The sequence below is a fragment of the Photobacterium carnosum genome (assembly GCF_021236965.1).
GTDB lineage: Bacteria > Pseudomonadota > Gammaproteobacteria > Enterobacterales > Vibrionaceae > Photobacterium > Photobacterium carnosum.
In genome coordinates this window covers 57,672-115,342 of sequence record NZ_WMDN01000010.1, presented here as the reverse complement: position 1 = coordinate 115,342, position 57,671 = coordinate 57,672, and the positions used below count along the sequence as shown (strand labels likewise).

Annotated in this window: 58 protein-coding genes and 1 pseudogene (2 of these 59 cut by a window edge); 18 read left to right on the top strand and 41 right to left on the bottom strand. The window is 35.3% G+C overall.

Features of this window, described 5'->3' with window-relative positions:
• Positions 1 to 74, bottom strand: the beginning of a protein-coding gene (gene rpoS, locus GLP24_RS11435) for an RNA polymerase sigma factor RpoS (RefSeq protein WP_101767870.1). 781 nt of this gene lie to the left of the window's left edge; 74 of the gene's 855 nt are visible here — the first part of the coding sequence; its start codon is at positions 72 to 74; its stop codon lies off the left edge, out of view.
• A gap of 215 nt (positions 75 to 289) precedes the next feature.
• Here rpoS and GLP24_RS11430 point away from each other — a divergent pair, with 215 nt between their 5' ends.
• Positions 290 to 682, top strand: coding sequence for a hypothetical protein (locus GLP24_RS11430; RefSeq protein WP_232598163.1), 393 nt, complete (start codon positions 290 to 292; stop codon positions 680 to 682).
• Positions 682 to 834 (top strand): hypothetical protein, encoded by a 153-nt coding sequence (locus tag GLP24_RS11425; RefSeq protein ID WP_167388517.1) that lies wholly within the window; start codon positions 682 to 684, stop codon positions 832 to 834. Before GLP24_RS11430 ends, GLP24_RS11425 begins: the two co-directional genes overlap by 1 nt.
• A 36-nt stretch (positions 835 to 870) precedes the next feature.
• On the opposite strand, the gene GLP24_RS11420 is transcribed toward GLP24_RS11425, so the two are convergent.
• On the bottom strand, positions 871 to 1,782 hold the full coding sequence (locus tag GLP24_RS11420) for a LysR family transcriptional regulator (protein ID WP_232616029.1): 912 nt from the start codon (positions 1,780 to 1,782) through the stop codon (positions 871 to 873).
• 173 nt (positions 1,783 to 1,955) lie between these two features.
• Here GLP24_RS11420 and GLP24_RS11415 point away from each other — a divergent pair, with 173 nt between their 5' ends.
• A complete protein-coding gene (locus GLP24_RS11415) occupies positions 1,956 to 2,510 on the top strand; it encodes a YbhB/YbcL family Raf kinase inhibitor-like protein (RefSeq protein ID WP_269154990.1) in 555 nt (184 codons plus the stop codon).
• Between the two features lie 631 nt (positions 2,511 to 3,141).
• On the opposite strand, the gene cspE is transcribed toward GLP24_RS11415, so the two are convergent.
• The 5 genes from cspE to GLP24_RS11390 form a co-directional block, all read right to left on the bottom strand.
• Positions 3,142 to 3,354 (bottom strand): transcription antiterminator/RNA stability regulator CspE, encoded by a 213-nt coding sequence (gene cspE, locus GLP24_RS11410; protein WP_036791338.1) that lies wholly within the window; start codon positions 3,352 to 3,354, stop codon positions 3,142 to 3,144.
• 404 nt (positions 3,355 to 3,758) lie between these two features.
• Positions 3,759 to 5,270, bottom strand: a complete 1,512-nt coding sequence (locus tag GLP24_RS11405; RefSeq protein WP_232614634.1) for a DHA2 family efflux MFS transporter permease subunit — start codon at positions 5,268 to 5,270, stop codon at positions 3,759 to 3,761.
• Positions 5,270 to 6,316: an HlyD family secretion protein gene (locus tag GLP24_RS11400; RefSeq protein WP_407951502.1), complete on the bottom strand. Its 1,047-nt coding sequence runs from the start codon at positions 6,314 to 6,316 to the stop codon at positions 5,270 to 5,272. The genes GLP24_RS11405 and GLP24_RS11400 overlap by 1 nt, the downstream gene beginning before the upstream one ends.
• 528 nt (positions 6,317 to 6,844) lie before the next feature.
• Entirely contained in the window at positions 6,845 to 9,676 is a 2,832-nt protein-coding gene (locus GLP24_RS11395; RefSeq protein ID WP_232616028.1) for an FAD-binding and (Fe-S)-binding domain-containing protein, read from the bottom strand.
• A gap of 256 nt (positions 9,677 to 9,932) precedes the next feature.
• A complete protein-coding gene (locus GLP24_RS11390) occupies positions 9,933 to 10,415 on the bottom strand; it encodes a transcription elongation factor (RefSeq protein ID WP_101767862.1) in 483 nt (160 codons plus the stop codon).
• Between the two features lie 167 nt (positions 10,416 to 10,582).
• Here GLP24_RS11390 and GLP24_RS11385 point away from each other — a divergent pair, with 167 nt between their 5' ends.
• The 4 genes from GLP24_RS11385 to GLP24_RS11370 all read left to right on the top strand — a co-directional run bounded on the left by GLP24_RS11385 (position 10,583) and on the right by GLP24_RS11370 (position 14,350).
• Positions 10,583 to 11,125 (top strand): hypothetical protein, encoded by a 543-nt coding sequence (locus tag GLP24_RS11385; RefSeq protein ID WP_227990336.1) that lies wholly within the window; start codon positions 10,583 to 10,585, stop codon positions 11,123 to 11,125.
• Positions 11,126 to 12,226: 1,101 nt separating this feature from the next.
• A complete protein-coding gene (locus GLP24_RS11380; RefSeq protein ID WP_101767861.1) occupies positions 12,227 to 12,766 on the top strand; it encodes a GNAT family N-acetyltransferase in 540 nt (179 codons plus the stop codon).
• A gap of 109 nt (positions 12,767 to 12,875) precedes the next feature.
• Positions 12,876 to 13,181 carry a DUF1289 domain-containing protein gene (locus tag GLP24_RS11375; protein ID WP_101767860.1) on the top strand — a complete coding sequence of 102 codons (306 nt, stop codon included), beginning with the start codon at positions 12,876 to 12,878 and terminating at the stop codon, positions 13,179 to 13,181.
• A gap of 128 nt (positions 13,182 to 13,309) precedes the next feature.
• Complete coding sequence (locus GLP24_RS11370) at positions 13,310 to 14,350, top strand: hypothetical protein (RefSeq protein ID WP_152653357.1); 1,041 nt, start codon at positions 13,310 to 13,312, stop codon at positions 14,348 to 14,350.
• Positions 14,351 to 14,439: 89 nt separating this feature from the next.
• Here GLP24_RS11370 and GLP24_RS11365 read toward each other — a convergent pair whose 3' ends face one another.
• Entirely contained in the window at positions 14,440 to 14,775 is a 336-nt protein-coding gene (locus tag GLP24_RS11365; RefSeq protein WP_101767858.1) for a hypothetical protein, read from the bottom strand.
• A 380-nt stretch (positions 14,776 to 15,155) separates the two neighbouring features.
• Between GLP24_RS11365 and GLP24_RS11360 the strand changes: the two genes are divergently transcribed.
• Positions 15,156 to 15,635, top strand: a complete 480-nt coding sequence (locus GLP24_RS11360) for a CreA family protein (RefSeq protein ID WP_101767857.1) — start codon at positions 15,156 to 15,158, stop codon at positions 15,633 to 15,635.
• Positions 15,636 to 15,757: 122 nt separating this feature from the next.
• Here the strand turns inward: GLP24_RS11360 and GLP24_RS11355 are convergent, their stop codons facing one another.
• The 15 genes and pseudogenes from GLP24_RS11355 to GLP24_RS11280 all read right to left on the bottom strand — a co-directional run bounded on the left by GLP24_RS11355 (position 15,758) and on the right by GLP24_RS11280 (position 31,238).
• On the bottom strand, positions 15,758 to 16,657 hold the full coding sequence (locus tag GLP24_RS11355; RefSeq protein ID WP_232598166.1) for a glucosamine inositolphosphorylceramide transferase family protein: 900 nt from the start codon (positions 16,655 to 16,657) through the stop codon (positions 15,758 to 15,760).
• A gap of 129 nt (positions 16,658 to 16,786) precedes the next feature.
• The gene (locus GLP24_RS11350; protein WP_232599500.1) at positions 16,787 to 17,221 is read right to left on the bottom strand and encodes a hypothetical protein; all 435 of its coding nucleotides are present in this window, start codon (positions 17,219 to 17,221) and stop codon (positions 16,787 to 16,789) included.
• Positions 17,221 to 18,333 (bottom strand): glycosyltransferase family 4 protein, encoded by a 1,113-nt coding sequence (locus GLP24_RS11345; RefSeq protein WP_232599499.1) that lies wholly within the window; start codon positions 18,331 to 18,333, stop codon positions 17,221 to 17,223. The genes GLP24_RS11350 and GLP24_RS11345 overlap by 1 nt, the downstream gene beginning before the upstream one ends.
• Positions 18,334 to 18,394: 61 nt before the next feature.
• Entirely contained in the window at positions 18,395 to 19,600 is a 1,206-nt protein-coding gene (locus GLP24_RS11340) for a glycosyltransferase family 4 protein (protein ID WP_232599498.1), read from the bottom strand.
• Positions 19,601 to 19,614: 14 nt separating this feature from the next.
• Positions 19,615 to 20,838: a glycosyltransferase gene (locus tag GLP24_RS11335; protein WP_232599497.1), complete on the bottom strand. Its 1,224-nt coding sequence runs from the start codon at positions 20,836 to 20,838 to the stop codon at positions 19,615 to 19,617.
• Between the two features lie 3 nt (positions 20,839 to 20,841).
• Positions 20,842 to 21,003: pseudogene (locus GLP24_RS19950) on the bottom strand (sugar O-acetyltransferase); the annotation flags it as partial.
• A 326-nt stretch (positions 21,004 to 21,329) separates the two neighbouring features.
• Entirely contained in the window at positions 21,330 to 22,721 is a 1,392-nt protein-coding gene (locus tag GLP24_RS11320) for a capsular biosynthesis protein (RefSeq protein WP_232575349.1), read from the bottom strand.
• A complete protein-coding gene (locus GLP24_RS11315) occupies positions 22,722 to 23,930 on the bottom strand; it encodes a lipopolysaccharide biosynthesis protein (RefSeq protein ID WP_101767850.1) in 1,209 nt (402 codons plus the stop codon). It abuts the gene before it with no gap.
• Positions 23,927 to 26,026, bottom strand: a complete 2,100-nt coding sequence (locus GLP24_RS11310) for a GumC family protein (protein WP_232575350.1) — start codon at positions 26,024 to 26,026, stop codon at positions 23,927 to 23,929. The genes GLP24_RS11315 and GLP24_RS11310 overlap by 4 nt, the downstream gene beginning before the upstream one ends.
• A 15-nt stretch (positions 26,027 to 26,041) precedes the next feature.
• Positions 26,042 to 26,581 carry a polysaccharide biosynthesis/export family protein gene (locus GLP24_RS11305; RefSeq protein WP_232575351.1) on the bottom strand — a complete coding sequence of 180 codons (540 nt, stop codon included), beginning with the start codon at positions 26,579 to 26,581 and terminating at the stop codon, positions 26,042 to 26,044.
• Between the two features lies 1 nt (position 26,582).
• Positions 26,583 to 27,875 (bottom strand): outer membrane beta-barrel protein, encoded by a 1,293-nt coding sequence (locus tag GLP24_RS11300; protein WP_232616027.1) that lies wholly within the window; start codon positions 27,873 to 27,875, stop codon positions 26,583 to 26,585.
• An 18-nt stretch (positions 27,876 to 27,893) separates the two neighbouring features.
• Positions 27,894 to 29,306 carry an undecaprenyl-phosphate glucose phosphotransferase gene (locus GLP24_RS11295; protein ID WP_232616026.1) on the bottom strand — a complete coding sequence of 471 codons (1,413 nt, stop codon included), beginning with the start codon at positions 29,304 to 29,306 and terminating at the stop codon, positions 27,894 to 27,896.
• A 331-nt stretch (positions 29,307 to 29,637) separates the two neighbouring features.
• The gene (locus GLP24_RS11290) at positions 29,638 to 29,928 is read right to left on the bottom strand and encodes a molybdenum cofactor biosynthesis protein (RefSeq protein WP_101770454.1); all 291 of its coding nucleotides are present in this window, start codon (positions 29,926 to 29,928) and stop codon (positions 29,638 to 29,640) included.
• Positions 29,929 to 30,138: 210 nt separating this feature from the next.
• The gene (mog, locus tag GLP24_RS11285; RefSeq protein ID WP_101770450.1) at positions 30,139 to 30,672 is read right to left on the bottom strand and encodes a molybdopterin adenylyltransferase; all 534 of its coding nucleotides are present in this window, start codon (positions 30,670 to 30,672) and stop codon (positions 30,139 to 30,141) included.
• Positions 30,673 to 30,791: 119 nt separating this feature from the next.
• Complete coding sequence (locus GLP24_RS11280; RefSeq protein ID WP_232575354.1) at positions 30,792 to 31,238, bottom strand: methyltransferase family protein; 447 nt, start codon at positions 31,236 to 31,238, stop codon at positions 30,792 to 30,794.
• A gap of 136 nt (positions 31,239 to 31,374) precedes the next feature.
• On the opposite strand from GLP24_RS11280, the gene GLP24_RS11275 reads away from it, so the two are divergent.
• The 3 genes from GLP24_RS11275 (at position 31,375) to GLP24_RS11265 (ending at position 32,844) form a co-directional block, all read left to right on the top strand.
• Positions 31,375 to 31,881, top strand: a complete 507-nt coding sequence (locus GLP24_RS11275; protein ID WP_221942959.1) for a M48 metallopeptidase family protein — start codon at positions 31,375 to 31,377, stop codon at positions 31,879 to 31,881.
• A gap of 40 nt (positions 31,882 to 31,921) precedes the next feature.
• The gene (locus GLP24_RS11270) at positions 31,922 to 32,272 is read left to right on the top strand and encodes a hypothetical protein (protein WP_152653355.1); all 351 of its coding nucleotides are present in this window, start codon (positions 31,922 to 31,924) and stop codon (positions 32,270 to 32,272) included.
• A gap of 149 nt (positions 32,273 to 32,421) precedes the next feature.
• On the top strand, positions 32,422 to 32,844 hold the full coding sequence (locus GLP24_RS11265; protein ID WP_101769419.1) for a DUF3010 family protein: 423 nt from the start codon (positions 32,422 to 32,424) through the stop codon (positions 32,842 to 32,844).
• 69 nt (positions 32,845 to 32,913) lie between these two features.
• Here GLP24_RS11265 and GLP24_RS11260 read toward each other — a convergent pair whose 3' ends face one another.
• Both GLP24_RS11260 and GLP24_RS11255 read right to left on the bottom strand, forming a co-directional pair.
• Complete coding sequence (locus GLP24_RS11260; RefSeq protein ID WP_101769418.1) at positions 32,914 to 33,468, bottom strand: rhodanese-like domain-containing protein; 555 nt, start codon at positions 33,466 to 33,468, stop codon at positions 32,914 to 32,916.
• 137 nt (positions 33,469 to 33,605) lie between these two features.
• On the bottom strand, positions 33,606 to 35,201 hold the full coding sequence (locus GLP24_RS11255; protein WP_232616025.1) for a DUF4832 domain-containing protein: 1,596 nt from the start codon (positions 35,199 to 35,201) through the stop codon (positions 33,606 to 33,608).
• A 259-nt stretch (positions 35,202 to 35,460) separates the two neighbouring features.
• Here GLP24_RS11255 and GLP24_RS11250 point away from each other — a divergent pair, with 259 nt between their 5' ends.
• Positions 35,461 to 36,306 (top strand): mechanosensitive ion channel family protein, encoded by an 846-nt coding sequence (locus GLP24_RS11250; RefSeq protein ID WP_232599493.1) that lies wholly within the window; start codon positions 35,461 to 35,463, stop codon positions 36,304 to 36,306.
• A gap of 43 nt (positions 36,307 to 36,349) precedes the next feature.
• Here the strand turns inward: GLP24_RS11250 and GLP24_RS11245 are convergent, their stop codons facing one another.
• The 4 genes from GLP24_RS11245 to GLP24_RS11230 form a co-directional block, all read right to left on the bottom strand.
• Positions 36,350 to 37,141 (bottom strand): ParA family protein, encoded by a 792-nt coding sequence (locus GLP24_RS11245; protein ID WP_101769415.1) that lies wholly within the window; start codon positions 37,139 to 37,141, stop codon positions 36,350 to 36,352.
• A gap of 124 nt (positions 37,142 to 37,265) precedes the next feature.
• A complete protein-coding gene (gene gloA2 / locus GLP24_RS11240; protein ID WP_101769414.1) occupies positions 37,266 to 37,649 on the bottom strand; it encodes an SMU1112c/YaeR family gloxylase I-like metalloprotein in 384 nt (127 codons plus the stop codon).
• Between the two features lie 2 nt (positions 37,650 to 37,651).
• Complete coding sequence (locus GLP24_RS11235; RefSeq protein ID WP_232616024.1) at positions 37,652 to 38,194, bottom strand: leucine-rich repeat domain-containing protein; 543 nt, start codon at positions 38,192 to 38,194, stop codon at positions 37,652 to 37,654.
• A gap of 4 nt (positions 38,195 to 38,198) precedes the next feature.
• Entirely contained in the window at positions 38,199 to 38,414 is a 216-nt protein-coding gene (locus GLP24_RS11230) for a DUF3820 family protein (protein ID WP_101769413.1), read from the bottom strand.
• Between the two features lie 334 nt (positions 38,415 to 38,748).
• On the opposite strand from GLP24_RS11230, the gene GLP24_RS11225 reads away from it, so the two are divergent.
• On the top strand, positions 38,749 to 39,165 hold the full coding sequence (locus tag GLP24_RS11225) for an META domain-containing protein (RefSeq protein ID WP_152653346.1): 417 nt from the start codon (positions 38,749 to 38,751) through the stop codon (positions 39,163 to 39,165).
• A 55-nt stretch (positions 39,166 to 39,220) separates the two neighbouring features.
• On the opposite strand, the gene GLP24_RS11220 is transcribed toward GLP24_RS11225, so the two are convergent.
• Both GLP24_RS11220 and mrcB read right to left on the bottom strand, forming a co-directional pair.
• A complete protein-coding gene (locus tag GLP24_RS11220; RefSeq protein WP_232616041.1) occupies positions 39,221 to 39,769 on the bottom strand; it encodes an NUDIX hydrolase in 549 nt (182 codons plus the stop codon).
• A gap of 118 nt (positions 39,770 to 39,887) precedes the next feature.
• Positions 39,888 to 42,227, bottom strand: coding sequence for a penicillin-binding protein 1B (gene mrcB, locus GLP24_RS11215; RefSeq protein ID WP_232616023.1), 2,340 nt, complete (start codon positions 42,225 to 42,227; stop codon positions 39,888 to 39,890).
• A 297-nt stretch (positions 42,228 to 42,524) separates the two neighbouring features.
• On the opposite strand from mrcB, the gene GLP24_RS11210 reads away from it, so the two are divergent.
• Positions 42,525 to 42,980 (top strand): exoribonuclease R, encoded by a 456-nt coding sequence (locus tag GLP24_RS11210; RefSeq protein ID WP_101769409.1) that lies wholly within the window; start codon positions 42,525 to 42,527, stop codon positions 42,978 to 42,980.
• A gap of 121 nt (positions 42,981 to 43,101) precedes the next feature.
• Here GLP24_RS11210 and GLP24_RS11205 read toward each other — a convergent pair whose 3' ends face one another.
• Both GLP24_RS11205 and hdfR read right to left on the bottom strand, forming a co-directional pair.
• Positions 43,102 to 43,266, bottom strand: a complete 165-nt coding sequence (locus GLP24_RS11205; RefSeq protein WP_162836320.1) for a hypothetical protein — start codon at positions 43,264 to 43,266, stop codon at positions 43,102 to 43,104.
• Between the two features lie 225 nt (positions 43,267 to 43,491).
• Entirely contained in the window at positions 43,492 to 44,352 is an 861-nt protein-coding gene (gene hdfR / locus GLP24_RS11200) for an HTH-type transcriptional regulator HdfR (protein WP_101769408.1), read from the bottom strand.
• Between the two features lie 222 nt (positions 44,353 to 44,574).
• On the opposite strand from hdfR, the gene maoP reads away from it, so the two are divergent.
• The 3 genes from maoP to GLP24_RS11185 all read left to right on the top strand — a co-directional run bounded on the left by maoP (position 44,575) and on the right by GLP24_RS11185 (position 48,047).
• A complete protein-coding gene (maoP, locus tag GLP24_RS11195) occupies positions 44,575 to 44,928 on the top strand; it encodes a DUF413 domain-containing protein (protein ID WP_232616022.1) in 354 nt (117 codons plus the stop codon).
• Positions 44,929 to 45,055: 127 nt separating this feature from the next.
• Complete coding sequence (gene gshB, locus GLP24_RS11190; protein ID WP_101769406.1) at positions 45,056 to 46,081, top strand: glutathione synthase; 1,026 nt, start codon at positions 45,056 to 45,058, stop codon at positions 46,079 to 46,081.
• Entirely contained in the window at positions 46,068 to 48,047 is a 1,980-nt protein-coding gene (locus GLP24_RS11185) for a flavohemoglobin expression-modulating QEGLA motif protein (RefSeq protein ID WP_232616021.1), read from the top strand. Before gshB ends, GLP24_RS11185 begins: the two co-directional genes overlap by 14 nt.
• Before the next feature lie 98 nt (positions 48,048 to 48,145).
• Here the strand turns inward: GLP24_RS11185 and GLP24_RS11180 are convergent, their stop codons facing one another.
• The 8 genes from GLP24_RS11180 to GLP24_RS11145 form a co-directional block, all read right to left on the bottom strand.
• A complete protein-coding gene (locus tag GLP24_RS11180) occupies positions 48,146 to 49,432 on the bottom strand; it encodes an MFS transporter (protein WP_152653340.1) in 1,287 nt (428 codons plus the stop codon).
• Positions 49,433 to 49,850: 418 nt separating this feature from the next.
• Entirely contained in the window at positions 49,851 to 50,306 is a 456-nt protein-coding gene (locus GLP24_RS11175) for an outer membrane lipoprotein (protein ID WP_101769434.1), read from the bottom strand.
• A gap of 195 nt (positions 50,307 to 50,501) precedes the next feature.
• Positions 50,502 to 51,644 (bottom strand): ABC transporter permease, encoded by a 1,143-nt coding sequence (locus GLP24_RS11170; protein ID WP_232616020.1) that lies wholly within the window; start codon positions 51,642 to 51,644, stop codon positions 50,502 to 50,504.
• Positions 51,631 to 52,815, bottom strand: coding sequence for an ABC transporter permease (locus GLP24_RS11165; RefSeq protein WP_232578598.1), 1,185 nt, complete (start codon positions 52,813 to 52,815; stop codon positions 51,631 to 51,633). Before GLP24_RS11165 ends, GLP24_RS11170 begins: the two co-directional genes overlap by 14 nt.
• Before the next feature lie 4 nt (positions 52,816 to 52,819).
• On the bottom strand, positions 52,820 to 53,794 hold the full coding sequence (locus tag GLP24_RS11160; protein WP_232578599.1) for an HlyD family secretion protein: 975 nt from the start codon (positions 53,792 to 53,794) through the stop codon (positions 52,820 to 52,822).
• On the bottom strand, positions 53,794 to 55,209 hold the full coding sequence (locus GLP24_RS11155; RefSeq protein ID WP_152653337.1) for a TolC family protein: 1,416 nt from the start codon (positions 55,207 to 55,209) through the stop codon (positions 53,794 to 53,796). The genes GLP24_RS11160 and GLP24_RS11155 overlap by 1 nt, the downstream gene beginning before the upstream one ends.
• Positions 55,210 to 55,430: 221 nt before the next feature.
• Positions 55,431 to 55,892, bottom strand: a complete 462-nt coding sequence (locus GLP24_RS11150) for a TetR family transcriptional regulator (protein WP_101769400.1) — start codon at positions 55,890 to 55,892, stop codon at positions 55,431 to 55,433.
• A 130-nt stretch (positions 55,893 to 56,022) separates the two neighbouring features.
• Complete coding sequence (locus GLP24_RS11145) at positions 56,023 to 56,742, bottom strand: L,D-transpeptidase family protein (protein WP_101769399.1); 720 nt, start codon at positions 56,740 to 56,742, stop codon at positions 56,023 to 56,025.
• 231 nt (positions 56,743 to 56,973) lie between these two features.
• Between GLP24_RS11145 and GLP24_RS11140 the strand changes: the two genes are divergently transcribed.
• A protein-coding gene (locus GLP24_RS11140) for a leucine-rich repeat-containing protein kinase family protein (protein WP_232616019.1) crosses the window boundary here: on the top strand, positions 56,974 to 57,671 show its 5' portion. The gene runs 556 nt beyond the window's last position; the window shows 698 of its 1,254 coding nt (coding positions 1-698); the start codon lies at positions 56,974 to 56,976; its stop codon lies beyond the right edge, outside the window.

Below are 57,671 nucleotides of genomic sequence, written 5' to 3'. Positions count from 1 at the left end.
GTTAATAAAGGCTTAAACGATATATCATTTAAATAAAGACGAACAACATCATTTTCAAATATTACTTCCTTCATACATCATCCTTGAATATCATTTGTTAACCATAGGTTACATGATAAAGCCATTGTTATCACTTCCGCAACAAAATATTATAGGAAAAACAACCTTTAACAGATAATAATCTACATAGCACGAAGATTAACCTTAATAGTGATTTTTTATGCATGCCATATATGCCTAAGGTATACTGTTTACTATCTTAAACACAAAGAATTAAAAGTAGATCTCAATGCGTTCCTTTCTAAAGAATACAATTTTAGTCGCTCTTACTGTCGGCGCTCTATTTTCAACTACAGCTAATGCAAGCAATTCTATCGTTGTTCAATCATGTGCTAGTAATCAAAATTATGATGAGCAAGGTCTTATCCATTGTTTACAACAGGCAACAAAAAATGCCAAAAATCAAGTCTATAACCTTACTAATCAAGGTGATATTTATAATAGAAAAATCAATAAACAATGTAACAGTGAAAAAAAAGCAATTAATAAAGGAATAATTATCAGCAGTGATCATGCAAAATTAGCAAGATGTTATGCCAATGCATGGTCAACAGCACGTGATACTCTTCTTGGTGAAAAATACACCGTCAAATTAACAACTAACGTTTATAAGGATAAGTAATGAGACAATTATCTGATTATCAACAACAAATTCAGTCATTAATTTGTAATAACGAATATTCATTGACACAAGCCATCTCAATATTAAGAGCATTACTTGAAGATATTGAGAACAATGATGCAATTACAGATACAGCCATGCATATTGAGTGACTTAACATTCATACATTTAACCGCCGTTAGAATAAATTAAACATCAACGGCTATAATATCATCATCAATATATGACTCAATTTCTTGGTAAAGAAGTTGAGTTGCAGGATCTTGCATTTTTTCATAATTACTGACGAGATAATAACTCGGAATTTTATCTTGTATAATATTCATATCGATAGCTTCTATAAGAACGCCCTGCTCTAAATACGACTCAATAAAAATACGATTTACAAATGCAATCCCAATTCCCTGTATTGCCGCTTCAATCGCGTGCATTGAATTCTGAAAATAGATCTTACTTTGATGAGAATACGGTTTCATATTATTATTGGCTAAAATCAAATCCCATTGAATTAATCTATTTGTAGTCTCGATCAAAGTACTTGTCGCTAATAATTCTGCTGACAAATGCGTTAAGGGCTTATCAATATAACCAGGCGCACAAACAGCTATCATTTGTTCCTTAAATAATAATCGACAATATTTTTCATTAGGTTTATCAATACTATAACGAATTGAAATATCTATATTTTCTTTATTTAAATCTAACATCTCAATCGTATCAACAAAAACAACAGAGATATCATTTTCACTTAAATAAGTATAATTAATACGCGGCAATAACCACTTATTTAATAATGTAGGTGGTATCGATACCGTTATTTTCTGCATTTTTGTAATAAAATCAATATCCGTTGTCGCTTGATCTAAATCTTTCAAGATCAAAGCAATACGATTGAAATAACGTATCCCTGCATTAGTTAGTTTTATTCCTCGATGTTGACGAATAAATAATTTTTGACCAATAAAAGCTTCAAGTGTCTGAATTTGATGGCTCACAGCGCCCGGCGTTACAAATAGTTCTTCAGCTGCTAATTTAAAGCTTTGTAACCTTGCAGAAGCTTCAAAATAAATAATACCTTTTAAGGGTGGAAATGATCTCACATTTTATCCTTGAGTGATTTTTTCTCAACTATTGATGCAGTTCTATTGATTTGAGCTATTGTAACTAATAACACATTATACGTATAAGATTTTTCACTCTAACGTTTAATGATTATTAGATAACGATAGAACATGAGAATAACGTCAGTTTTAACTAATCCATAGGTACTATCATGAAAATTAAAACACTTGCTGTGGCGATGCTTTTTACTTTACCCTCTTTTATGTCACAAGCGGCCATGACATTAACTAGTCAAAATATTACAAATGATCAAACATTAAGTAATCAACAACTATTTAATCAATGGGGTTGTACTGGTGAAAATGAATCGCCACAATTAAGTTGGACGGATATTCCTGCCGGAACGAAAAGCTTCGCCGTAACAATGTATGATCCAGATGCGCCAACAGGAAGTGGTTGGTGGCACTGGAGTGTAATTAATATTCCTGCAGATGTACATTCATTAGCAGAAGGTGCTGGTACCGTTGGTGGTAAAGCATTACCGAAAGGTGCAAGTATGGTTACTAATGACTTTGGCTTTAAAGGTTTCGGTGGCGCATGCCCACCGCCAAAGGCAAAACCACATAACTACCAAATTACTGTCTATGCACTAAATACAGCAAATATCAAGCTACCAGAAAATGCATCTCCTGCATTAGCGGGTTATAACATCCTAGCCCACGTTATTGGTAAAGCTCGCCTTGTCGCGCCAACAAATGCACGATAATAACAATTAATGTATTGAAGCCACTTTACTGATAGTGGCTTTTAACCATCGACTTCTTAGAAATATCTCTCTACTCCCGCCTAATTATAAGTAATTTATACTTCATTATCGCCAAATACCGACTATCATTCTGTTTGTTTATTCAATGTAAAATATGGCTATCATTCACATACAGAATGACATACCATTAAAAAACACATTGCACTCACAAAGGAATAACATGCAATCTTGGAAGGAACTTCATCTAACAAATCAAACAATAACGGGTATGTCACTATCAATTAATGTCGTTTATCCACCAGAATTTGAATGTAATATACTCGATGAAATACAATCTTTAAAAACAACTTATCATTGCCCACAGATATTTAAGAGAGCTGTTATTAGTATAATTTGTGCTTATGATGGTCGCTTAGTTAGTTTTACTCAAAGTAACAACTAATTTTATGATTTGATTATAATTAAAATGTTATTTCAGATAGGTAAAAGTATTTCGATCGAAAACAGTGCAGGAAATGATACATTAGCAGAAGAAATTAACGCGGTGATTAAATACAAACCCAGATACTACAAAAGCGTAAATAACAATGTTATTTACGCTTTTATCAAATTTTATAGATTAACTATAAAATTATAGAGCTACAACGTTTGCAGCTTGAAGACCTTTTTGGCCTTGCTCTACTTCAAAAGACACTTTCTGGCCTTCAGCAAGAGTTTTGAAGCCTTCAGAAGCGATTGCACGGAAGTGAACGAATACGTCAGCGCCGCCATTGTCTTGAGTAATAAAACCAAAACCTTTCTCTTCGTTAAACCACTTTACTAGACCAGTTGATTTGTTAGACATGATGTGTCCCTTATATAAATTCTTTAAAATTATCGCAAAATGCGATGCACTGCAGCTCAAATTATTTAATATGATGATGAAAAGCGAAGGGAAACACTAGCTTACACAACAATAACGAAGATGCTTCTAAGGGTTTTTCTTTAACTTAATTATCAATCAACAACTCTAGCTACAGAGTGAGAGCATATTGTCATTAAACAGTGTCTTTGTAAAGTTTTTTATAGGCCACAATTTACAACTGTCTAAAAAAAAAGCATACATATCAATAACCATACGTTGACCTTCTTATAAACAATAACAATGCCAGTAAAATAAGTTAAGTCTAATATGTCATTAAATTATAGTTAGTAAAAAAGACAGAAGATCTGTCTTTTTTACTAACAAATAAAGGGATCAGGATAGAATCATGAACGTACACTAACCGCCGTTTTCTTAAATCGATACAATGCTAACAATGGTAGTAATGCAACATAGGAAAACATCAAAAAACCGAACGTATATACAAATGCTAATAATGTCGATTGTTGATGTAATAACGCACTAACTTGAGCGATAAAATTAGGATCCGTCACCGTCGTATGATGTTGCATAGCCTGTTGCTGTAAGATTGGATTAGTTGCAGTAATATCTGCACCTAACGCATGCCACTCACGTTGTTGCGTACGACTAAAATACGTATTTACAATTGAGATACCAAATGAACTACCAATGGTTCTACAGAGATTATACATCACTGCACCACCGACGGCGTATTTTGCATCTAAGGTACGATATGCCATTTGACTTAGTGGTGCAAAAACCAATCCCATTCCCATTCCCTGAATGATTGACGGTACAAGTACCCAATATAAATTAATATTCATTGAGTACTCCATCATCAAATAGGTACCTAGAATACTAAAACAAAGTCCTACCGCCACCAGCATTCTTGGATCTAATCGATCCATATATTGTGCCATTACCAACAACACAATCGCAGAAGTTAATCCACGCGGAGCCATCACAAATCCTGTCATCTCTACTGGGTAATGTAATAACTGCTCCAACATCATGGGTTGTAACTGGGTAATTCCAAATAACCCCATTGAAAAACCAGCCATGATCAAACATGACACCGCAAGATTACGGTCTTTTAATAACCACATAGGTGCCACATCCCCTTTTGTACGCCATGAACGCACAATAAAGAAGACCCATGCAATTGCACTAATAATCAATGAAAATAGAATAAAGTTAGATTCAAACCATCCTTCTTCATTACCTCTATCGAGTACCATTTGCAATAAACCGATACCCACAGTCATACCAATAACTAGCGGCCAATCTAATTTTGTTTCGCCTTTACCTTCAGTTTTGACAAATAGGTAAACCAAGGTCAGACACAATGCCCCTACAGGTACGTTAACATAGAAAATCCAGCGCCAGTCCATATTCTCAGTGATAATACCACCGACTGTTGGACCTAAAATTGGGCCTAATAAAATACCCACACTAAATAATGCCATCGCTTTACCACGCTCATTAGCAGGGTAAATTTGCACCATGGTTGATTGTGCCAGTGGAATAACTGACGCACCAAAGGCTCCTTGCATAATACGAAAAGTAACCATCTCAGCAAGGCTATCTGCTTGACCACATAAAGCAGAAGTAATAATAAAACCAACAACAGAAACGATTAATAATCTACGGACACCAAACTTCAGCGCAAAATAACTCGCAAGGGGTATGAAAATAGCCTCAGCCATTGAGTAAGAAGTAAGTACCCATGTTACCTGTTCAGATGTAACCCCTAATGCCCCCATCATATGCGGCAGCGCAACGTTGGCAATTGTCATATCCAGCAATACCATGATTGCTGACAACATAACGGCTAAGGTGATCCATAACCGATTAGCGGGTGTAACTGACTGACTCATTAGTTAGTCTCTGATTGTGTATCAATAGTAACGTCAGCACTGGCACCAACACGAAGTAATGGCTTATTTTTTAAATCAATAAACTTCACTCGTACAGGGAAACGTTGTGGCACTTTTACCCAGTTACCGGTGGCGTTTTCAGGAGGCAATAACGAGAAAGATGAACCACTCGCAGGAGAAAGTGCTTCAACTTGAGCTTGATAAGTTACATCAGGATACATATCTAAAACCACTGTCGCAGACATGCCTTTTTTTAGTAAACCAATATCTTTTTCTTTATAGTTCGCTTGTAGCCACGCAGTGTTATCTTCAATTAATGGCATCATCGCAAGACCTGGAGATACGACACTTCCAGGGCGAACACTGATCTTACCTAACTCACCATCATAGGGTGCATAAATATTGGTATAAGATAAATTTAACGTTGCTTGACTTAATGCAGCAGCCGCTTGTTTTACCTGTGGAGCTTCATCACCTTTTGCACCTTGTTGATTAATCAATTGCGACATTTTTGCTCGTGCTGCTTCAAGTGACGTTTGAGCGCCCGCTAACTTCGCTTTTACATCATCACCTTGCTGTACTGGTAACAATTTACGTTTCACTAAATCCATCACACGATGATATGTTTTTTGAACATCAACCAAATTTGCATCCGCCGCACGTACATTCGCACTTGCTGCTAAAATTGCATCATCAGTGGCTTTATTTTGTTGTGTTGCCACTTCATAAGCCGCTTTTGCTTGTTCTAATTGAATTTCATAAGACGCAGGATCAATCTTAACTAATAAATCACCTTCAGCAACATGTTGATAGTTATTAACATTAACATTAAGAACCTTGCCACTAATTTGTGGCGCAACATATAGAATATTGGCATGAATATAAGCATCATCAGTACTTGGGTATAATTTTTGATGGTGAATATAAAAATATCCTGCAGTACCTAGACCCGCAGCAATAACAACAAAAACAATTAAATTACGAAGCTTATTTGATTTTTTTTCTGGAATTGACGGTTCTGTTTGAGCCATATTTGTCGTTGTCATTGATTTATCCTATTTAGCTAATCATTAGCTAAATTTGAGTCTAGATGATAGGGAGTATTTTAGCTGAAAATATTTACCTACTCATAACTAATACATATTGATCATAGTAAAACGGTATTATTATGGACATAAGCACAACAATTAAAGCGTTGAAATAATAAGCCTGCAAACCAAGGCTTTCAAGCATAAGAAAATGTGATAGAGCGCACAAACCTTACTCGTAAGCACCTATTTTAGGGCGTGGTCTCATATGAATTAGAGTAAAAGCATTAGTTTTGTGATTTTCCCTTATGAAATCACCATAATTATATAAAATACAGTTCTTTTTATTGTTTCATTTTAAATATAGAAACTTAATAACCATTTTTATTTAAGGCTATTTTTTAAGCATTTCGTAACCAATGCACACAAAAAATAAAATTTTTCATCAATAACACTATGATTAGAATATCTATAAAAAGAAAAACTCCAAGATATATGGAGTTTTTAAAAAGGCTAATAATATAGAAAATACACTATTCGTTATTATTAATAACGGTGACTCACTTTATCAACTAAATATAATATCGAACGATACTCAATACCACTATGTTCCGATAAACCAATTTCACAAGTGCGGCTATTTGAATAACCTTCATGGCATCCAACGGGAACTTGTGCTTTTAGTGGTGCCAGCGCACTGGCATTAAGTTCTGGTTTAGTAAAACCTTTATCCCCTGCAAAACCACAACATGTAATATCATCAGGAATAATAACCTCCTCTGCACACGCTTTTGTTACACGCTCAATAACCGCGGCTAGCCCTTCTCGTCGTGATGTACAAGTAATATGTAACATTACAGGCGCTTGTTGTGGAATAATATTCAAGCGAGGTAATACAAAATCAGCAACAAATTTAAACGGCTCATAAATAGTAAGATCTTTACGTAAATATTGCTTACTAGTACTGGCACATGGGCTAGTATCCATCAATATTGGATATTGCCCTTGATGAGATGCTTGCCATAATGCTTGATCAAGTTGTTGCGCCTTACTCTCTGCCGTTGTAGGAAAACCTTTACTGGTATAAGGCATACCACAACAAAGATTATTTAAATCCTCAGGCAATATCACTTCATAACCTGCTTTTTCAAGCACTGAAATAGTCACTTCAGCCAATGACCGTTTATCTTGTGCTTCAACCGCGACGCCCATATTTCGAGCGGCACAACTTGGAAAATACACCACGCGTTCTTTTGTTATACCACTAATAACTGGCACTATTATCTTAGCTGCAGGTAATGGCATCTGTGGTGTCCATTGCGGTATTTTATGACCTGATAACTGATAAGCTTTTTTCGTCAGTTTCTGCATAGTCTGTGTGCCTAATACTTTATGCATCTTACTCGCAACGGTTAAACCCGCTTTTGCTGTCGCTGTTACTGTCGAAAAATGATCCCCTGTCCATGACGCAATTCTCTTCGCTTTTTCAGTATGATTTTGACGTAATTTACGCACTAAATCACCCGTATTAATGCCGACAGGACAACGTTCAGCACACAAGCCAGTTGCTGCACAAGTATCTAACCCATAATAACGGTAGGTTTTTTCCATTGCGGCTAAACGAGCAGGATCTTCATTATTGCGTCGTAGACGAGATATTTCACGAAACACGGTATTACGCTGACGCGGTGTTAACGATAAATTACGCGAAGGACAGACCGGCTCACAAAAGCCACATTCAACACATTTATCAATAAGCTCATCTGCCACCGGCATCGCTTTCAAATTTTTAAGGTGTGCCTGTTTATCAGTATTAATGATGACACCCGGATTTAATATACCGCGAGTATCAAAAATACCTTTAATTGCGAGCATTAACTGATACCCGTCATATCCCCACTCAAGTTCAATAAAGGGAGCCATGTTTCGCCCCGTACCGTGCTCTGCTTTTAATGAACCTTGGTAATCGACGGCAACAAGCTTAGCGACCGCATCCATAAATGCACTGTAACGTTCAATTTCAGGTTGAGTATCGAACGCTTGAGTAAAGACAAAGTGTAAATTCCCTGCTAACGCATGCCCAAAAATAATCGCTTCAGTATAATTAAATTGAGTAAATAACATTTGTAGATCGCGCACGGCAGGTGCTAATTGATCAATAGGGAACGCAACATCTTCAATAATAACCGTCGTACCACTTTCACGAACAGCACCAACAGCAGGAAATAGCTCCTTACGTATCCCCCATAATTGATCACAAATCGTAGCATCTCGACTAAAATTTACTTGTTCAATCGGAGAAAACACATTGATTATTTGCTGTAATCCTTCTGCTTGGCGTTGTAAATCTTGTTCATCTTCAGCATGAATTTCAATTAATAATGCCGCAGCTTCAGTATTGCCCGCAGCCCCTAGTTGAGCGATAAAATCAGGCATACCTGGCTTTTCCGCAACGGAGGCTAATGAACGGTTATCCATTAACTCTACTGCCGCCACCCGTGTTTTACTTAATTGACTTACGGCTAAACACGTTTGTTCAATATCAGTAAAAACAAATAACCCAGATGCTTTAAAAGCATGATTAATAACCGTGTTATAGGTGACATCGGCAATAAAACCTAATGTACCTTCAGATCCAATGAATAAATGTTGTAAGACATCAATCGGATCATCAAAATCCACCAGCGCATTTAAACTGTAACCAGTGGTATTTTTCAAACGGTATTTATGTCGAATCTTATCGGTTAATACCCGATTAGCCTGACACTCACTCACCAATGACATCAACTCGGAAACCATCTTAGGGTGGCTTTTTTTAAAGGCCGCAATACTATTGATATCTAACGTATTAAGTAACGTACCATCCGCTAATACCACCGTCATTCCCGCAATGGTACGATAGCTATTCTGAGAAGTGCCGCAACACATTCCTGACGCATTATTAGCGACGATGCCACCAATCTTACAACTATTAATAGAACCTGGATCAGGGCCAATTTTACGTCCAAATGGCGCTAAAATAGTATTTGCTTCAGCACCAATAATCCCCGGCTGCAACCAAATTTGAGCGCCATCATTAAACACTTTATGATCACGCCAACGCCGCGTTAATGTTATCAAGACAGAATCTGATTGTGCTTGACCGGAAAGACTCGTCCCTGCAGCACGAAAAGTTATTGGAATTTGACGTTCATAACAGGTTTTAATTGCAAAAATAACTTCATCAAGCGTATCAAGCTGCAGAACCAATTGCGGTAACAAACGGTAAAAACTCGCATCAGTACCATAAGCTAACGTTAAGGTTGGATCGGTAATAATTCTTTTTTCATCAATTTGCTGGCGTAATTGTTCTATCAAATCCATATAAGCAGGCTGCATCATTGCTCCGTATAATTATTTTCAAACATAATCTTTATGTTTGGTCTTTCAATAGAAGATGAATAATTTTACTGCTATCGGTATAATTAATATACATTGATTAATTCACATCTATATTGCAAAAACTATACTAACGCAATCCACTAAAAATTTATGCGGTATATCCTTATACCCAGCAACAACCCACCAAAGTAAAATTATTCATAGAACGTTTATATCATTATGACCAGCGCCATCAAAATCAGGTTCAATAATATTACTCAATATTGATCACATCAAACCCGATGATATTACCACCAATATGAACATTAACATCTTCATCAACTTCACATCCAAGCAATGCTTCACCAAACGGAGAGCTTGGTGTGACAATAATAACCTCTTCACCTTCAATGATGAATTTTAACCCACCAGCTACAGGTCCTAAAAAAACCAATTTAGGCTCACCATGTTGATCTTCTAAAGAAATTAAATGTCCTACAACGACAGTTTTTTGTTGAATGGGCATTTTGTTTAGCAAATGTTGATAAGCACTAATATCCGCCTTACATTCAGCCACTCGTTGAGCTTGACCATGAGCAAGATAAGATGCTTCTAATGCAAAAGTATCATATTTATTTTCAGCTACATTCTCATCATCTGTCGCAGTATTATAAGCCCGCATTGCCGCTTCAGTTGCTATTTGTAACGTTTGTTCTAGCTGCACTTGAATACGTTCAAGTAACACATTTTTATTCATCACCGATCAACCAACTTAGCCAAATGGGCGCTGATTATACATGGAATGAAGAGACAAACAAAAATAGTGCTAAACCCTATTCATAAATGCGTATCTAGGGCTCAAGAAATATTTATACCGTCCGATATAGATACTTATCATCATCAAAAATGACTATGCCTATCTATATGCGTATTTTTAAACAATGCTTATTATTTATAACCTTACTCGTTGCAGCACAGCCAGCTTTAGCTCTCACATCGATCCATTTGCTTAATTATGAAGATAGCTATGGCAATATTTCATTAAAATACAGTGGCGATATTCATTTACCCAATCCCCTAATCGTCAATGGTAATCTTAATCTCGAAAATAGCCGTATTAGAAGATTACCTTTAAATCTTACGGTTAAAGGTAATCTTAATTTAGCCTATAGCAGTATTGAACAGTTACCATTAGCGCTAAAAGTAGAGGGTTACATCAATCTTGCTTACTCTAAAATTAAAGAACTTAACTTTGGTTTACAAGTACTCGGCGATCTCAGCGTTGCCCATACACAACTTAAAAAATTACCGGATAATCTCTACGTTAAAGGCAATTTATTTCTCCAAAACAGTAATATTCTTACTCTACCCAATAAATTAGTTGTCGACGGCAATATTTATATTGGCAACATGCCACTCAAAGATCTTCCAAGCGATATTATTATTGGCGGCTCGTTATATAGATAACAATAAAAATTGCATATATATGAATAATACCAATCTACTTAACATTAAAGCAATCGATTGCTTTAATGTGGAAAATTAATATCAACATTATATTTTTAAAGGAAGTATAAGTTAGCCAGAAACGTAACGTGAATATGTATTTCTGGCTACTTTTGCAGTTGATGTTTGTTATGAACAATTTTCAACACATACTTAATTAGAAGGTAATTAAGTATCTTCATTTCTTTCGTTATCTACAAAGAAATGTTTTTCTCAAACTTAAGCTTTTAGGGCTTTAGTTGTTTGATTTTTATGGTAAAACCACTGTCTACGACTGCGTGTTTTCATTATAAACCTCTCATTTTTTTCCCAATGAGCAAGGTTGATATCACTGTATATTAATACCGTTCTTACTCGACTATTCGTGTTCTACTTAACCAATGTTATATGACATTACAATGACATATTAATTTAATTATTATGAACAACATTTTTTACGTCTCTATTTATGACAACAACGGCTAATAATAAGTTCCGTTGTGACTAAATATTACGGTGATAAGACTTCGTGGCAGGATAATTTAGGAAAGAATACAAATTAATACTTTCTGTTTTTTTAAATTTTTCACCTAACAATCTATATCAACCTAGCTAATATAATTATATTTTTACTTTTTGACAACTCCCATTATCTATTTTTTTGTGAGATCTATCATTATTTAGTTAATTAAAAGATTAAAAAACAGCTAACATCTTGCTGAATAAGATAAAAATCCTCTTTTTTAAAAAATCATTCGCCATTTTTTATTTAAGATCGAATATTTACGTTCAAATCACAAACAACGCCACTGATTATTTAAATGCAACAACATATCATCGTATACTAACAAACCACATAACAATCACATTAGTACAAATTAGTACAAATTAGTCGATCAAACATACCTAAGATCTACCGCTACGGTTAATGATAGAATTCACACAAGAATAATAATTTCGTGTCACTCCACAGATTTTACTATTTAAACCTGTTACTCACTCAATAATTGATCATAACCCTATAAATAAATCCTTATTTATTGATTAATAGTCACATCTAGATATATTTGTGAGTCATATTCTATGAACCAAAATCAACCACTTCTAACAACTGAACGCTTAATTCTTCGGCCTTTAGAATTATCTGACGCGACTAAAATACAACGACTAGCTGGCAATGTGGATATTGCTAACGGCACAATCAGTGTTCCACATCCTTATTCTGATGGAATGGCAGGAAAATGGATAGGTAAACACTTAGCAGGTTGGCATAGTCATCAATCTGCTATTTTTGCTATTACGCTAAAAAGTAACCATCAACTTGTAGGTTGTGCCGGACTGGAGAATATCAACCAACACAGTGCACAGCTTGGCTATTGGATTGGTGTTCCTTTTTGGGGAAATGGTTATTGTACTGAAGCGGTTGAACGTATTAAAGAGTTTGGTTTTAATCGACTTAATTTACGCCATCTTTATGGCCGACATTTAAAAACAGTCTCTGGGCCAGAAAATGTGATGCTTAAAATAGGCATGAAAAATGTACCAACATTAACGATTCCAAGTCATCATGTGTCACAAGACAATATTGCGATTTATGAATTACTTAAACAAGTTGCCTGTTAAATACATAAACTGACAACCATCATATTATAATGACAGAGAGAGTAGTATTTAGACTTATTAATCGTTAGCATACTAATCACTTAACGCTACTTATTAATAGGTATTAATTGTGAAATCCCCCTGTGTCGCTAAATGTAAAAACAATGCTGGCATTTGCAGTGGCTGCTTACGTACAATGACAGAAATCAGCCACTGGATAGCCTATTCCGAACAGCAACAACTAACAATAATGGCTGAGATTAAAGCCATTAAAGCAACTCATCAATGTCCACAATGCCAACAACCCGCACAATGTGATATTCAAGCAGGAAAGTCGACATGCTGGTGTTTTGATATTGAGCCACGCCAAACACTGACTGATTCGGCTAATACTTGCCTGTGTCGACAATGTTTATCATTAATGCCTACTCTATAATATTTTACTATTATAACTACATCACCAATAACCATTACGGCATCAATAGCAAATCAATAGGTTATAATTATCTCCGCACTATAAGATAATCCAACGTACATACGCGCTCGATACTATCTGGAACAAATATGGATATAAAAGTTAATAAGCGTCAAGAGCAACTTCTTAATGATACCATTGCTCAATGGCAGCAACAGCAGCTGATTGATACCCAACAAGCGCAACAATTACGTCAAAGCTATCACGTTATCAGTTTTGATTGGAAGTTACTGGCTGTCTATTCATTTTGGGCCGCTATTGCCTGTTTCATCTTGTCTGTCATTTTATTAGTTGCTGATGATTATTTAATTGCATTAATCTCACATCTCATTGATACGCCAGCAAGCGTATTAACGATTCTTAGTGCCATCATTGCAGGACTATTCTTTTATTTTGGTGTTAAACGTCGACAGCGTTATCCAGAAAAAACTGTGAGCAATGAAGCGATATTCTTTTTTGGCGTACTCATAACTGCAGTTGCTAGTGGTTTTTTAAGTCACACAACCTTAGCGCTTCATTGGCGTGAAAGCCTCTTTATTATCATCCCCACCGTTATTTATCTTATTATTGGTATTCAGCTACGTTCAGTTTTAGTGTGGTTATTTGCTTTGCTCGGTGTCGGCTTATGGGTTTTAACTGAAACCTCTTATCTTGCACACGATCATTATCTCTTTTGGGGAATGAACATTCCATTGCGGTTTACTGTGATTGGTCTACTCATTGTAGGGTTAAGTTCAATATTTAAACCTAATTCCCGTTTCTATTTTACGAAAGAGGCCACTCAATTTATTGGATTAATCTATTTTTTTACTGCGTTATGGATGCTCACTATTTTTGGTAATTATGATAGTTTACGTGCTTGGTCGAACATCAAACAGATTGAGTTATGGGGCTGGAGTGTTGCCATGCTATTGATCACTTTAAGCGCCATTTTTTATGGTATTAAATATAATGATCCCTTAGTGCGGGCTTTTGGCATTATATTTTTATTGCTGTGTTTATATAGCCGTTATTTTGAATATTTTTGGGACACACTACACAAAGCTCTCTTTTTTGCAATATTAGCATTAAGCTTTTGGATAATAGGCGGTCGTGCAGAAAAAATTTGGCAATTAGGAAATAAAGGTTGATAAAAAGCCGCTGTCTTAATAAAAATTAACCAGCGGCATTATTCATAATTTATCGTGTTGATCGTAAAACTATAAAATAGAAACATATATTATTTAACCGCATGCCTTTCTAAATTATATAACCGAATTTCATGCAGTACACGCTCAGTTAACATATTATTCATGGTATTTCGCATTGATTCCTGCATATCAGAAATAACAGGAAATACATTCTGATTCATTTCATCTAAACAATTTTTAGATACTTTCATTTTTAAATCAAACTCAAACGAAGCAAGTTCTAAAAATTTTCCCATTCGCTCGATAACAACATCAATCATGTAACTATCAGCGCCTAAATCCAACAATTCTTGTTCAACAATTAATTCTAACGGTGTACGATCTCTAGATTGCTCTTTTACTGGAAAAGCAAGAATATTTGACATCATATCCTCCTCATAATCAGTAATAATCATCCGTTGATAATTATTATAATAACATTGCTGTTACATTCATCCTATGTGTAATTTCTGTAATTGAAAAGACCATTTTTAATAAAATGTATCATTTATTTATCAATATCAGTGTTGTCTCACAATAAAATATTGGTTTTAACACTTTATTATCATTAACTTAAAATAAATTTAGTTATCTATTAAACTCTATCATATTTATTATCATTACAACCACCTTGATCTCTTTTGTTCATAATAAACACCAAATTTAAAACCGTATGATGAAAATAATTTAAATTTCGCGTATAACTTAGTGTAATAATAACAAACTATAATTTAAGTATGATTATTCATTTAATAGGAAGTATTGTATGAGAAAATTTTTGACGGTTGCTAGCTCACTCGCAATTGTATTAACCCTTAGTGGCTGCTCAGATAATGAAGTTGGAGATGTTTCTTTAGGCATGTTTACCACTAAAGATATTAAACTAAACACATTAATTGATCCCGTTGTACCCGGTGTTACTTGTCATATAGCAAGTATTGAAGCCGATTTAAGTTTAGCGGATCCTTCAGACTCATCAATTTCATGTCGTCAAACGGGTGAAATAACCCCAGAAATGATAGCTAAAATAGATAAATCCAAATCAGGTGAAGTTGTCTTTACAAAATCGAAAAGTATTTTCTTTAAAACAATGAAAATACGCCGTATTTATGATCCTCAATCAGAAACATTAATGTATTTATCATATTCAACTAAAACAACGACTGGGAGCTATAAACATAGCCTATCAACAGTACCATTATGGGGTACAAAAGCTTATATCTCACCAACAATAAATAATAATTGATAGCAATATAGCCTCTTTACTATTAAATATAACTAAGAGGCTTTTAAAACTAACAAATAAAAAGTAAACGACTGTTAGTTTAATAATTAAAAGTCTGAAATACTATTTATTAAAATTGCACTCTATTTACTAAAAAAAGGGATTTCTTTTCGTAATTTAACCATCACTAAATATTTTATTTTCCTATATATATTATTGTATTTAGATAAAATATTTTTTGAATCAATAACAGTTATATTGCCCCAGTATGATAACGTATGAATACCGTCAGAAAATGGAACGATAGGCATTACATCTTTAAAAAACTCCTCTATATAAATAGTTTTTGATAGCGTAGTAATGTGCATTATTTTCAAACTGCCACCATATGTTATGGCACAATTTTGGCAAACACGGTAATAATTATTATCACGATTAATAATTGGCCCACCATTACGACCAAAATCCTTCTCACTTGCGATAGGAGAACAAGGATGAAGTTGATAATTACCTAATAATGCATCTGAAAAAAATAATTGCTGCTTAAAAGGCTCATCAGAGGTCGACGTAAATAAATAAAATACGCCATTAACCTTTTTTATACAACTATCAATATATTTACCATCACTAAGTAACGTTTTTACCTTCTCAAATTTAATACCATTAAATTTATACAATGACATTTCATTCAAATCTGACGTTTCAATAATAGAATATAATTCATTTTCCTCTTCAAATATAAAAGGAAATGATTTATGCCCTACAATTTCATTTACACTTTCAAAAAAATTATAACGCTTACCATCGAAATCAACACATTCAATTTTCCCATTGCCATGAGAGTAATCAAAAATTTCATAAGCAATATAATTTTTATTGTTTAATGTAAACACGAATGGATCAGCTTCAAAATCTTTATCTGTAAAATTAAACCAATGAATATCATAAGTATTTAGCCCATTGATAATCACATCTAATGGATGTTCTCTAATCAATCCAATACGCCAGAAATCTTGATCTGTAAATTTATTTAACCATTTCATTTTATTTAACTCCTGATATTCTTTTGTAAAGTATAAATGCAGAATATAGAACAAATATAATTATAAAATAATTCAACAAATGCCACACTTTACTTATTTTAATAAAAATAAACATATCCTTTATTATTACTATTGTAAAAAATGCAATTTAAAATAGTCCCAAATACCAAACGAAAAATGCTTAAATATATCAATCCCTAGCGCTGATTTAATCAAATATAATGCTAGAACTACAGATGTAAATATAACGCAGAGTCCAAATACTATATGAATTGCTTTAATAATAGTAGTAATTGTCATTTGATGCCGAGGAGCTTTACGGCGATCTTTACCTAATAAAAATACAGCATAATAACGCCAACGCCCAATACCAATGACAGGACGAAAATCAACATAGTGATCATTATAACCACTATTAATAGCTACCGATTTTTTAATGGCAGCTAATTGTTTATGATCAAATGAATTCAAGACCTCAGTAGGTATCGTATTTATAACACGATCAATAACATCTTGCTGAATTTGAGTATATTTATCATATGAACCAACTGCACACTCATCCATCACAATTTACCATTTTCTGTAGCTAAAAAAACATCATACGTTTGCTGTGCAATCAAATTCCAATCATATTTTTTTAAATATTCGGTATAGCAAACTAATGGCTGATCGACTGCCATCGTCAATAATGTTGATAACTTTTGACTATCACCACATGAAAAATAGCATTTATCTTCCAAATCTACTGCCTTATTAGCGGGTATATCACTAACAATGACTGGTAAAGAAAATGACATAGCTTCTAATAAAGCAATCGGTAGCCCTTCACTAAATGATGGTAAAACAAATATATCTGCTTGTGAGAATATACTATGTAATTCATCTCCAGATAAAAACCCAGTTAATACAACGTTATCCATTTCTCTTGCTGTATTTTTTAGCCTATAACTGTATTCAGTAACATGGTCACTATCACCCACTAATACTAATTTTTTATTAATGCCGCTAAGTTTATAAGCTTCTAATAAAACATCTAATCCTTTTTCTTGTGAAAAACGACCAACGGCAATAATATAGTCTCTTGGCTTAAGATCATACTTCAATAAATAACCATTTATTTTATTTTGCACAGGTAATTGGGGTGGATTAACACCATTAAAGATAAGATGAGTATCTTCTCGTCCATACTTCTCAATCATTAATTTTTGCATAAAATCAGAGATCACAATCACCTCGGTTGAATATTTCATCGCCCATTTTTCACCAAGACGAAAAATAAACTTAGCTAACTTACCCCATTTTTGGTGATCATAGTTTTGGCTATGATGGGTAAATATCACTTTTTTGCCAAATAAGCGTAATAATGGAATAACTAAACCAGAACCAATAGCATGTACATGTACAATATTAGCGCCTTCTTTTAGCGCATAAAAAGCCGTTAAAAAGGAGTGTAATGGGGCTTCTAAAGATTTGTTTGTTACCGCCGGTAAAGCTTTTAGCTTAACGCCCTCATACACACTTTCGGTATAAGGAACATAAGGTTTACGGGCTATTACCGTTATATCTAAACCATATTTTTTAACTAATAGAGGATATAACGACTGGCAATGAGATTCGACACCACCAGGTACATTGGGTATACCGCGCGTACCCAAAACTAAAATAGATTTATTCACAATACCGTCTCTTTAAATGTAAAATGCCAGCAGTTACCTGACATTTTATTATTCGGGAAAATTAGTTAGCTAAAAGCGATTGATATAATGCAATCAAATCTCTTTTATGGACATCTAGTGAATATTTCTCTAATAATCGAGCGCGCCCCTTTTGTCCCATTGTAACGACTAATGCTTCATCATCAGCCAATAACTGCATTTTAGCGGCAAGATCATTAGCATCACCAGATGTAAATAGATAGCCTGTCTCACCGTCGACAACTTGCTCAGGAATGCCACCAATATTTGCTCCAATAACCGGCTTACCATAGCTCATCGCTTCTAACACTGACATAGAGCAGTTTTCATTCCACTCAGATGGCACAATAACCGCTTTTGCATTTTTGATAATTTCAGTCAATACATCTCCAGTTTGAAAACCTAACAACTCAACATTATCAAAATGTTGTTTAATATGATCAAACATTGGCCCAGTGCCTAATACTTTAAGTGGCGTATTTCCCGTTAGTTGACTATGCGCTTGTGCTAACGTCACAATGCCTTTTTCTTGCGTTAATCGACCACAAAATAAAAAGTAACCACCGTCGTTACCAATATCAGTGGTTGATGCATCAATACCATTGACGATCACATCAACATTTACTGATGGAATTTGACGTAAGATCATTGATTTCATAAATTCACAAGGTGCTATAACAGCGTCTAATGCTTCATAGCTCTTCATCATACGATGATATAACGCTTCTAATGATAACAATACACTGCGCGGCCATGAACCATCCTGCCACTGGTATTTAAAGAGATTAAGATTACTCTCCGTGATCCAATCTAATTCAATATTCTGCCCAGCAGCAAGCATGCTGTAGTTGGGGCAAACAGACTTATAATCATGCGCTGTTAATACTGTTTTACAGCCTAACTTTTGTGCAATCTTGATCACTGACGGTGTAATTTGATGATAAATATTATGGAAATGAACAATATCAGGTCGTTCAGCTTTAATTAGCTTTTCAAATTGATCACATGCATATTGATTATGTATAAAATTTACCGCGACTTTAATATTATTAAAAATAGAATGTTTGCCATGATAATCAACATTATCAACAAAATAATCAGCATAATCTGATGGGGTGTTCTTTTCATGCTTCATTGAAAAATCAATAACTTGATACCCCGCGTCTTGAACCATATCGCGTTCTTGAAAGAAAACAGTTTCAGCACCGCCATGTGGGAAGAAGAATTTATTAACAAATAGAACTTTCATTGAATCACCAGCCATTAGGAATTTTTTTGATTAACAACATTCTTAATATCAGCAGCAACTTGCTCACCAATAAACGCGTAAGAACGGTTATTTTTAATGTAATTATATCCAGCATCTAGCTCTGTTAGTGTCATTGGCTGTTGTGCCAATTCAACCATCGCAGCAGCATATGATTGGCTTGTTCCATTAGTTACTCGCCCACAGCCAGATTGCTCAATCACAAATTGATGATCAGGTGAATCATTACAAATCATGGCTTTTTTAAGTGCCATATATTCCATTGCCTTGGTCGGTGTTGATACATCTAACAACAATCCGCGGTTCATAAAACCAATCACCATATCGACACCTTTAAGATATGCCCACGCCTGCTCTGTTTGTACCCAACCTGTAATATGAAAATCATCACTCAATCCCATATCATCAGCTGTTTGTTGTAAAAACTCGCGATCTTTCATCACTTCAGAATCACCAACAAAAAGTAATTTAAGATCTGGCACAGTAACCTTAGCTTCTTTAAATGCTTCAATAATAACGTCAAGTTTACGAAGTCGATCAAGACTACCTAGATAACCAATAACAGGCGCATCACCCCATTGTTGTATTTTTATAGCATCGGTATTAACAAAGCCATCAATCTTCTCAAAATCAACACCCATTGGCACAACCATCATATTGCTTTGTTCAATGCCTTTATCTTTAATATAATTAAGCATAAAGTCACTTTGTACATATATACGCTCTGAGTGCGGTAAAATAATACGATAAAGAATAAACGCCTCAAGCAAACCACGCGCTAAAATAATCGGACGCTTCCAGCTCGGTATATTTTCAGTTTGATCTTTCGCTCGCAGAATACGACTTTCAGCATACAAAAATGACACCCAATAGGTATAAGGTAGCTTAATTAATTTAGCGATCACTAAACAAGTTAAACCAACCCACACCATGTCACGCACTTGAATTAATTGAAAACCGTCTTTTTTTGCACTAAAAGCTAACTTTGCAGCATTAAAGAAATAAACCACTGAATCTAAATGACGATTAGCTGTTTTTTTACTTGTTTTTAATGTGCTACCTTCTGTTTGAATATTCACAGTTTCAGTTTTAGGCATACCAACAATCGTGGTATTGACGCCCTCTTTGGGTAACTCTTTAGAATATAAAACATCAACGTCTGGACGATAAGATGGTAACTCTTCAGGCACAAAGTTAATCACATTGACTTTATTATCCATCAGTCAGCCCTCCTCGACTTGTTTAATCACTTTTGCAGGATTCCCAACCGCAATCGAATTTTTAGGTATACTTTTCACAACAATTGCTCCCGCACCAATAATTGAATTATCGCCAATACTCACGTTACCTAACACAACCACTCCAGGGCTTAATTCAACATTATTGCCAATAACGGGTGATACATGCAGGCCAGTAACATGATCGACTTTATTACCAATAGTAACATTGTGTTTAAGCATCACATTGTCTCCTAATATACTATCCGCATTAATGACAATATTTTGAGGGTGATATAATATGAACCCAGCACCAATCTTTGTTTTTGGTGATATATCAAGCCCACAGATAAATTTGAGTAATTTAAGAATAATAACGTTAATAATAAATATTTTTTTTATTCTTCCAGAAGTATAAAATAAAGATGCTAATCGAAAGTTAACAATAAAAAATTTAGATGTTAAACTCAGATTTAATATTAACTCTTTTTTAATCAATTCAAGCATGTCAAACCTCTTGCTTTTGTTAAGGTCGCTTTACGAATAATCATTATTGCACCTAACACAAAATAGAACTGAAATTGAAATACGGGTATCAATGCAAGTAACGGCGAATAAGGCAAAGTAATTAGACCTGCAATAATAAATCCAATAAAAGCAGGCTGATACGCGAGTAATTTAATATCTTCTTTTGATAAATCCTTAGTCGAAAATAATGGTTTTGGCTTTGACCCTTTCAAAATAAGAAATACAATCGCTAATAATAATCCAGTTCCTACAAGGCCAATTTCCCATAAAAAAATGGCTAATGCTGTTGAACCTAAACTTAATTCAAACAACATTGCAATATAACCAGGATCGACCCCACCAGCATTTGAACTATTTAAACCATAACCAAATAATTGATTCACAAGGCCATAAATATCAGAATGGTATGACCAAAATGCTAATGCCGTTACACGTCCTAATTCATCTAAGTTACCATCAAGACCTGCGACGATGATCGTTGGATCAAAAATATAACCAATATTTTGTAGAAATATATCAAAAATACTCATCGAATGTGATTGATATTTACTTGAGAATCCTAATGATAAAATAGTTATTATTAATGATAATAGTATAAAAATCCCCACAATAGATAAAATAATTGTTTTAAAATCAATAACTCTGACTTCTTTAATATAACTAGATTTAATATAGACATAAAGTAAAAAGAACGGTGCTAATAAAGTGACAAATTTTACTTCAGCAATAACACAAATACTAAATCCTATTATTATATGAAGAGCTAATGACCATAACTTAGCGACACCATGCTTATATTCAGACAATTTCATCATCATAATAAGTAAGGTAAATAACCCCATAGATGCCCCATTACCGCCAGCAACCATACTACCGCCAAAGGTACCTACTACAGAATCCCATGAATCCATTTTACCTTGAAAAGCTACACGAGCAGGAACAACCACTAAAGCTTGATATATTACCAATGGTATTTGAGCATAGAATACCCAATATAACTTTTGAGTGATCCGATACAATTGTGATTCACGACAAAAACCAAGGATCAAACAAGGTAATAACAATGATATTCCTAACCCATTTTTAATACCTGCAATAGTCGTTTTTAGCCCTTCTTGCATCAATGTACTAGTTATCGCTAATACAAAAAAACCACTAAAAAGTACTAATATTGCCGCTTCAAGCTGATCCAGTTGCGCATAATTATAACGGGTTTGTAATGGTACCAATGCAACCATTACCATCGTCATAATAAAAGGTAACCATAGAAAAGCATCAATATTTGAAAAATACTGAGCAGTACCACTAAAAACAAGTGTGATAAAGACATAAACCTGAAAAAAGGTGCCAGTATTCATCTACATGACGCCCTCATCACGCAAAACAATGGCATGCTTATTAATTTTAATATAAATCATTAAGTATCTTCCTGCCGTTAACACAGTGAAGGCTAACAATGAAACTGCATAGCTTTTATAAATTAATGGCATTATTAAAAATGCTAACACAACAATGACTAGCTGCTCACATTGAATGCGTAAAAAATAATTAGGCGTCCCAAATATTAATTCAATAACAGTCATTGGTACAAAAGCAAGCATCACAAATACATAAGGCAACATTAAACGTGAGGTTTCAACAGACTGTACCCATTGTTCACCAAGGACATGTTGCGTTAACCATGGATAAACAAAATAAATACCGCTAACAATCATTATTGCGATCGCCATTAAAAATAATCGTACTTGCTTAAACTCACCGTAATTAAATACTTTATTACGAAAATCTTCAGACCATTTAGAAAACGTATAATTACGCACTGATTGTCCAAGAATAAGTACAGGTGATAAACAAAAACGGTTAACGACAGCAAAATAACCTGCAACTAATGGACTAAACCAATAATTAATCAACACCGTGGGTAACTGTAAGCTTGCATTAGCAACAACTTCAGCAGTACCTACTCGTGATAAATGATTCCAGTGTTTAATAAAAAAACGAACTTGGGTTGTTGGTAAAAAATCAGATTTAGAAAAAACACTAAAGTCTAAATACTTATACAACCAATAACCAATCAAACATAAATGTGCACTCGCCCATATATAATAAAAACACTCAATGTTCCATGATATTAATAGTGCCAAAAATACGATTGAAGTAACAGATATGCGTTGAATAGCTAATTTACTAAACACCTTATTTCGTAAGAAAACATACTCAGAAATAATCATCATTGAATAACTGGCGGTTAATATATAAATCGCAAAAAAAGGTAATGTAAAAAAATGACTGACAATATAAATATAAATTGCACTCGAAATCCAAGATTGCAACAGACAAAATACAATAGCTTTACCTATATCTTGTTGATCAACTTTAGGGAGTAAAAAATGCGAACCATAAAGTGCGATTTGAGCACCAATTATAATAATACTAAATGTAAGTGCATAATTACCCACATCAGACATACCAAAACGGTATGACATAAAAAGGATAGTACACGCACCTATCAATTGTGAAATAACGGAAGCGCCACCTAACGTAGAGGCCCCTTTTATTAAACTCATAAAAGAACATCCTTTGGCGAAGTTACTGTTATATTCTCATTTGATTCTAAAAGTGATTCACTTACTTTATTCAATATACACCCCAACACCGTTGCTTTATATTGTTTAAGTTGGTTTATCGCAGATACAGAAAGATTAGAACTATTATAATTAGAAGCAACCACAAACAAAATAGCATCAGTAAGCTGGCTAATTAAAAAAGTATCTTTAGCATCCATCACCGCAGGTGTATCTATAATAATATAATCATATTCATGTCGTAGTTCAGCACATAAAGATCTTAACTTATTATGCGTTAATACTAATAATGGTGAACGCGTTGTATCACTTCCAATAGTTAAAATATCAACTCCATGATGATTAACAATAACATCTCGCGCAAATACATTATTATAAAGAATATCAGTTAATCCACTATTATTAGCATAGCCAAAAGAATGAGTAATGCTGGGATGACGTAGATTCAGATCAATCAATAATACTTTAGTATCAATAGCCATCGCTTTAGCAACTAATGTCGAGACTAATGACTTCCCCTCTCCCGTCGTTGCCGATGTCACAGCTAACATTTTAGCATCAGTATTAAACAATAATAGTTGACTACGAATACCTAATGAGGCTTCATCTAATGTTGAAAATTCCACACTATTATCAAACACTAATTGAGGAGTAACATGTTGTGGATATAACTTAATCTCACCAATAACCTCAAGGCCTAAGCGTCGTTTTACTTCATTGATAGACATTACTTTATTATTTAAGGCCGCCATTACAATGACAAATAAAACCGAGATCAGTAATGACATAATAGCGATAACGATAATTAATAATTTTTTATTCGGTTTTGTTGGCTTTAATGGCACGATCGCACTATCAATCACTTTTGCCGTAGGTTCAGAAAATTGGCCACTTACTTGTGTTTCATTCTGGCGTTGTAGCAGTTGATTATATAACGTACGCGTTTGACTAATTTTATCCATCATATTGTTATATATCGTTTTTTTCTCACCTAATAGCTGAAATGCGTTTGTCCGTTTATCAACAGCAGTTTGTAATTGATTTTGCTTAATTATTGCCAATTGATATTGCTCTTTAATCCCTTCTGCTATTTCATTAATTAAGTTAGTTGCTTGACGTTGAAGAATATTCAGTTGTGATTGAGCTTGAATTACTTTCTCGTATTTAGGACCATAACGGTGTTTAAGATCTGCCAATTGTGTTTTCTGCTCAATAATCATCTGCCGTAAATTTTCCATCTGCGGATGACGAGAAACATCAGGAATAGCCGCTAATGCATTGAATCCTTGTTTTTTATAAGTCGTCACAACATTATAAAGCGCTTCTAGATTTACCCGTTGAGCGGTAGCCGTCGCCAAATTATCCATCAATAATGATAATTGTTCAGTTTGAAAACCATCAACACCACGAAAAGTAATTAAACCTTCAGTCTTTAGGAATGCATTTAGCTTAGCTTCCTTAGCTTTTAATTTATGATTTAAGTCACTTACTTCTGTTTTTAGCAATGATGATACATTTAAATTAGCATCTCGATTATCTTCAACTGAATAATTAACAAACACTTTAACAATATCATTAGCAACAGCTGCTGCATCTTTTGCTGTTATTGATTCAAAACCAATTGCAACTAATTGTGTTTTTCGAATAGGTGATACCGTCATATGTTTCAATACATATTGAATGCTACGTTCTTTTTGTTTCGCTAACGTATCTAGTTTGTCTTCTTTATTTCCAATAAATTCGTGATTTTCATACAACTTCAAATTATCAACCACCCGTGAAATCACACGGCGAGATTTTAATAATTGGTACTGCGTTTCATAATACTCTCGACGTGTAGAATCAAAATCAATGACTTTATCAAATGTTGTTGGATTCGCGAGTTGAGCCTTTAGCAATACGGTAGCATAAGCTTCATATTTTGGTGTTAATTTTAAAATAAATGGAATTGATAGACCTGTTACAATCACAACAAAAGCTAAAATTTTCCACCAATTTTTCTTTGTTAATTTAAATAATCGTGAAAAATCAATAGTACTTTCTAATTTACTTCCTTCTTCAACAAATAATGAACTCATCGATAACTATCCTATCTAGAAAAAACTTTGATCAATAATAACTATATCACCAGGAGAAATGACCTGAGTTACTATAACATCTTTCAAAAGTTGCCCATTTGAGCGACGAAGATCAATATCACTACGATCGGCTCGATCAGTAAATCCTCCAGCAACTGCGATAATTTTCTCTACTGTTAACCCCGGTTGGTATTCATAACTCCCTGGCGTCTTAACTTCACCAGAAACATACACTGGACGAAACTCAAGCATTGAAACAGTTACCATTGGATGGTTAATATAACCGTCTTTCAGCCTATTCCGAATATCAATAGCAACTTGATTAGGTGTTTTTCCGGCTAATTGTAATTTACCAATCAGCGGATAAATTATATTGCCACTGCTATCAATAATTACTTTCATCGATAAATCAGGTTCATTAAATACTAAAATCTGAATATGATCACCAGCACCAAGTAAATAATCATGCACTTCTGTTTTTGAGGAAGCTGATACAACTGAACTCATAAACAAGCCAAGAGTTAATACTAAAATAATACTTATTATCTTTTTCATTTTAAATCGCCACTTTAACTGATAAACCAAATTGATTTTTCTCATAACCTAAACGTCTATCATAATTTTCACCATTAATAAATACCGGATCAGTACTATTATTGGTATGAAATAATGTATATTGATAATCGAAAATAAACTCGACTTTAGGTCTAAATAAGTAGTGTAAGCTCAACGCTACATCATCATATCGATCAGTTCGTTTTCGAATATGATACTTATCAGAGGTATGTTTATAAGATAATAAACTTGTTATATGCCCTAAAAATTGATGCTTCCAACTAATGCTATTTTGAAATGATTGTACAAAATCGCCGGTATTATCTGGTTCTTTTACTTCACTTAAAGTTTTTAACATTATTGTTGAATAATCAACAGGTTGCCATTTATAAGAAACATTCCAATTTACACCAGAAAAATTCGTACTTTGCATTTTCTTTTGCACTTTAGACACTGTTGCTTCTATTTTTGACTTTCCTGTTAACTGACTAAGTACAGAAAAAGCACCAATCAACTCATTATTATTACGTTCATGATCAAGGTAATTAAAATCTTTATACATCAAGGTATAATCAAAACGTGTTCTGTCTGTATATTGATGCCTAAAAATAAGTCGTGCATCGTTTTCTGTAACATTTTCATTTTCTAAATAATTTTTAAACGCCGATTGATAACTATTTAGAATGTTATAATTAGTACGGGCTTGTGATAAATCAACAATAATATTTCCCTTGGCCCCTTTGGCACCGTAGGTATATTGAGTATCTATTTTTTTATCGGTTCGACCAATATCATGCGTAATATTAAAAGCATTAAACGTCGCTATATCAGGTTTTGATGTATCGTTATCAAAGAAAAAACCTTTTGTTACGCCAGTACCTAACGCTTCATGGTTTTTACTGTAACTTCCCGTCACAGATAAATGATGACGAATACCTAATTCCCAATTAAACACGCCATTAAATTGATGGTCATCATAACTATCACTTTTTACAACGTTATTAGTGTAATTTCGGTAGTCACCTAAATAATAAAGACCAAAATTTTTGGTATTACGCTGGCCAACAACACTAAAAGTCGGTTTTAACGCATAATAATCAGAACTAATAATATTACTATCGCGCTGATGCAAGACGTTATCATCAAAACCATAGCCCGCGTTGATTGATGAAGAAAATTCTAAACCTAAAAAAGGATCTATATGATTAGACTCTTGGAAAGTACTATCCGCACTTACAGCAAAGCTATAAGTCGCACAAATACAACCGACTAATAATAAATAAATATTATTCATCTTAAATAAACACATAGTTTAGTATGCAGTCTCACTGACGAATCCTTTAAAGATTGTTAATAAAATAATCTTTAAATCTTTTGATAATGTCCAATTTTGAATATATTGTAAGTCATACTTAATACGCATCTCCATTTTATCTAGCGTATCAGTTTCACCACGGAAACCTTTAATTTGAGCAAGGCCAGTAATACCAGGTTTAACCTTATGGCGTAACATATATTTATTAACCAAAACTCGATACTCTTCATTATGTGCTACAGCATGTGGTCGAGGGCCAACAATAGACATACTACCTTGTAACACATTAAAAAATTGGGGTAATTCATCTAATGATGTTCGACGAATAAAGGCACCAAATTTAGTTACACGAGGGTCATTTCTAATCGCTTGAGTAACAACAACATCATTCTCCATTACCCCCATCGAACGAAATTTCCAGACTCGAATTTTTTTACCGCCTAAACCATAGCGATCTTGTTTAAACAATACTGGACCTGGAGAACTACGCTTTACGCCAATCGCGACAGCAATCAATATTGGTAAAATTAATAAAATAATGACAATGCTGATTATGATATCTTCAATACGCTTCAACATTGCTCCCATACCTTCAAATGGCGAACTAAACACACTGAATGTTTGAACATTATCAATAGTACGGATTTGACTTACCTTTAAATCATAAGTATACAAATCAGGAACGATATATGTTTCAACAATGGTATCCGATAACAATTTTAAAACTTTTTGAATACGTTTTTTTGCTACCATTGGTAAGGCAATATAAACTTCATCAATTTCATTATTTTTAACTAACTGTACTAATTTATCTATATTTCCACGAAGTTGTGCTTTTGATAAATAACCAAACCGATTAAGATCACGATCATCAAAATAAGATATTTCAAATTTTTGGTAACGAATATCTTTTCTTAATGCATGCTCAATAGCAATACCACCTTTAGTCATTCCTAATATTGCAATTCTTCTAATTTTCCCTTCACGCCTTAAGAATTCACGAATAGCATAAATAACCAAACACTTAATGATAATCATGCAACTAATCGATAATATCATCCACTGCCAAACAACAACATAAGTTAAATTTATATTATTAATACCATTAAACTCATTCAATTGTTGACATAAAATATGCCATACAATAAATGATAAACAAAAAGTTAATAATGTTTTTAATATCGAATGATAATAATTTTTACGGACAAATTCTTTATACAATCGACAATATTCACCAATAAGTAAAAAAATGACAGAAAAAAGAAAACTAGCACCTAAGCCAATAGCCGTTTCACTGACATCATGTAAAGATAGAACAAAGGTCAATAGCATATTAAGTAGTAAAAAATCACTGGCTTTTATTAATATAGCGTAACCGTCATCTGCTATTTTTATAGTTTCTGTTTTCACCGTTTAAATCACCTTCTAACACTATTCGTTTCATAATTCATACTTGTCTAAATAGTGCTCTGTAGTAGATATATAGACTTATGTAGTAATTATACTGTAAAAACTTCAAATACAGTCAATTATTTGACACGATCACTATAATAAAACATTCTAATATTGGATTAAATAGCAAAAAAATGACAGAGAAATAACACAAAAAATAACTAACTTTTTTATTAAAAGCTAAAAAATCATTAATGTAAGGCTATGATGGTTTGTATAAACATGGACACACATTTTTCAATGAGTAAAAATATTATCTATTTTATTTTTACTCATTAAAAATTTATAACTAAAGAACACTTGATGACTTACGAGAATAATTTTTCATTAATAATGAACCAATAATCGCCATACATATTCCTGCAAGTAAAACAACAAAATTTTTATGTTGGTCGACCGCTAATATATTTTCTGCATATGTATTATGATACAAATCAGAGCCAGCAAGATTAAGAAATGCTCCCATTTCAGTAAATATATGCTCTTGACCAATCATGCCACTTAATGACATAACACTCCATAGCAGAGAAATAACGCCTAAAGAGACAGAAATAAAACCCCAACTTTGTTTAACATCCATATTCAAACCTATGCATTAACGCTTTTATGCTGCTAATAATGAAATTTTCATGAGAATATTACAAATAACAAATAAAAACAATTCACAAGGTAAAGGTTATTAATATTTCACTGACTTTTATTTATTATTTTTGTGACCTTTATTCAATTTATCTTCAATAAACAAAAAAGCGATACCGAAGTATCGCTAAACAATATCATTTAAAAATAGTTATTTGTTTTTAGGACGAAAGGGTTTAATAACATCTTCATTACATGTTAAAAATGGGCCATTCATTAAATCAATACAATATGGAATAGCAGGAAAAACGGCATCTAAACATTCACGAATAGATTTTGGCTTACCCGGTAAATTCACAATTAAGCTATCACCGCGTAATCCAGCCGTCTGACGAGATAAAATGGCTGTTGGTACAAATTTTAATGACTCAGTGCGCATTAATTCACCAAAACCAGGCATCATACGATCACAAACTGCTTCTGTTGCTTCAGGTGTAACATCACGCTTAGCCGGACCCGTTCCACCCGTTGTCACAACCAAACTACATTGCTGTATATCTGTCATCTCAATTAATGTTGCTTCAATCACATCCTGCTCATCAGGAATGACTTTATAAACAGGCTCCCACTCAGAGGTAAGATAATCATTTAATGTATCAATAATTGCTTGCCCTGAAATATCATCATAAATACCAGCACTTGCACGATCACTAACGGTTACAATACCAATTTTTGCTTTACTCATGTGTTGCCTCATTTACTTAAAATCAATCTTACATTGAATAATAACATTTACGTCTCTATCCATTGCTACCCAGTGTATGAAAATCAACAAGCAGGTGAAAGCTTAAATACAGTTAATCATCAAAACCATCGTCTTACTCGATGACAATATCGAGCATACTCTTCACCAAACAACTGCAACAATATATTTTCTTCTGGCTTTATCTGATAGTGATTAACCACTAACATAAATATAACGATACCCAGTATTGTTGATAATTCCCCATAAATAAATATTGCGGCAATTAACACGAGTAGCAAACTGACATACATTGGATTACGACTATATTGATATATTCCACGAGTAACTAATCGGACTGTTTGTTGTGGTAGAAAAGGGCTAATCGTTGTATCTGCTTTAACTAAGGCTAATACCGCTAAAAAACCAACAACTATCGCAATTGTAATGAGTAGTATAGCGATAAGCCATGATGGCTTAAATTGCCACAAAGGGAGTAAGTAAGTGCATACATACATAATAAATAATGCAATCAGCGTTAAAACTGGTGGTGGTATTTTTAAGTGCACAGTTATCATCCTTAGTTACTGATATATTTATTTTTCCACTTTAACTCAACTTACCACTGATGCTATCAAATAATAAGGTTGCTTCAACGGTAGTCACCTTATAGCATGAGTCTTTTGGTTAAGAGTCATATCGGTCATGCAACAACTCAAATATATTCAAGGTTATCCTGCTCATCTAGTGGATCAAGTTCAGCAATTAATAGATAAAGACCAACTCAAAACATTGCTTCTTAGCCGTTACCCTACACCACATACCATTAAAACAGAAAAAGCCCTTTATGATTATGTTATTGAATTAAAAAATCAGTATTTGAAAAAATCAGCCCCGATCAGTAAAGTCGGTTACGACAATAAAATTAATGTTATAAATCACGCATTGGGCCTACATACTTTTATTTCACGTGTACACGGTAATAAACTTAAAGCAAAACATGAAATCAGAATCGCTGCCGTATTTAAAGATGCGCCATTGCCCTTTTTACGCATGATTGTTGTTCACGAACTGGCACATTTAAGAGAAAAAGAGCATAACAAAGCCTTCTACCAACTTTGTTGCCATATGGAACCGCAATACCATCAACTTGAATTTGATATGCGAATGTACTTAACGCAAGTTGAACATTTTGGTTCTATTTACAATTAAGGTTATGATACTCATCATAGTGTAATTATGAGATAACATCATGCAACAAGAAGAATTTGAAATACTTGTAAAAGAATTAGCACAACTTGATTCAGTATCAGCAATCCTTGAGACGCTAGCAAATAATGAAGAGCCAGAAGTAGCAGAAGCTGCGGCAGCATTAATTGGCCACTTTAGTCTAGCTGAAATTGACGGTGAAAAACGTATTTACCACGTATTTAGCCAAGATAATGACCAAGGTGAACCTGAAGAGTTTGCAGAATGGGTAATGAATGATGGCGATGAAATGATGCGTTTTATTGCTTGGTTCTTTTACACTACATTTGAAATTACGGATAAAGAAACATATTTAGCGGCTGGTTGCGCTTACAAACCAGTTAAACGCAGCTAATCATACAATCATTGCCAACGATAACAGTTTGTCGTTGGCTTTGTTATCTATAGACATAAACAATATTAATAAAAAACGACAGCATCACTAACAGCTAACCCGTTTTTAGCCTACAATAACGTCCAAAATATTATGATTCAGGTATAAACATGAAAATTTGTTCAGTTGAACTACGTAGCAATGAAGCTATTATTTGCCTACTAACTTTAGAGGGCGGAATGGTCGGTATTCCAGAATGCCGTACTCAGAAGTTCATTATGGATAATTCTCTTGATAACCAAAAAATGAGAGATTTCCAATTTGCATTTAAAAAACTACTTGATGACTACAAAGTAGAAAAAGTTGTGATTCGTACTCGCGAAACACGCGGAAAATTTGCAGGAAGCTCTGTCGGCTTTAAACTTGAATCTGCTATTCAGTTAATTGATGATCTTGATGTTAACTTTATGTCTAATGCAGATATCAAAGAAAAATTAAAACGTAATCCTATGGCTATTGATTTCCGTGCAACGGGCTTACGTCAATTCCAAGAAGCTGCATTTACTACCGGTTATGCATTTCTTGGTCGCTAATAACAGCGGCAGCAACTAATAAAAAAGGCAGAGCTCATCTAAATGCTCTGCCTTCTTCTTAAAATTACATTATTTTTTAGCCGTAAGTTTTTGATAACCACCATCTAAATTAATAAGTTTACATCGCCCAAGTAATTTTAATAAAGACATCGCAATAATGGAACGATAGCCACTACCGCAATGGATAATATATTCTTTATCTTCATTTGGTAACTGACCTTGAATAATATCAGATAGTGGTAACTTCTCAGATTGACCGACTGATCCCTGTTGATATTCATCAGCTTCTCGTACATCAAGTACTGCCAGATCTGTATGCTGCTTTATTTTTTTAAATTCATCCGTTGAAATATGATCCAATGCTACTCCTGTAGTCTCTAGCTCTACCAATTTAGCATTGCGATACCCAAGATCATTAACGATAACCATGATCTTATCAGCATCAAGAGCAGTAGCGATAACCTCAATATCTGCATTTTTATCGGGTAATAATAACTCTAACCAATACTTAAAATTACCACCATTAAACCCAACAAAAACACTGCCTTCAATATGATGATCTAAAAATTCTTCTGATGATCGAGTATCAATAATAATATGTTTACGATCAGTAAATATATGCATATAGATTATCCTTTACTTTGCAAAATTTATAATCTATTAATAGCATAATAAACACATACATACCTTAGATATTTTACAAATAAAAACTTAAGCTATTTAATAAGTTAGCAATAATACAGCCCCAGAATAATTACAGGTTAAATAATATTTATTATTGTAATCTCACGCCAACGACCTATATTATTTTGATCTTCAATATATTGTTGACTATTGTTCATATTAAATTGTTTTTTATTCATCTCAATAACATAATCTTTACCATTATCATCCGTAAGTTTAGTATCAATAGCCAAACTTATTTTTGCTTTTCGCGTATGTTTTTCAACTAATCCTACATCAAGGAAATATTCTCCTATTGATATATTATTAATTTTAAATTTATCTGTAATAACATAAATAGGATTTTTAACATTCTCATTATCAGCAGGAAACCAATTAACAATATTTGCTGTTGATGTATAATAAGCAACAATATTACCATTCGCAGATCTCAAACGCCAAGTAACCGGATAATTACTATAAATAGGGGCAACACCTACATTTTCCCACGTTGAATCGATGTATAAATAATCATTCTGATGTACTACATTATTTACTTTTAGTTGATTTAATTGATATCGATAACCTAGTTTATTTAGAAACTGTTTAACTAACAATTGATATCGTTTAGGAATTGCACTTGATTTAGCATTAATTAAAGAAGCATGCTGTTTTAATGCAAAATCAAACGTTTTCAATACTTGATTATACGTAAGGCGGTGGGTGTTTTTAATACTATACCAATCTTGTAATGATCCTTGGCAAATTTCAAAATCAACGGCTGATTTTTTCCAACGTTGATTAAATAACATATCTGGATATTTATTTGTTGATGCATCAGTCATATGTGAAATCATTGTTGGATAACCATCTTCCATATGATTCCATCCTTTATTCCAGTCACCTAAGCAATCAACTCGCCAGCAAAACCCCTTTTGAGTTGCATAGCTAAGATAATCACCTTTATTGGTGCCAAGCATCACTTTTGGCGTATGTGGGAAAGCTTTGATTATTGCATCAATATAAGGTTTAAGATCTTGAACTTTATAACCATTATCTGACATTCCTACACTTAAGCTACTTTTTGATGAATACCCCGATAAATTCCATTCGCCCCATGTGCCCACCATACCCACATCGATACGTAATAGTGTTTTATTATGATCATAACGCTGACCTAATGTTGATAAAAATTCTTGAGATCGATGAATAAACTGCGGGATTTTAAACATATTTACAGCTTCTTCATCAGATAAATGACAGCTGGTTCCGTTTAAGCCATGACCATATAATTCGTCTACAAGCCAGCAGGGAATACCACTACTATCTTTATTTACATCAACATCATAAATAGGGTCGCCTTTCCCTCTCAGTGCCATAAAACGAATGACAACTTTCTTATTTACTGAAGCGGCGTCTTTTAATACATTATCTATTTTCCTTTCAAGCATCGCTTCATTCAGGTTCGGATTATCCGCGGTCGTTAATTGATCCCAATACCAACGATAATAAACAGTACTGGTGTCTGGATAAGATAGAACAGGCTTATCACCATAAAAAGGATTGGTTGGTTCATTACTAACTATTCGTTGTAACTCTGTAAAACCTATACCTGGATTCGTTAATATATCATCACTTTTTTTGGGATAAATAACAGAAGAAGTGAGAAGCAAAGAAAGTAATATTGAACTCATTAGATGTCCCATCAAAAACTAAAAACAAAATACATGATATTTGAAATATCATGTATAGAATAGAACATAATTGATCTTTAGATCCTCTTTGTTATATATAACAACATAAACAACTATGCATATAATTATATTATCTCTTATCTCTTGTTTTTTAATAATATCTAATATTTCATGAAAAAAAATTTAACTATTGGATTTCAATATCAATCTATGCGATCTTGTTTAGATTAAGAGTTAAATCATAGATATAAAGGAATTTATGGATATAATTACTGAAACATTTACCTATTTATTAGCCAATAAACTTCTTTTTACTATCATAATAGTTGCAATTATTACTCTAGTACGACGAATTATTTTATCTCAAGTACGAGGTGATGAATTTTTCGTTACTGAAACGCAGCGTAAATGGATGTCCCGAACTAAAAATGGCACATTTATTTTAACCTTAGTGATTTTATTTATATTATGGCGTTCAGAAATCAATGAGTTCGCACTCTCTGTCACTGCAATTGCGGTGGCTATTGTTGTTGCATCTAAAGAAATAATCTTATGCTTCACTGGATCGATTCAACGTGCAAGTTCGCGTTCATTTCGAATTGGAGACTGGATAGAAGTTGGTAAAATTTGTGGTGAAGTGATTGAACACAACATGATGGCAACAGTGATTCAAGAAATAGATCTTCATCACGGCCAATATCATTACACGGGTAAAACAGCAACACTACCGAATAGTATGTTTTTTACTTATCCCGTTAAAAATCTCAATTTCATGAAACGCTATGTCTATCATAATTTTTCAGTCGTTGTGAGAGACTTTGTAAATCTATACCCATTATTACCAATAATGATCACTAAAATTGATCATCACAGTGAAGATTTTATTGATGTTGCTCGTCGATATAACAGTGTTATTGAAAAACATGCAGGTGTCGATCTGCCAGGATCAGAACCTCATATACACATAAGTAGCTCAAGTACTGGCGAACAAATAGTACATTTTATGCTGTTTTGCCCGACAGAACGAGCCACCCATCTAGAACAAGATATTCGTCGGGATTTCATGGAAGAATATCAACGTGCATTTCCGTCAACGACGGCATAATCTGGTAATGGTAATTCAAGTTAGAATTACCATTCATTCTATTTTAGGCTTTATTTTCTACTGTTACAGCAGCTTCAATTCCATCATACAATGCAATAAATTGCTGAGTCAGCTTATGTTTAGGATCAAAATATAACATTGGACACTGTTGATAATGCGATTCTTTCATTTTTATCGATTGAGCTAAATAAGGCTCTAAAATAGGAAAACCAAGCGTTTTTATCTCATCTATAATTTGCCGTGGAAACTTTGCTTGTGTATTAAACATATTAACCACAATGCCTTCTAAGGCTAAATCCCGATTATGATCGTCCCGCAACTCAGCCAGATTATCCATTACTTTAATTAAAGCTTGCTGAGAAAAACTATCACAATCGAAAGGAATTAATAACTTATGTGCAGCAATCAAACCCGCTTTTGTATAAAAATTCAAATTAGGAGGTGTATCTATATAAACACGATCGAAATCTGCCGCTAAAGTATCAAGTACTTCACGGAGTTTATAAATTTTATAACGTCGTTCAAGTTCAACTTCTAACTTATCGAGTTTAGGGCTAGAAGGAATAATAAATAGATTATCATACGCAGTTGCTTGAGGGTAATCACGAACAGGTGTCGACATCGCAAACCAAGAAGCTGTTTGATTGAGTAATTCAGCAATCGTTTTATCATTAGGCTGATTAATATCAATCCCTAAGTAGGCACTACTATTACCTTGTACATCAAGATCAACCACTAAGGTTTTATAACCTTTAGCCGCACTGATTGCCGCTAAATTAACAGTGATACTTGATTTACCCACACCGCCTTTCTGATTAAAAATAATCCTGCGCATCTATTTCATCCTTGATCATCGATAACTATTAATAACTATACACATACACGCATATAGTTGTTAGTTAAAGATATCATTTGAATCAATATTCTATAACACAGTCATTTATTCATTGTTATATCCGCTAAATTTGATAAAGCTCTAACGGCAATCCATCTGGATCATTAAAAAAAGTAAATGCTTTATTTGTTATATCATCAATACGAATCGGCTCAACATCAACCCCGTTATCTTCTAAATAATGCACGGTAACTGCAATATCATCCACAGCAAAAGCCAAATGACGTAATCCTTGTGCTTCCGGATAACTTGGTCGTTGCGGCGCACCATTAAATGAAAATAACTCAATTTGACTATTATCGGGCAATCTCAAATCCAATTTATATGAATCGCGATCTTCACGATAAGTTTCACAGACAATCTCTAGCTGCAATAATTGTGAGTAAAACGCTTTTGATCGTGAATAATCACTACAGATAATTGCTACATGATGAATGGCTTTTAACATTATTATTCATCCATTATTGTGGGCCCATTTGGCACATCGATGGTATAAAAAGGAGCAAGTAAACGCGGGTTATGCTTAATATCAACTTTATTAATCAAAGTTTCATTATAATTTAAGTACATTAACTGTGGATTATCACTCACGTCTAATGTTTTTAAATGATTAAAGCTGACATTCACTATCTGTAATTGAGGATTATCCGACAGATCCAAATCAGCCAATTTATTATGTTCAACACTAACAAGTTGTAATTGATGATTATAACTAATATCTAGATAGGTCAGTTGATTTGATGATAAATCTAAACTATTTAAACCAATTAAATAACGTATTTCTCGGGCATCTCGTATATTAAAATGGCTACACGTTAGGACAGTGATCTGTTGAATATTTTCTTCACCTTGGGCAACAACACAACGCTTAAAATTAGGATCACGAAATGTTAATGCGCTGACTGTTTTAGGTTGCGCACAGCCAGTGAGTATAGCGCTAATGATAACCGCAATAACAACCATATGTAAATAACGGTGACGATATTTCAACACCTGACTAAACCTGCCTCAAAGGACGAATCACTGATTCTAATCCTTCTATTTTAAATTCAAGCGCTAACGCCATTAATGTTCCCAATTGACCTTCAGGAAAACCTTTTTTTTGAAACCACAGTAAATATTCATCAGGTAAATCAATTAACACTCGACCAGCATATTTACCAAAGGGCATTTTCATATTAGCTAATTGTACAAGATGTTGTTTTTGAAACATAAATACCACACTAAAAATATTAACAACTTAAATAGCAGCAGCTAAAAACAATAATTCATATTAAACAGACACCTTATATACATAAGGTGTTATATTAAAAAAAAAGATTTTATATAGAAATTTACTCAATTAATATCCTATTATTTAACAATAGAACATTTACATTTTTAGCGATCTTTGTCACACTTAACGCCCGTTTTTTCATTTATAGCAAACGGGACAACAGGTAATCACTCACATTTTTATTTTCCTATTTATACATCGACGATTACCAGAATAGAAAAAATATTAGTACATTCCAGAAAATCTCGCCAATAAGATTAAGAGACTCTTCATGAAAAAAACGCTACTAACAACGCTATTCATTGCAACAATATTAACAGGTTGTGCAAATTCACCCAAAAGTACAGCAGATCTGGTTAATTCATGGACAGTAAGTTCAATTGATGGTTATACCCAACCAGTTGACGCTTTACCTATCAAACCACAATTAACAATTAATAAAAACCTTAATGTCACCTATTCAGGCTGTAATACATTAACAGGTAAAATTCGCATTACCGCACAAGATATTACGACTAAAAATTTAATATCAACCCAAAAAATGTGTATTCAAAATGCACAAGCAACAGTCGATGGATTTGTGAAACAAATGCTAACAGGCCCTTCTGATTTTTTAGTCAATAATAATACACTGATCTTAAGTTCAGATAATCACACGGTGACATTTAAGCGTGTTGTAAACAAATAAGCTTATTTTATAGCCCACAATAATTAAATAAGGATTGTGGGTTTTTTATAAAAAGCTATTGTGTCACTGATTTTACTAATAACTCTGTCACAATGCGTTTTAATAAAAAGGTTTCTCGCTCAATAGACATGCCTTTTTTATCAGAAAACTGCATCGTATGTTCATTATGCGCTATCGCGTCAAAAATATTAATCCACACCGACTTCATGCCATTTTTCTGCTCATAATCCTCTAGCTGTGTCGCACCTAATTGAGCATCAATCTTACAGACATAACAAAATGATTCCATATGTACAATATCATACTCAGCCTTATGCCAAGGTCGATATTCTTCATATACGCCAAACGGTTCAATATCACGAACATTCATCGCACCCGTTTCTTCAGCTAACTCTCGAATTAAGCCTTGGATGTGATCTTCCCCAGCATCAATACCACCGCCAGGTAATGTATAGTCATGATAACGAGCTGTATATAACATCAATATATTGTCACCATTAAGCACAATTGCTCGTGTAGCTTGACGATGATATACCGTCAATGTGGGTGATTGAAGATCAAGCTTGGTTAAATCAGTATGTACTGACAATTTTAAAAAGCGCATCACGGATTACTCATTTATATTGCAAGCGAACATTCTACCGAACCCATCGCTAAAATACGAACCATCTATATATGAAAAAGCCTCCATATCAGGAGGCTTTAAGATAGTAAGTACTTATTTACCAATTAAACAAATTATTGAAAAAACCTTCAACTTTATGTTTTGCTTTTTCGACTTTATCTTTCACTTTTTCGACTTGGCAGTTTTGTTTAAGATCACCGTGCGGATCCCAAATAGGCATTCGTGTTTTACCAATACAACTTGGAATATATTCACCATCTGCGGCAATATTATATTTTTCAGCCTCAATATTTGCGGGCTGTCGTAGTAATAATGGTTCAGGCTTTCGGTGTTGAATATAATTAGTGTAAAGACGTAATGCGCCACTTGCACCCGTCAAATGGGTACCTTTGTTATCATCACGTCCCATCCAAACCGTTACGACTTCACGCCCATCGATACCAACATACCAACTATCACGGCCATTATTCGTCGTACCTGTCTTACCCGCTAAATGCGTATTTGGGAATAATTTATTCAACGAATGGGCAGTACCAAACTTAACCGTATCTTGCAGAGCAAACATTGTTAACCATGCAGCTTGCGATGGAACGACTTCAGCCGCTTTCGGCCAATTTTGATATAACACCTTACCGTTTTCATCAACCACGGCATTCAACGCTGTTAACGGAGCTAAATAACCTTCATTACCAATACCTTGATACATTTGTGCGACATCTAGCGGTGACAAGCTAATTGAACCAAGGAATAAAGAAGGTACTTGTGGAATATCTTCCCGTGGAATACCTAACTTTGTTAGCGTGTCAGTTACTTTATCGACCCCTATCGCCATACCAAGATTCACCGTTGGTACATTATACGATTTCGCCAGCGCAACAAATAATGGCACTTCACCACGATATTTACGATCGTAATTACGAGGACTCCATAACGCACCATCATGCATATTGATCGATAACGGTTGATCTTTTAATGACGTTGCCAGACTAAACTGTGCTGGATTTTCTAACGCACTGAGATACAACGCAGGTTTAATCACGGATCCGACTTGACGCTGGGCATTTATCGCGCGGTTATATCCTGCAAAACCAGGTTTATCTCCGCCGACCATAGCTCGAATTTCACCCGTAGTACGATCAACAATAACAACGGCAGTTTGTAAGTTCTTACCTGCCCGTTTTTGTATTTCAGGCATTATTTTAGCAACAGCAGCATCTGCTAATTTTTGAGATTGAGGATCAAGCGAGGTAAAAATACGTAACCCTTTACCTGCTTCAAATGCAGCCCCTGCTTTTTGTTCTAACTCTGTTTTAATCTGATCAAAATACGCCGGTTGGCGTTTAGCAAGTTGACCTTTTTCTTGAATATCTAATGGCAGTTTAATAGCTGCTTGATAAGCTTTTTCATTGATCTCACCATTTTTGTTCATTAAACCCAAGACGATATTACGACGTTCTTTTGCGCGCTCAGGATGACGCCAAGGATTGTAATATGTTGGCCCTTTAACCATACCAATTAACAAAGCCAGTTGATCAACTCGTAATTCAGATAATGGACGATCAAAATAGTAACGGGATGCTAAAGCAAAACCATGAATACCATGGCCACCAAATTGAGCCAAATACACTTGATTCATGTAGGCATCGAGCACTTCTTGCTTGCCATAACGAGTATCAATAATGATCGCCATGTAAGCTTCTTTGAATTTACGCCAAAATGAACGCTGACTACTTAAAAACATGTTTTTAGCTAACTGCTGTGTTAGCGTGCTACCACCTTGAACAGTATGACCCGCTTTAATATTAGCAATAAATGCCCGCGCAATACCGACTAACGAAATACCATCATGCTCATAAAAATGGCGATCTTCTGTATCAATCAAACCAGCAACTAGTAGCTTTGGCATTTTATCTTCAGGCAAATAAATCCGCTGTTCGTCTGAATGTGCTTCTAACATTCCAAGCATCTTGGGATCTATATGTAAAAATCCCAGTTCTTTATTAGAATCTAAATCCATGATGCTCGTTATGCCGTCATTATTGAACGACACCGACACATGACGCGCCCCTTCAGGACCTTCTTTAAAATTAAACGGTCGACGTATAAAATCAACTTTCCAACCATTAGCTGCATATTCGCCACTTTGATCAGGCCTCGCAACTTTTTGATATCCTAAAACGTTGAGTTCATTAACCAACGTATTATAAGTTATCGCAGCGCCTGGTTGTAATGCCATTTCACGCGCATAAACAACCGAAGGTAATTGCCATAATTGCCCAGCAAACTTAGCGCTTATTTGTTGATTTAAGCCATAACCTAGATAAGCCATACCAGCAGTACCAATTAATGTGGCACCAATTAAGGCACGCACAATCGCACTGCGTTTTTTCTTCATTTGAGGTACTTGAGAAGGTGATTGTTGATTATTTGACGTCATAAGCCTGTTCAATGTAATAAATTCGTCATTACTACCTTATATAAATAACGGTAGCAGCCAACAGATATTGGTGAAGTATTCACAAAATAATACCAGTGTCTACACACTGACTATAAATAGAATCAATATAACTTAATATATAAATTTGGTTGTCATCACGTTGTCAGATATTTTAGAGTGAATTTGTCAGCTTGAGTTTTATTAGCCTTTTACTCATAAATACTCCAAAATACCCCCCTTTCATCATTCGCCCAATGATCAATCCTGATCGGCGTCGTGGTATTTACGAGAAATTATATGCAACGTGACTACACCTTAAACTGCCTTTTAACCATGCCGCGACATGACTTAGAAGAATTTAGCCTTCGCGTAATTGGTCGTATGGTACCAGAAGATGTAATGCAGGAAATATTTACCTTTGATCAAGAAGAAATTGACAGTGACGAGCGTCTAAAATCAACCCAGTTTGATGCAATGCTACGAATGACTGCGATTGCCTTGGGAGAAGTTAATACTGCATTTTCTGATTCTGATAATGCCAAACAAAATAGCGAACGTATGATCCGCTTATTGCTATGGCATTTTTATGCGATCTCTTTTCAACTTGAAGAAGCGATAACGTTAGAACAGCACTGCGCTGAAGTAGAACAAATTCTAATGAATGCACCAGATAATGCTTTTGGTTGGGTTAGTGCCTTAACTGAATTATTGCACCGTTATGCCACGTTGAGTGAACAAAAAAGTGAATCATAACGATTTGCTATAACCGTTTACTATAATAATAACCGTTTGAATGACAAAAAGGCGTACCCATCTAGGTACGCCTTTTTTAATACTTAATTGCCGATCTTTTATCGTGAATTACACATCACTATTAATAATCGAAATCACTGTACTCCGGACTATCGAAACGCGAACGAGTTACACGACGTTTCTTCTTACCACGAGATTGCAGATCTAAATCCTGAAAATCATCTGCAAATTCAGAATTGAATTTTGATTTGCTGCCTTTGTGAAATTTTTGGTTTAACTTAGCCATTTGCGTTTCCTGAACAACATCCAGAGTAAATAATTATTAAAATAGAACACTGGCAATTGTAATGTTCTATTGTGGCAAAACAGTACTAAGTTGATGTAAGAAACATGACAGACAATCCGGTCCATAGTGCATTGTTCTTACCCTAGTAGTATTTTTTCTTAGACTAATTCAGGAATTAGCTCCCGTACAACAAGTTATTTTACTGGTAATGACAAATAATTCAAATCAAATGCTTTCGATCACATTATTGAACGGAACATCGACAATTGCATTGATTAATGCTTCTTTATCACTGCCTTCTCGCCACACTAAATAAAGGCTTTGTTCCATAATTGGAGCATCTTCAACAACATACAATTCGCCTAAAGCCGCACTACTTGCAACAACAAGAGAAGGAAAATAACCCACGCCACCATTTGCCAAAATATAATCTAAGGCCATTTTACATGAATGAGTATGCAGTATGGGTGTACGTTGTAATTCTGGTATACGGCTGTGATCAACAGAAAAACGTGTACCCCAATCAAGATAAATTAACGGCATATCACGCACACTGTGCATATTACAATTAGGCTGATTGGTCACAAGTTGTAATTGATAATCACGTATTTTTTGTACATGTAAATTTTCAATTTTTGGCGGTTCACTAGTAATAAACAAATCAATACTTTTATCAAATAACCGTTTTGCCATTCCTTCTCGCTTCACTGATTCTAAACGTAAAGCAAGCCCTGGAACGGTGTCATAAATACGATTTATCCAAACTGAAATACCATCAAATTCCCAAAATAACGGCGATGCACCAATTGCCAATTGGGTATTTAAACTATCAGTTAATGCTACATCTTGCTTCGCACGTCCCCAAGTTTGTAAAATTGCTTCAGCGTAGGGCTGCAAACGCTCACCAGCAGCAGTCAGGTGCACATTTCCACGTTGGCGAGAAAATAGCGGATTACCTAATTGTGACTCAAGCTGGCGAATACGAAAGCTAACTGCAGATTGGGTCAAATATAAGTTATCAGCAGCGCGACCAAAGTGACGTGTTTTGGTAACTTCCAAGAACGTTTTAAGTAATTCAGTATCCACGGGGAAATTCTCAATAATAAGAGTGGGTTAAATAGAAAAAAAAACTGTGTATATAAGTCATTATATAGCGAATAAATTCAATGTTAATACTTTATGGAATAGTACAACCTATTATCGTTGAATATTCATCAAATATTTTTATCGTAACAATAAAAAACTATTGATTTACAATATTGCAAGTCTGGATAAATATCAGCGCAAATCACATCAAGGACTTTATGAATGAGAAGTGAAGGTAAATTTTATGACGATAAAAATTTCCCACGCGGCTTTAATCGCTCGGGCGTTTTTACTATTAGTGAAACCAGCGTATTAGAAAACTATGGACGTTCTATGCGAGCACTATTTGACGGCACGATCCAACCCATTGATGACTCTGAAGTTCAGTTTTTAACTGAAGTTCAAGGGCAACAACAAGCGGTGTCTGAATTTGGTAAATGCTGGCTTAAATACCTAAACCATACCTCTCATAAAACACGTAGTTATACATTGTGTATTTCACAACGAGCACATACGACGGGCTCATACGGTGATGATGATAGCGATAGTGGTACTGATAACGATCTCGATTATTAAGTAATACTTTTAGAAACGGATTTTCAAAACAATCGCCAACAAAATGAGGCCATCCCACTCTGTGTGATGGCTTATTTCTTTATATTAGCCTGTGCAATAATTTAACAGGCCACTTTTTGGTATAGCTATGAAAATTTGTTTTGTTATGTATCCGTGGGAACGCGTTGAAGCAGAAAACGACTCTACTTTACGTTTAATTCATGAAGCCGCAAGCCGCGGTCACACGGTGGCCATTACAACACCGAGTAACTTAACCATGCGTGACAGTATGGCAATTGCTTTCTGTAACGTATTAAAAAAAGGTGAAGTCTCAAACAATATTCCAAGCTTCTACCGTAAAGCTGAATTTAATAACGCTGAGCTGCCATTAGCAGGATTTGACGTTATTTTTATGCGTGCTAACCCGCCGTTAGATACAATGGCACTGAATTTCCTTGATTCAGTACGTGACCACACCTTTATCGTTAATGATATTGACGGCCTACGAGTAGCAAATAACAAGCTTTATACTGCTTCACTACCCGATCCAAACAAAGAATTTATTCCTGTTACTCACGTGTCTAAAAACCGTGATTACCTTGAACGTGTTCTTGATGAATCACCTCACGAACGCATGATCCTTAAGCCACTTAACGGTTACGGTGGTAAAGGCGTGATCTTGATTGAAAAGAGCGCTAAATCAAGCGTGAAATCACTATTAGATTTCTACATCGGTGATGATCAGAACTACGTTATTATTCAAGACTACATTGAAGGTGCTGAGCAAGGCGATGTACGCATCATGCTACTAAATGGTGAACCTATCGGTGCAATGCGTCGCATCCCCGCAGAAGGCGATGTACGTTCTAATATTCATGCTGGCGGTCGCGAAGTAAAACACGTGTTAACGAAGCAAGAACTAGCACTTTGTAAACACATTGGTCCTAAGTTAGTTCGTGATGGTCTTTATTTTGTAGGCTTAGATGTTATCAACGGCAAATTAGTTGAAGTTAATGTTTTAAGCCCTGGCGGTATTACGCGTATTAACCGTTTAAACCGTGTCAAACTACAACGTAATGTGCTGGATTTTGTAGAGAGCGTTGTGATGGCTAAAGAGGTTGGTATCACCCGCAAAAATGATTTCCGAAAGGTAATTGCCGATGCTTCTTACTGAGTTAGAAATTGTAGAAAAAATACGTAGTCTTACTCAATTTGAAGCGCATCTTGATGATGGTAGCTTGATGATTCGCATTAGTGAATATCAACCTTACATTGCGACAGCAATCCATAATGGTCATCAATTGCGTCAATCACTGCAATCACAGTGTGCGTTAACAGAAGAAGAACGTTATTTCGAAGAAGATCCCTTTACAGGAGACTTCATTTCTTCATTGCCGATTGTATTGCAAGGTGAAGATTCACGTTATGAGTATGATCTCAATCGTGCACCTGAAAACTGCATCTATGACGACGCATGGGGAAAAAATGTTTGGTTAACGCCTCTTAGTGAGACTGAACGCGAAATAACCTTGGCTAAACACCAAAGTTATTACCGTATTCTACAATGCTTAGTAGAGACATTAGAGCTGCAATTTGGTTTATGTCTAATTTACGATATTCATTCATATAACTATCAACGTATTGATACAGCAACACCGACATTTAATGTCGGTACAATGCAGATTAATCGTCGTCGCTGGCGCAAAGAAATTGATGTTTTACTAGAAGGTCTTAACAATGTTGAGCTACCTAATATTGATGTCAACGCACTTGAGAATGATATTTTTAAAGGCTTAGGCTACCAAGCGAGCTTCATTAAACAACATTTTAAAAACACCTTAATTATGCCCATTGAGGTGAAGAAAATTTTCATGAACGAAGAAGGGGGTGAAGCCTACACACTCGTGATTGAAAAATTGAATGAATCAATGAAAACAGTGATCACTGAACATGCGGCATTTACGATCACTAAACGTACCACAGCCAAAGGGCTTACAGGTAGCGATGTATTAGCATCAAATCTTTCAAAAGAAGTACTTAATCTTGATCGTCAGTTGTATAAAATAGCAAAAGGTATCAATACCTTAAGTTATATTAATCCAACTAACTTAAAGCAAGAAAAAAGACGTTTTTTAAGTAAACCATACAGTTATCAGCCACAGTTTACTTATCGTCAGTTAGATTTAGATCCGTATAAGTTCCGTGAACAGCTTTACCGCTTACCGGTTGAAACTATTCGCGATGCTGATGTACAAAAAATGTACCGTAAAGTCATCGATCAGCTAGCTGTTCGTATTGATTTGCTTTGTAGTATTGGTACTGATGAATTTTTATATAATTCATTACGTTATTACGGCCAACCTGATGAGCGTGATATTGCTAATGCGAAATTTATTTTACATGCGTGTATATATAAAGAGCAACAGCCTGCAAACATCAGTGCTAAAGATGCAATAGAAGCATTTAAATTGGCAGCTGCTGATTATGATATTCCTTGTAAAGTAGTATCTTCAAAGCAGTTAATTGCTCGCGCAATGGTGAGTGGCAAAGTGATAAAGGTTAATCCAAACAGTCGCTTTACCCAAGGTGATTTGGATGCCTTGATCCACCATGAGCTAGGAGTTCACCTTGTCACTTCAGTTAATGCTGAACGACAACCTCTTAAAATTTTGCAATTAGGCTTACCGGGTAATACGCATACTCAAGAAGGTCTTGCCATTTTATGTGAGCATTTATCTGGCAACTTCCCACTTCATCGCCTAAAAACATTAGCGTTACGTGTGGTTGCAGTCGAAATGATGGTCAATGGCGATAACTTTAATGACTGTTTTAATAGTCTACGTCATGATTATGATGTTTGTGATGATGAAGCATTTACCATTACAGCTCGCGCTTATCGTGGCGGTGGTTTTACTAAAGACTTCCTTTACTTGCGTGGCTTAAAAGATGCCATTCAGGCGTATAAAACTGAAGACTTAACGTCATTATTCATTGGTAAAACAGGGTTTGAATTTAAGCCCCTACTTGATGAGTTAATTGAACGAGGAATTCTTAAAACGCCAAGCTTTATGCCAAAAGCACTGGATATTAAAGCAGAGATTGATCCAGTGATAGATTTTATGCTGAAGTCTATTCGTTAACTTATGGTTATAAATCAATAATATTTTATTATTACGAATAAAATACATAAAAAAAGCGACCGTAATGGTCGCTTTTTATTAACTATAATATCAATGAATTACATTGGAAGACGTTTACTGTCAACACGAATAATGACACAAGTTAAAATAACTAAAGTAACAGCAATGCCGGCAAGTAATATAAACACACCATTCCAAGAATATGCAGTTTCAATCATTGCAATTGGCGCACCAGCCAGTGCCGCACCAATGTAAGTCACACCGCCTTTAAGACCGGTTGCTGCACCCGCACCATCCGCGTGAGAGGCTTCAATGATACCTAATGCAAACAGCATTTGTGGCGCGTAAATACCTGCACCAATGATAAAGAAACCTAGCGCTACAAGTAGGTAGCTCATATGGATAGTGAAAGCAACGCAAACCATGCCAGCAATCAATACAAAGCAGTAAATTAAAATTGTTTTCCAACGATCTGCACCAAAGAACTTATCAGAAATAATACCTGATGTCAGACCGCCTAAAATACCGCCCGCCTCAAACCAAGCTACTAATGAGTTAGAACGAATTAAGTCCCAATGTAGTACATCAACGAAGTAAACGCTTACCCAATCGCTTGAAACAGTACGGATCACGTAAATACATAAATCACCGCCAATCGCTAACCAAATAATAGGGTTAGTCAAAATATAGCGTTGAAACATTACCCACATTGTCAAACCAGCTTCAGAGCGCTTATTGATCTCTAGCTGTTTAGTATCATTACGCCATTCACCAACATTGGGTAAACCGTAATTTTCAGGTTTACCGCGCATCAAGATAGCGGCAATAACGGCTTGTACTGCGGTAATAGCGGCTGGCACATAAAACGCATAACGCCAGTTACCAGTGTAAGCAATCACAGCAGAGGCAATTAATGGCGCTAATGCACCACCGACATTATGCGAAGTATTCCAAAGTGAATACCAACCACCACGCTCAGATTTTGAATACCATTGGCTGATCGCTTTCGCAATAGGTGGAAAACCACAACCTTGGACAATAGCCGTTGAGCAATAGAGTACTAGCAACATCGTAACGCTGTTGGTCATACCAATCCCAACGTTAATAATCGCAATCACAACTAACACTGGAGCTAAAAATAAACGAGGATTAATTCTATCGGCTAAAAGGCCTGAACTAAATTTTGAAAGGCCGTATAGAATATAATAAATCGATGAGGCTAAACCAAATTGAACCATGGTCATGCCGAGATCTTTCATTAATAGTGGTGCAGCAGCAGCAAATGCTTTTCTTGAGATATACATCACAGTATAAGTTAAGAAAGTAGTAATAATTATCTGCCAACGAAGGCGTTTATAAGTCGCGTCTAGTTTAGAATTATTCATCAAATATGAGTCGTTCAAAGAGGGTGTTTAGAAAGCGCACAGCGTACTCTTTGATACAATTAGTTACAATTTAATTATTAGCTCATTATTTAAACATTAGTCTATTCATTTAACAATTAGATATACTAACCAAATTAATAACTTTATCCGCCAAAAATACAAATAAAACGAAGTAATAAGCTATAAATTATAAAATAACAGCATTTAATAAAAAGCAATAAATTACTACGCCTTATAGAAATTGACTCAAAAAATCTTATTTAAGTTAAAAACTAAAATATTCATTCATAAAAAAAACAATATCCCAACATCTTTACCTATTAAATAACAACGACTAACGGTAATTATGCGATTATAAAATAATAGTCAATAAAAAAGGCAGTATTCACTGCCTTGTATATGTAATAGCGATCACAACTTAATTTGCAGGAACAACACGCGTTGTACGCCCTTGCTGGTAAATATCAACACGCTGACCAACGCGGAAGATCATATTAGGATCGACCTGCTGCACAACAGCAACAGTACGGCCACTCTCTAACTTAATCACAATATTAACACCCTGACGTTTACCAACGGCATCACCCGCAGTATTACCTAAAGCTCCCCCCGCTAATGCACCACCAATTGCGGCAATATCAGAGCCTGAACCCCCACCGATTTTCGACCCTAAAATACCACCAATAGCTGCACCAGCAAGCGTACCAATAGTACTTTCACCATCAGAGCTCATTGTTACGGCATCTAGTTTAGTAATTGTCCCAGTCGAAACCGTTTGCATAGTGCGAGCTTCACCAACATTATATGCATCACCATAAGGGTTTTGAGCACAACCCACGACACCTAATGACAACATCATCGCTACCGCAACCATTACTTTCTTATTCGCTATTGATTTATAACTCAAGACAACCTCCTACTAGTTTAAACGTAACTTTACTTATTAAGTGTGGCTGTAAATTTAACATTTGCCACATCTTATTTACTCATTGGCACCAATATAAAACAGCGTACATTTAAAAGCAAAAAAAAAGAGCATCAATATGCTCTTTTCGTTGATGATCTCACTTTATTTTCGAGCTCGCCGCATTAACCAATAACTGATCCCAGCAAAACCAATAAACTGTAGCCATAGCTGCCCCCAACGATCAATCTCTTGCGTAAAACTCGCGCCAAGTTGATTAAGCCCAAGAAAGCCATTAATAGCCGCAGTAGAAGGTGCTAATTGCGCAAAATAATTAATCGCTGTCGGTATCGCTGACGGTGGCCAAATAAACCCAGCACTGAAGACTAATGGTAACGAACTCAATAACACCACCAGCGTCACTAATTCACAACGAGGTAATAATTGACCTAATATCATTCCGAGCATAATTACTGCTAATAAAAACGGAATTATCATCATGATCAAATCATCAATCGATGCCAACCTATTCACGCCATAATAAACATAAGTAAACCCGAAGTAATACATCACTAATGGTAAATAGATTAAGGTAAACAATACTGCTCGTACCGTCATCACCATCCAAATAGGATATTGCGCCCAATAACCCGTTTTACCCGCAGCACGTGCTTCATTTTCTGCCGCGCCCATCATACCAACCCCAATTAACAGAGTTTGATGTAGGATCAACACAAACACGGCGGGTACAACATAGTTGATATACCCCATAGTGACATTAAATACAGGTCGCATATTAAGCTTCATGGCTGTCGCATGCTGTGTTGCTTCAACGGCACCATCACCAGTCAGCATCATACGATTAATTTTCGCTTGTACTGCCAAATCACTACCTGCACTATTTAAGCCTTCAACCACCGTTCCGTAAACTAAAAATAATGCTGCATTACCTGCATAAGCTAACGTTGGGCTAGTCCCCATCATCACATCACGATAAAAATGTTTAGGGATCACTAAAATACCGTCAACTTGACGATCTTCTAACGCAACTTTAGCCGCATTAATACTGCCAAGATGTTCCGTAATATGAACTTGTGGCGTGGCATTTGCCATCCTAATTAACTCACGGCTCATTTGGCTATGATCAAGGTCAACCACCGCTACTCGTTGTTCTCGTGGTAATTCATTAATATACGGCAATGGGTATAAAAATGAATAGAACACCACCCCACCAAAAACAGTAAACACTAATGAGAAATTACTAAAAATAGCTTTTAATTCATGCTTAAATAAATCACCCCAACTCATGATGATCTCCCGTTACGGTATCTCTACTAGCTAATGCTTTACTACGACGCACTAACATTAATCCCATCGCCAATAATAAAGCACTCATAAAGCTGCTTAGTACCAATAATTGATGAGAAGCCTGATACCAACCACTGCCATAATCTACTTGTTGTAATTGCACTTCAATATAATGGCTAACAGGTAACAACCCTCGCCATATTTTAGCAATAACAGGCATATCAGTAGCGGGAAATGTGATCCCCATAAAGGCAAAGGCAGGTGCCGTATAAGCAGCAACAAAACTCATTGCCCGTGGAGCTTCCATTGCGACAAAATAAATCAAGCTCCCCATACTTTGACAAGCAAAAACCATTAATAATTGTGCGACAATCAATATTCCCCATTGACCATGCATCGGCCAATCAAGCGCAACATACATCCACCATAAAAACAACACACCTTGAATCAAAAACAAACCAGAATAAGCAAGTAATTTACCTAATAATTTTTGACACGGAGTGTGTGCTAACCAACGCCACAGCCCTTGACCACGAGCCTCATGTACTAATGCCAACACGGTCGTCGCTACAATTAATATTTGCCAAATAGAGGGAATAATCGCTGAAACTAAAAATTGGCCATAATGGCTATTACTGTTAAACAAAGGGGTTATTTGGGCTTGAATAGGAACAGCCATTCCTAATGCTTGCAAAGGTACTGGCGCACCAGAACTCATGTTCCGCATTGCTTCAACACCAGCATTATAAGTGCCTTCAACTTGCAGCATTGCTGAGCTAATAACTTTACCAATTAAGATAAATTGACCATTATAAAATGTTGTAATTTGTGGCGCTTGACCTAACTTAACATTTTTTTCATAGTTATCAGGGATCACTACCATCGCATAGATATCATTAGCACGCATCGCCGCACTCGCAGTGTGATCATCGGTAAACTGACGTGTCACCGCCATGCTTGGACTGGCATCAATATAACGGGTTAATTGACGCGACATCTGGCTATGATCAAGATCAACCACACCAACAGGCAAGTTACGTGCAATACCGGTCGCAAAAATCGCCCACATAGTAAGAAACAATAATGCAGGTAACCAAACCACCAGTGCCCGCAACCATTTATCTTGCCAAAGAGTACGCCACTCGTTTTTTATTGCTGAATAGACAACCATATCATCACTCAACAATCACACTCATGCCGACTCGTAAACCACTAATAGGTTGAGTTGGACGAGCTTCAACTTCAAATGTTCGCATATCGAAACCTTTGGCGGTATCAGTTGCACGCCAAGTAGCGAAATCGCCCATGACTGCCACATGCGTGACTTTTAATTGATAACTTTTATTACCTAAAGCAGGAATAGTGACCTCAAAAGTTTTACCTTCTAGGTAGTCCTTTAATTTATCTTCACGCACATTAAAGACAGCCCATGCATCGCTAATATCAATAATATTAACCACAGGGAAACCTTGTGGTGCTAATTCCCCATCATGCAGCAACACTTGTGACACTTCACCTTTATGCCAACTACTTATTTTAGTATCCGCGACATAGGCTTGAACTTCAGCAACAGCCCCTGCTGCCATTTTTACTTTTTCCTGGGCTGCACGTTTAGTTTCAACTCGAGCCCCTTCTTTCGTCATTTGGTACATCTGAAAAGCAGCACTTTCTGTATATTGAGCGGCTTGCCATTGGGTATACACTTCATCACGTTTTTGTTCTGCTAATACACCGTCTTTATAAAGGTTATTAATCCGAACATAGGTTTTTTGCATCAGTGCGGCTGCCGCTTTGGCTTTCCCCCACTGATCTTTCGCTGCCGCAATTTGTTGAATACGTGCACCTTTTTCTGCTTCTTGCGCTAGTGCACCTGCAGCCTGTTCTCCTGCTTGTGCTTGTTCTAATTTAGCGTCAATTTCAGGGCTTAAAATGGTAAAAATTAATTGTCCAGGCTGAACTTCATCGCCTTTACGTACTAAGACTTTATCAATACGCCCAGGTACTTTAGACGCGATATTATATTGTTGGGCTTCAATTTGACCTTGCATACGTTCAGGTTGCGGCTGATAAGCATGCCAAAAGGTATAGCCGAGCCATCCAACCACTGCGATAACAGGAATAGCAACTGCAATTGCTTTTAACTTACTCATTATAATTTGACCTCGATCCCTTGGTATTGCTGATAATTTTTAAATGTATTCATTTCGCCACTAATAGCAAGCAAGCGAGTTAAGCAAGCTACATATTGATAAGCGGCCGCTAAACGTTGCGTTTTAATGCTGGCAACAAAAAGTTCAGCATCGACAACATCCAATGATGTTGATAACCCTTGTCCAAAGGCTTTTTCTCGCAATAAACTGTTTTCATTCGCCAATGCCAAGCTAGATGCGAGGCCGTTATATTCTTCTAATGCTTGTTTCGCTTCACGGTAAGTTTTTTCAACTAATACTGTTAGATCTTGCTGAGCTTGTGCTTGTAAATGGTTAACTTGTGTCACCATTGAATGGGCAGCACTTAATTTGCCTGAACGACCAGAGTTATCAATTAATGGCACACTAACACCCACACCAACCGCCCAATCAGGGGCCATTTTTGCGGCTAAACTACCACTGTCATGCAAATTATAATCACCATATAAATAGACTTCAGGATAATATTTGCCTTGTTCAACTTCAATCAAACCACCCGCTTGCTTACGCTTCGCATCCAAAATATGCAAACCGGGATACGTCGCTAAGGTTTTATCAACAAAAGCAGACATAGGTGGCAGTGAGTTATTAATAAACAGCCCTGTCGATGGCATCGCTGGTGTTGATTGTTTTAATAGCTGTGTTAAAGCAACTTGGGCAATTTCTAAATCGCGAAGGGATTTTTGCTGTTCTACTTTGGCTTTATCATACGCAGCTTGCGCTTGTAGACGCTCAACTCGCGCGATTTGACCTTGCTGTTCAAGCTTAACCGCATCTTGATAATGATGTTTTAAGCCAGTTGCAACTTCTGTCCGTGTTTGTAATACATTCTTTGCTAATACAACCCCAAAATAAAAACGGGATAAATCTTCAAATTTTGCTTGTTGTTGCATTGCTAGCATGTATTTTGCTTGATCTGTTTTACCTTGAGCAATATCTTGCGCAGCGTTAATTCGACCACCAGTAAATATTGGCCAAATCGCACGAATAGAGCTAGTAAACACATCCCGATCAGAGATATTTGAAGTCAAAGCAGAATTTAATTGTGAGTTAGAAATAATGTTATTAATAACTTTACCAATGTCAGTATTTGAGGCAGATGTACTACTAAAAACATCCGCTGGTGATAATTTAATATCATGATCTAAACGGGTGTAATTTGCCCCAACGGTCACCTTGGGGAAATACAAATCTTTAGCTGCATCTTGCATATATTGTGCTTGTTCAACACTGGCACGATCTGCGGCTAAACCATCATTTTTGGTTACTACAGTATGCCATGCATCGTTAAAACTGACGGGGGCTGCCTGTACCATTGGTACGATTGCGAATAATGCAATTGTCAGATGCTTCACCATCAATGGCCTAATTTTCATGTACGAACCTTTAACCTCTTTCCAGCCAATGCGTAATTATAAATATAGAGCAGATACTCTAAAACGATAAATTTTAACAGATAATTAAAATATTACGTTATTTTAATTATCGTTTATTAAGCAAAACATAAATGTCATTTTAATCGACAAACAAAATAGCCCACAATAATGTGGGCTATTAATATTTAGTCAAAAAATCACCGTTATTCAATAAGCAATAATTAACGCGCTAAACGAATTAATGAACGTCCTAATAAACACTCTAATTCAACAATGCTTTGTTTACCGTAACGTTGCTCACAAAGCATAAACAAACGCTCAATGCCATGATGAGCAAATTCATGTGATGTTTCAGCTGAAGAAATATGATGAAATAATAATCGTAAAATTGCGCGAAATTTTTCATCTTCCAATGCAGCAGACCAACTTGTTGCAAATACCTGCAAATCACCGGTTAGATCCAACTTATCAACAAAGAGATGATAGAGACGTCCATCAAGAGCATGAGCAAAATCTTGCTTTTTAGGGAAGTGGTGGCTAATACCTGTTCTTGAAATTCCAGTCTGGTTACTCAAGGTGGTATACGACATTTTATCGTAACCTAAGGTCAGTATTTGCTCAATCACTGCATCCATAATGGTTTGAATAGTGATCTCTGTGTCTTCTTTACTACGCTTGGGCATAATGCGTTGGCTCTGTTCTAATCATTTTATGCAACGATAATACACTTTACTCGAAATAATCGTGTCAAGAATATTGGTTCGCTGTAGTATTACAAAATGTTTTTCGCTTAACTAGGGTTAACCCACATTATTAACGATTAAATTTTCTTGCATGTTGCTCAATGTCACGATATAAAATTTTAGTCCAATAAGGTTGCGTATTTGCGGCTAATAATCGACCTTTTCTTGGATCATGCGGGCTAATCAATACTTCTATATTATCAATACCCGTACGTTCAGCTAATAAAAACAATTCCTCAATCGCATAATCGCCCATTGCTAAGCAGCCAACCGATGCTTGTTTCCCATGAATAAAAATATTACTCCCAGGTGAAGTCCGTCCTTCTAATTGTGCATATTTTTGATCAAATGCATTAGGGTAATTAAGCTTCATTGATAAATGATAGCGGCTATTTGGGTTTAACAAAGACACTTGATAAATACCTTCGGGGACTTGTTTATCACCTTCACGCATTTTTGGTCCCGTGTGCCCACTCATTTTTTGTATATCGTAACGTTTTACGTAAGACCATTTATCCTTTTCTTTAGCCCACAATTCCACACTCTGCTCTTGTTTCATCGCAAATAAGGCAATATTTTGTGGCGGATAGTGTAATCCGACATTATCAAAATACCGTTTTAATCGAGGCTCAACAAAAGGTGAATAACGGCTCATAACGTCACTAACAGTACGACTGCCTGTCGGTGGATATAATGCATACGTTGATGATGGTATATATAATGATTCTGCGCGGGCGCAGCTGATTGATGTTAACACTAGCATTAATGGACAAATAACGTTCTTTAGCACACGACCCTCAATGATAATTTTTCTACACGCATAACATTGCGGTAATTTACTTATAACCAACCATGACCTATGGCTGAATTGTACTAGTTTACTCGAATTATTGATTAAACAACCACCACTTTATAATCATGTTTTAGTGAAATTGTAAACTTCTACAGTAGTCGTGATCTAACTCTTTAAAATCTTTACAATAGCGTCTATAAATTATATCCAATTAAAAATGAGACGATTTTGCATACGTTAGAACAATTACGCTCAGGCCAACTTGAAGGCGCTACACATTTAACTTTAAGCGAACAACTGACACACTTTCCTAAAGAGATTCTAACGCTCGCGAGCAGCTTAGAAGTATTAGATCTGACTAACAACCAATTAAGCCATTTACCTAAGAGTTTCAGTCAGCTCACTAAATTACGTATTCTTTTTATTTCAAATAACAATTTCACTGAATTACCTACCATTTTAGGGGCTTGTCCTAATCTTGAAATGATCGGTTTTAAATCAAATAAGATTACTACTATTAATGCAGATGCACTGCCTAAAAAATTACGTTGGTTAATCTTAACTGACAATAAAATAGCCACACTTCCTGAAGCCATTGGCGATTGTATTCATTTACAAAAACTGGCGCTAGCGGGTAATGCCCTAACGGCGCTACCGCTTTCTATGAATAAATTATTTAACTTACAATTAATTAGATTATCCGCAAATGCATTAACTGTCTTTCCGGATCAATTATTAGATTTACCAAAATTAGCATGGATTGCTTTTTCAGGAAATGATTTCAATCGTCACCAACATGTGACTAATTCACTGCCTTATGTTGCTTCAAGTGATTACCAGCTAGATAAAGTATTAGGACAAGGGGCTTCGGGGGTTATATCTTTGGCTCAATGGCGTTCTAACCCACATCAACTTAATAACGATAT

Bases quoted from the DNA above. Each gene is read 5' to 3' on its own strand.
- GLP24_RS11430 (WP_232598163.1), top strand. From the start codon at position 290: ATGCGTTCCTTTCTAAAGAATACAATTTTAGTCGCTCTTACTGTCGGC.
- GLP24_RS11425 (WP_167388517.1), top strand. From the start codon at position 682: ATGAGACAATTATCTGATTATCAACAACAAATTCAGTCATTAATTTGT.
- GLP24_RS11415 (WP_269154990.1), top strand. From the start codon at position 1,956: ATGAAAATTAAAACACTTGCTGTGGCGATGCTTTTTACTTTACCCTCT.
- cspE (WP_036791338.1), bottom strand. From the start codon at position 3,354: ATGTCTAACAAATCAACTGGTCTAGTAAAGTGGTTTAACGAAGAGAAA.
- GLP24_RS11405 (WP_232614634.1), bottom strand. From the start codon at position 5,270: ATGAGTCAGTCAGTTACACCCGCTAATCGGTTATGGATCACCTTAGCC.
- GLP24_RS11400 (WP_407951502.1), bottom strand. From the start codon at position 6,316: ATGACAACGACAAATATGGCTCAAACAGAACCGTCAATTCCAGAAAAA.
- GLP24_RS11395 (WP_232616028.1), bottom strand. From the start codon at position 9,676: ATGCAGCCTGCTTATATGGATTTGATAGAACAATTACGCCAGCAAATT.
- GLP24_RS11390 (WP_101767862.1), bottom strand. From the start codon at position 10,415: ATGAATAAAAATGTGTTACTTGAACGTATTCAAGTGCAGCTAGAACAA.
- GLP24_RS11385 (WP_227990336.1), top strand. From the start codon at position 10,583: ATGCGTATTTTTAAACAATGCTTATTATTTATAACCTTACTCGTTGCA.
- GLP24_RS11380 (WP_101767861.1), top strand. From the start codon at position 12,227: ATGAACCAAAATCAACCACTTCTAACAACTGAACGCTTAATTCTTCGG.
- GLP24_RS11370 (WP_152653357.1), top strand. From the start codon at position 13,310: ATGGATATAAAAGTTAATAAGCGTCAAGAGCAACTTCTTAATGATACC.
- GLP24_RS11365 (WP_101767858.1), bottom strand. From the start codon at position 14,775: ATGTCAAATATTCTTGCTTTTCCAGTAAAAGAGCAATCTAGAGATCGT.
- GLP24_RS11360 (WP_101767857.1), top strand. From the start codon at position 15,156: ATGAGAAAATTTTTGACGGTTGCTAGCTCACTCGCAATTGTATTAACC.
- GLP24_RS11355 (WP_232598166.1), bottom strand. From the start codon at position 16,657: ATGAAATGGTTAAATAAATTTACAGATCAAGATTTCTGGCGTATTGGA.
- GLP24_RS11350 (WP_232599500.1), bottom strand. From the start codon at position 17,221: ATGGATGAGTGTGCAGTTGGTTCATATGATAAATATACTCAAATTCAG.
- GLP24_RS11340 (WP_232599498.1), bottom strand. From the start codon at position 19,600: ATGAAAGTTCTATTTGTTAATAAATTCTTCTTCCCACATGGCGGTGCT.
- GLP24_RS11335 (WP_232599497.1), bottom strand. From the start codon at position 20,838: ATGGATAATAAAGTCAATGTGATTAACTTTGTGCCTGAAGAGTTACCA.
- GLP24_RS11320 (WP_232575349.1), bottom strand. From the start codon at position 22,721: ATGAATACTGGCACCTTTTTTCAGGTTTATGTCTTTATCACACTTGTT.
- GLP24_RS11315 (WP_101767850.1), bottom strand. From the start codon at position 23,930: ATGAGTTTAATAAAAGGGGCCTCTACGTTAGGTGGCGCTTCCGTTATT.
- GLP24_RS11310 (WP_232575350.1), bottom strand. From the start codon at position 26,026: ATGAGTTCATTATTTGTTGAAGAAGGAAGTAAATTAGAAAGTACTATT.
- GLP24_RS11305 (WP_232575351.1), bottom strand. From the start codon at position 26,581: ATGAAAAAGATAATAAGTATTATTTTAGTATTAACTCTTGGCTTGTTT.
- GLP24_RS11300 (WP_232616027.1), bottom strand. From the start codon at position 27,875: ATGAATAATATTTATTTATTATTAGTCGGTTGTATTTGTGCGACTTAT.
- GLP24_RS11290 (WP_101770454.1), bottom strand. From the start codon at position 29,928: ATGGATGTTAAACAAAGTTGGGGTTTTATTTCTGTCTCTTTAGGCGTT.
- mog (WP_101770450.1), bottom strand. From the start codon at position 30,672: ATGAGTAAAGCAAAAATTGGTATTGTAACCGTTAGTGATCGTGCAAGT.
- GLP24_RS11275 (WP_221942959.1), top strand. From the start codon at position 31,375: ATGCAACAACTCAAATATATTCAAGGTTATCCTGCTCATCTAGTGGAT.
- GLP24_RS11270 (WP_152653355.1), top strand. From the start codon at position 31,922: ATGCAACAAGAAGAATTTGAAATACTTGTAAAAGAATTAGCACAACTT.
- GLP24_RS11265 (WP_101769419.1), top strand. From the start codon at position 32,422: ATGAAAATTTGTTCAGTTGAACTACGTAGCAATGAAGCTATTATTTGC.
- GLP24_RS11260 (WP_101769418.1), bottom strand. From the start codon at position 33,468: ATGCATATATTTACTGATCGTAAACATATTATTATTGATACTCGATCA.
- GLP24_RS11255 (WP_232616025.1), bottom strand. From the start codon at position 35,201: ATGAGTTCAATATTACTTTCTTTGCTTCTCACTTCTTCTGTTATTTAT.
- GLP24_RS11250 (WP_232599493.1), top strand. From the start codon at position 35,461: ATGGATATAATTACTGAAACATTTACCTATTTATTAGCCAATAAACTT.
- GLP24_RS11245 (WP_101769415.1), bottom strand. From the start codon at position 37,141: ATGCGCAGGATTATTTTTAATCAGAAAGGCGGTGTGGGTAAATCAAGT.
- gloA2 (WP_101769414.1), bottom strand. From the start codon at position 37,649: ATGTTAAAAGCCATTCATCATGTAGCAATTATCTGTAGTGATTATTCA.
- GLP24_RS11230 (WP_101769413.1), bottom strand. From the start codon at position 38,414: ATGTTTCAAAAACAACATCTTGTACAATTAGCTAATATGAAAATGCCC.
- GLP24_RS11225 (WP_152653346.1), top strand. From the start codon at position 38,749: ATGAAAAAAACGCTACTAACAACGCTATTCATTGCAACAATATTAACA.
- GLP24_RS11220 (WP_232616041.1), bottom strand. From the start codon at position 39,769: ATGCGCTTTTTAAAATTGTCAGTACATACTGATTTAACCAAGCTTGAT.
- mrcB (WP_232616023.1), bottom strand. From the start codon at position 42,227: ATGACGTCAAATAATCAACAATCACCTTCTCAAGTACCTCAAATGAAG.
- GLP24_RS11210 (WP_101769409.1), top strand. From the start codon at position 42,525: ATGCAACGTGACTACACCTTAAACTGCCTTTTAACCATGCCGCGACAT.
- GLP24_RS11205 (WP_162836320.1), bottom strand. From the start codon at position 43,266: ATGGCTAAGTTAAACCAAAAATTTCACAAAGGCAGCAAATCAAAATTC.
- maoP (WP_232616022.1), top strand. From the start codon at position 44,575: ATGAGAAGTGAAGGTAAATTTTATGACGATAAAAATTTCCCACGCGGC.
- gshB (WP_101769406.1), top strand. From the start codon at position 45,056: ATGAAAATTTGTTTTGTTATGTATCCGTGGGAACGCGTTGAAGCAGAA.
- GLP24_RS11185 (WP_232616021.1), top strand. From the start codon at position 46,068: ATGCTTCTTACTGAGTTAGAAATTGTAGAAAAAATACGTAGTCTTACT.
- GLP24_RS11180 (WP_152653340.1), bottom strand. From the start codon at position 49,432: ATGAATAATTCTAAACTAGACGCGACTTATAAACGCCTTCGTTGGCAG.
- GLP24_RS11175 (WP_101769434.1), bottom strand. From the start codon at position 50,306: ATGGTTGCGGTAGCGATGATGTTGTCATTAGGTGTCGTGGGTTGTGCT.
- GLP24_RS11170 (WP_232616020.1), bottom strand. From the start codon at position 51,644: ATGAGTTGGGGTGATTTATTTAAGCATGAATTAAAAGCTATTTTTAGT.
- GLP24_RS11165 (WP_232578598.1), bottom strand. From the start codon at position 52,815: ATGGTTGTCTATTCAGCAATAAAAAACGAGTGGCGTACTCTTTGGCAA.
- GLP24_RS11160 (WP_232578599.1), bottom strand. From the start codon at position 53,794: ATGAGTAAGTTAAAAGCAATTGCAGTTGCTATTCCTGTTATCGCAGTG.
- GLP24_RS11155 (WP_152653337.1), bottom strand. From the start codon at position 55,209: ATGAAAATTAGGCCATTGATGGTGAAGCATCTGACAATTGCATTATTC.
- GLP24_RS11150 (WP_101769400.1), bottom strand. From the start codon at position 55,892: ATGCCCAAGCGTAGTAAAGAAGACACAGAGATCACTATTCAAACCATT.